This window comes from Streptomyces sp. NPDC026417, assembly GCF_055567695.1.
Map to the genome: position 1 here is coordinate 39,772 of NZ_JBVHPY010000001.1, position 56,353 is coordinate 96,124.

General features: G+C 72.7%; 51 protein-coding genes and 1 tRNA gene (1 of these 52 cut by a window edge). 32 read left to right on the forward strand and 20 right to left on the reverse strand.

Translation table 11 applies throughout. The annotated features are described in order from the left end of the window. Positions 1–93: 93 nt before the first annotated feature. Positions 94–294 carry a MerR family transcriptional regulator gene (locus ACZ4NT_RS00155; protein WP_121402966.1) on the reverse strand — a complete coding sequence of 67 codons (201 nt, stop codon included), beginning with the start codon at positions 292–294 and terminating at the stop codon, positions 94–96. A gap of 384 nt (positions 295–678) precedes the next feature. Continuing rightward, positions 679–1,656 (reverse strand): sugar phosphate isomerase/epimerase family protein, encoded by a 978-nt coding sequence (locus ACZ4NT_RS00160; protein ID WP_467722389.1) that lies wholly within the window; start codon positions 1,654–1,656, stop codon positions 679–681. A 122-nt stretch (positions 1,657–1,778) separates the two neighbouring features. On the opposite strand from ACZ4NT_RS00160, the gene iolC reads away from it, so the two are divergent. From iolC to ACZ4NT_RS00190, 6 genes are all read left to right on the forward strand, one after another. After that, a complete protein-coding gene (gene iolC, locus ACZ4NT_RS00165; protein WP_121402967.1) occupies positions 1,779–2,729 on the forward strand; it encodes a 5-dehydro-2-deoxygluconokinase in 951 nt (316 codons plus the stop codon). A 128-nt stretch (positions 2,730–2,857) separates the two neighbouring features. Continuing rightward, entirely contained in the window at positions 2,858–3,688 is an 831-nt protein-coding gene (locus tag ACZ4NT_RS00170) for a Cgl0159 family (beta/alpha)8-fold protein (protein WP_467722862.1), read from the forward strand. A gap of 7 nt (positions 3,689–3,695) precedes the next feature. Next, positions 3,696–4,520, forward strand: a complete 825-nt coding sequence (iolB, locus tag ACZ4NT_RS00175) for a 5-deoxy-glucuronate isomerase (RefSeq protein WP_467722391.1) — start codon at positions 3,696–3,698, stop codon at positions 4,518–4,520. Continuing rightward, a complete protein-coding gene (gene iolD, locus ACZ4NT_RS00180) occupies positions 4,517–6,391 on the forward strand; it encodes a 3D-(3,5/4)-trihydroxycyclohexane-1,2-dione acylhydrolase (decyclizing) (protein ID WP_467722393.1) in 1,875 nt (624 codons plus the stop codon). The genes iolB and iolD overlap by 4 nt, the downstream gene beginning before the upstream one ends. A 13-nt stretch (positions 6,392–6,404) precedes the next feature. Continuing rightward, entirely contained in the window at positions 6,405–7,907 is a 1,503-nt protein-coding gene (gene mmsA / locus ACZ4NT_RS00185) for a CoA-acylating methylmalonate-semialdehyde dehydrogenase (protein ID WP_121402970.1), read from the forward strand. Positions 7,908–8,285: 378 nt separating this feature from the next. Next, on the forward strand, positions 8,286–9,695 hold the full coding sequence (locus ACZ4NT_RS00190; RefSeq protein WP_467722395.1) for an APC family permease: 1,410 nt from the start codon (positions 8,286–8,288) through the stop codon (positions 9,693–9,695). Between the two features lie 19 nt (positions 9,696–9,714). Here the strand turns inward: ACZ4NT_RS00190 and ACZ4NT_RS00195 are convergent, their stop codons facing one another. Continuing rightward, complete coding sequence (locus ACZ4NT_RS00195) at positions 9,715–10,125, reverse strand: GNAT family N-acetyltransferase (RefSeq protein ID WP_121402972.1); 411 nt, start codon at positions 10,123–10,125, stop codon at positions 9,715–9,717. A 116-nt stretch (positions 10,126–10,241) separates the two neighbouring features. On the opposite strand from ACZ4NT_RS00195, the gene ACZ4NT_RS00200 reads away from it, so the two are divergent. The 3 genes from ACZ4NT_RS00200 (at position 10,242) to ACZ4NT_RS00210 (ending at position 15,457) form a co-directional block, all read left to right on the forward strand. Further along, on the forward strand, positions 10,242–12,893 hold the full coding sequence (locus tag ACZ4NT_RS00200; RefSeq protein WP_467722398.1) for an alpha/beta fold hydrolase: 2,652 nt from the start codon (positions 10,242–10,244) through the stop codon (positions 12,891–12,893). Next, complete coding sequence (locus ACZ4NT_RS00205; RefSeq protein ID WP_121402974.1) at positions 12,890–13,753, forward strand: ABC transporter permease; 864 nt, start codon at positions 12,890–12,892, stop codon at positions 13,751–13,753. Before ACZ4NT_RS00200 ends, ACZ4NT_RS00205 begins: the two co-directional genes overlap by 4 nt. Positions 13,754–13,903: 150 nt before the next feature. Continuing rightward, positions 13,904–15,457 (forward strand): VWA domain-containing protein, encoded by a 1,554-nt coding sequence (locus ACZ4NT_RS00210; RefSeq protein ID WP_121402975.1) that lies wholly within the window; start codon positions 13,904–13,906, stop codon positions 15,455–15,457. Here ACZ4NT_RS00210 and lacZ read toward each other — a convergent pair. After that, complete coding sequence (gene lacZ / locus ACZ4NT_RS00215) at positions 15,454–18,669, reverse strand: beta-galactosidase, LacZ type (protein WP_121402976.1); 3,216 nt, start codon at positions 18,667–18,669, stop codon at positions 15,454–15,456. The two genes, ACZ4NT_RS00210 and lacZ, sit on opposite strands and share 4 nt — an antisense overlap. Positions 18,670–18,940: 271 nt before the next feature. On the opposite strand from lacZ, the gene ACZ4NT_RS00220 reads away from it, so the two are divergent. Continuing rightward, complete coding sequence (locus ACZ4NT_RS00220) at positions 18,941–20,896, forward strand: AMP-dependent synthetase/ligase (RefSeq protein WP_121402977.1); 1,956 nt, start codon at positions 18,941–18,943, stop codon at positions 20,894–20,896. A gap of 33 nt (positions 20,897–20,929) precedes the next feature. Here the strand turns inward: ACZ4NT_RS00220 and ACZ4NT_RS00225 are convergent, their stop codons facing one another. Next, positions 20,930–21,322 carry a rodlin gene (locus tag ACZ4NT_RS00225; protein ID WP_183116841.1) on the reverse strand — a complete coding sequence of 131 codons (393 nt, stop codon included), beginning with the start codon at positions 21,320–21,322 and terminating at the stop codon, positions 20,930–20,932. Positions 21,323–21,573: 251 nt separating this feature from the next. On the opposite strand from ACZ4NT_RS00225, the gene rdlA reads away from it, so the two are divergent. From rdlA to ACZ4NT_RS00240, 3 genes are all read left to right on the forward strand, one after another. Further along, positions 21,574–21,966, forward strand: a complete 393-nt coding sequence (rdlA, locus tag ACZ4NT_RS00230; RefSeq protein WP_121402979.1) for a rodlin RdlA — start codon at positions 21,574–21,576, stop codon at positions 21,964–21,966. Positions 21,967–22,262: 296 nt separating this feature from the next. After that, complete coding sequence (locus ACZ4NT_RS00235) at positions 22,263–22,454, forward strand: chaplin (RefSeq protein WP_467722864.1); 192 nt, start codon at positions 22,263–22,265, stop codon at positions 22,452–22,454. 104 nt (positions 22,455–22,558) lie between these two features. Continuing rightward, positions 22,559–23,419, forward strand: coding sequence for a chaplin (locus tag ACZ4NT_RS00240; RefSeq protein WP_121402981.1), 861 nt, complete (start codon positions 22,559–22,561; stop codon positions 23,417–23,419). A gap of 45 nt (positions 23,420–23,464) precedes the next feature. Here ACZ4NT_RS00240 and ACZ4NT_RS00245 read toward each other — a convergent pair whose 3' ends face one another. Together ACZ4NT_RS00245 and ACZ4NT_RS00250 are read right to left on the reverse strand one after the other, a co-directional pair. After that, positions 23,465–24,748, reverse strand: coding sequence for an NAD(P)-binding domain-containing protein (locus tag ACZ4NT_RS00245; RefSeq protein ID WP_467722402.1), 1,284 nt, complete (start codon positions 24,746–24,748; stop codon positions 23,465–23,467). Next, a complete protein-coding gene (locus tag ACZ4NT_RS00250; RefSeq protein WP_467722404.1) occupies positions 24,748–26,043 on the reverse strand; it encodes a carboxylate--amine ligase in 1,296 nt (431 codons plus the stop codon). Before ACZ4NT_RS00250 ends, ACZ4NT_RS00245 begins: the two co-directional genes overlap by 1 nt. A gap of 168 nt (positions 26,044–26,211) precedes the next feature. On the opposite strand from ACZ4NT_RS00250, the gene ACZ4NT_RS00255 reads away from it, so the two are divergent. Next, positions 26,212–27,588 carry a glycosyl hydrolase gene (locus tag ACZ4NT_RS00255; protein WP_121402983.1) on the forward strand — a complete coding sequence of 459 codons (1,377 nt, stop codon included), beginning with the start codon at positions 26,212–26,214 and terminating at the stop codon, positions 27,586–27,588. Positions 27,589–27,640: 52 nt separating this feature from the next. On the opposite strand, the gene ACZ4NT_RS00260 is transcribed toward ACZ4NT_RS00255, so the two are convergent. The 9 genes from ACZ4NT_RS00260 to ACZ4NT_RS00300 form a co-directional block, all read right to left on the reverse strand. Next, the gene (locus ACZ4NT_RS00260; protein WP_467722865.1) at positions 27,641–28,732 is read right to left on the reverse strand and encodes a GNAT family N-acetyltransferase; all 1,092 of its coding nucleotides are present in this window, start codon (positions 28,730–28,732) and stop codon (positions 27,641–27,643) included. Between the two features lie 119 nt (positions 28,733–28,851). Next, the gene (locus tag ACZ4NT_RS00265) at positions 28,852–29,517 is read right to left on the reverse strand and encodes a lipopolysaccharide biosynthesis protein (protein WP_121402984.1); all 666 of its coding nucleotides are present in this window, start codon (positions 29,515–29,517) and stop codon (positions 28,852–28,854) included. Beyond that, positions 29,517–30,647, reverse strand: coding sequence for a glycosyltransferase (locus tag ACZ4NT_RS00270; RefSeq protein ID WP_121402985.1), 1,131 nt, complete (start codon positions 30,645–30,647; stop codon positions 29,517–29,519). Before ACZ4NT_RS00270 ends, ACZ4NT_RS00265 begins: the two co-directional genes overlap by 1 nt. Continuing rightward, on the reverse strand, positions 30,647–31,411 hold the full coding sequence (locus tag ACZ4NT_RS00275; RefSeq protein ID WP_183116842.1) for a polysaccharide deacetylase family protein: 765 nt from the start codon (positions 31,409–31,411) through the stop codon (positions 30,647–30,649). The genes ACZ4NT_RS00270 and ACZ4NT_RS00275 overlap by 1 nt, the downstream gene beginning before the upstream one ends. Next, positions 31,395–33,347, reverse strand: a complete 1,953-nt coding sequence (gene murJ / locus ACZ4NT_RS00280; protein ID WP_467722407.1) for a murein biosynthesis integral membrane protein MurJ — start codon at positions 33,345–33,347, stop codon at positions 31,395–31,397. Before murJ ends, ACZ4NT_RS00275 begins: the two co-directional genes overlap by 17 nt. After that, positions 33,344–34,681 (reverse strand): O-antigen ligase family protein, encoded by a 1,338-nt coding sequence (locus ACZ4NT_RS00285; RefSeq protein ID WP_467722866.1) that lies wholly within the window; start codon positions 34,679–34,681, stop codon positions 33,344–33,346. The genes murJ and ACZ4NT_RS00285 overlap by 4 nt, the downstream gene beginning before the upstream one ends. A 52-nt stretch (positions 34,682–34,733) precedes the next feature. Continuing rightward, positions 34,734–36,167: a sugar transferase gene (locus ACZ4NT_RS00290; RefSeq protein ID WP_121402987.1), complete on the reverse strand. Its 1,434-nt coding sequence runs from the start codon at positions 36,165–36,167 to the stop codon at positions 34,734–34,736. After that, a complete protein-coding gene (locus ACZ4NT_RS00295; RefSeq protein WP_121402988.1) occupies positions 36,164–37,408 on the reverse strand; it encodes a glycosyltransferase in 1,245 nt (414 codons plus the stop codon). Before ACZ4NT_RS00295 ends, ACZ4NT_RS00290 begins: the two co-directional genes overlap by 4 nt. A 40-nt stretch (positions 37,409–37,448) precedes the next feature. Beyond that, on the reverse strand, positions 37,449–38,555 hold the full coding sequence (locus ACZ4NT_RS00300) for a DUF3344 domain-containing protein (RefSeq protein WP_467722410.1): 1,107 nt from the start codon (positions 38,553–38,555) through the stop codon (positions 37,449–37,451). A gap of 302 nt (positions 38,556–38,857) precedes the next feature. Here ACZ4NT_RS00300 and chpG point away from each other — a divergent pair, with 302 nt between their 5' ends. The 9 genes from chpG (at position 38,858) to ACZ4NT_RS00345 (ending at position 44,238) form a co-directional block, all read left to right on the forward strand. Next, positions 38,858–39,097, forward strand: coding sequence for a chaplin ChpG (chpG, locus tag ACZ4NT_RS00305; RefSeq protein WP_121402990.1), 240 nt, complete (start codon positions 38,858–38,860; stop codon positions 39,095–39,097). 222 nt (positions 39,098–39,319) lie between these two features. Then, positions 39,320–39,991: a hypothetical protein gene (locus tag ACZ4NT_RS00310; RefSeq protein WP_467722412.1), complete on the forward strand. Its 672-nt coding sequence runs from the start codon at positions 39,320–39,322 to the stop codon at positions 39,989–39,991. 230 nt (positions 39,992–40,221) lie between these two features. After that, entirely contained in the window at positions 40,222–40,530 is a 309-nt protein-coding gene (locus tag ACZ4NT_RS00315; protein WP_121402992.1) for a hypothetical protein, read from the forward strand. Between the two features lie 87 nt (positions 40,531–40,617). After that, a complete protein-coding gene (locus ACZ4NT_RS00320; protein WP_121404727.1) occupies positions 40,618–40,857 on the forward strand; it encodes a chaplin in 240 nt (79 codons plus the stop codon). A 196-nt stretch (positions 40,858–41,053) separates the two neighbouring features. Further along, positions 41,054–41,551, forward strand: coding sequence for a DUF5949 family protein (locus ACZ4NT_RS00325; protein ID WP_467722414.1), 498 nt, complete (start codon positions 41,054–41,056; stop codon positions 41,549–41,551). Further along, positions 41,551–42,180 (forward strand): vitamin K epoxide reductase family protein, encoded by a 630-nt coding sequence (locus ACZ4NT_RS00330; RefSeq protein WP_121402994.1) that lies wholly within the window; start codon positions 41,551–41,553, stop codon positions 42,178–42,180. The genes ACZ4NT_RS00325 and ACZ4NT_RS00330 overlap by 1 nt, the downstream gene beginning before the upstream one ends. Before the next feature lie 140 nt (positions 42,181–42,320). Continuing rightward, positions 42,321–42,830, forward strand: coding sequence for a hypothetical protein (locus ACZ4NT_RS00335; RefSeq protein ID WP_121402995.1), 510 nt, complete (start codon positions 42,321–42,323; stop codon positions 42,828–42,830). A gap of 99 nt (positions 42,831–42,929) precedes the next feature. After that, entirely contained in the window at positions 42,930–43,388 is a 459-nt protein-coding gene (locus tag ACZ4NT_RS00340) for a tyrosinase family oxidase copper chaperone (protein WP_121402996.1), read from the forward strand. After that, positions 43,372–44,238: a tyrosinase family protein gene (locus ACZ4NT_RS00345; RefSeq protein ID WP_121402997.1), complete on the forward strand. Its 867-nt coding sequence runs from the start codon at positions 43,372–43,374 to the stop codon at positions 44,236–44,238. Before ACZ4NT_RS00340 ends, ACZ4NT_RS00345 begins: the two co-directional genes overlap by 17 nt. 79 nt (positions 44,239–44,317) lie before the next feature. Here the strand turns inward: ACZ4NT_RS00345 and ACZ4NT_RS00350 are convergent, their stop codons facing one another. Further along, positions 44,318–44,590 carry a chaplin gene (locus tag ACZ4NT_RS00350; protein ID WP_121402998.1) on the reverse strand — a complete coding sequence of 91 codons (273 nt, stop codon included), beginning with the start codon at positions 44,588–44,590 and terminating at the stop codon, positions 44,318–44,320. 191 nt (positions 44,591–44,781) lie between these two features. Here ACZ4NT_RS00350 and ACZ4NT_RS00355 point away from each other — a divergent pair, with 191 nt between their 5' ends. Further along, the gene (locus ACZ4NT_RS00355) at positions 44,782–44,937 is read left to right on the forward strand and encodes a hypothetical protein (protein ID WP_467722418.1); all 156 of its coding nucleotides are present in this window, start codon (positions 44,782–44,784) and stop codon (positions 44,935–44,937) included. A gap of 292 nt (positions 44,938–45,229) precedes the next feature. On the opposite strand, the gene ACZ4NT_RS00360 is transcribed toward ACZ4NT_RS00355, so the two are convergent. Continuing rightward, positions 45,230–45,760, reverse strand: a complete 531-nt coding sequence (locus ACZ4NT_RS00360) for a GNAT family N-acetyltransferase (RefSeq protein ID WP_467722420.1) — start codon at positions 45,758–45,760, stop codon at positions 45,230–45,232. Between the two features lie 67 nt (positions 45,761–45,827). On the opposite strand from ACZ4NT_RS00360, the gene ACZ4NT_RS00365 reads away from it, so the two are divergent. Continuing rightward, positions 45,828–46,421 carry a TetR family transcriptional regulator gene (locus ACZ4NT_RS00365; protein WP_467722422.1) on the forward strand — a complete coding sequence of 198 codons (594 nt, stop codon included), beginning with the start codon at positions 45,828–45,830 and terminating at the stop codon, positions 46,419–46,421. 382 nt (positions 46,422–46,803) lie between these two features. Here ACZ4NT_RS00365 and ACZ4NT_RS00370 read toward each other — a convergent pair. Beyond that, positions 46,804–46,879: transfer RNA gene (locus ACZ4NT_RS00370), tRNA-Arg, on the reverse strand. Between the two features lie 314 nt (positions 46,880–47,193). On the opposite strand from ACZ4NT_RS00370, the gene ACZ4NT_RS00375 reads away from it, so the two are divergent. The 4 genes from ACZ4NT_RS00375 to ACZ4NT_RS00390 all read left to right on the forward strand — a co-directional run bounded on the left by ACZ4NT_RS00375 (position 47,194) and on the right by ACZ4NT_RS00390 (position 53,330). Next, on the forward strand, positions 47,194–48,801 hold the full coding sequence (locus ACZ4NT_RS00375; RefSeq protein ID WP_121403001.1) for a dynamin family protein: 1,608 nt from the start codon (positions 47,194–47,196) through the stop codon (positions 48,799–48,801). Then, positions 48,798–50,909 (forward strand): YfjP family GTPase, encoded by a 2,112-nt coding sequence (locus ACZ4NT_RS00380; RefSeq protein WP_467722424.1) that lies wholly within the window; start codon positions 48,798–48,800, stop codon positions 50,907–50,909. The genes ACZ4NT_RS00375 and ACZ4NT_RS00380 overlap by 4 nt, the downstream gene beginning before the upstream one ends. 279 nt (positions 50,910–51,188) lie before the next feature. Continuing rightward, positions 51,189–51,662, forward strand: coding sequence for a single-stranded DNA-binding protein (locus tag ACZ4NT_RS00385; protein ID WP_467722426.1), 474 nt, complete (start codon positions 51,189–51,191; stop codon positions 51,660–51,662). A gap of 261 nt (positions 51,663–51,923) precedes the next feature. Further along, the gene (locus ACZ4NT_RS00390) at positions 51,924–53,330 is read left to right on the forward strand and encodes a Cys-Gln thioester bond-forming surface protein (RefSeq protein WP_467722427.1); all 1,407 of its coding nucleotides are present in this window, start codon (positions 51,924–51,926) and stop codon (positions 53,328–53,330) included. Between the two features lie 189 nt (positions 53,331–53,519). Here the strand turns inward: ACZ4NT_RS00390 and ACZ4NT_RS00395 are convergent, their stop codons facing one another. Continuing rightward, the gene (locus ACZ4NT_RS00395; protein ID WP_121403005.1) at positions 53,520–53,765 is read right to left on the reverse strand and encodes a hypothetical protein; all 246 of its coding nucleotides are present in this window, start codon (positions 53,763–53,765) and stop codon (positions 53,520–53,522) included. A gap of 502 nt (positions 53,766–54,267) precedes the next feature. Here ACZ4NT_RS00395 and ettA point away from each other — a divergent pair. The 3 genes in view from ettA to ACZ4NT_RS00410 are tightly spaced (at most 5 nt apart) and all read left to right on the forward strand, a layout consistent with a single transcriptional unit that may run on beyond the window. Continuing rightward, positions 54,268–55,932 (forward strand): energy-dependent translational throttle protein EttA, encoded by a 1,665-nt coding sequence (gene ettA, locus ACZ4NT_RS00400; protein WP_121403006.1) that lies wholly within the window; start codon positions 54,268–54,270, stop codon positions 55,930–55,932. Between the two features lie 5 nt (positions 55,933–55,937). Further along, positions 55,938–56,348: an acyl-CoA thioesterase gene (locus ACZ4NT_RS00405; RefSeq protein ID WP_121403007.1), complete on the forward strand. Its 411-nt coding sequence runs from the start codon at positions 55,938–55,940 to the stop codon at positions 56,346–56,348. Next, positions 56,345–56,353, forward strand: the 5' portion of a protein-coding gene (locus tag ACZ4NT_RS00410; RefSeq protein WP_467722430.1) for a DUF8010 domain-containing protein. The gene runs 681 nt beyond the window's last position; only the first 9 of its 690 coding nucleotides appear in the window; its start codon is at positions 56,345–56,347; its stop codon lies off the right edge, out of view. Before ACZ4NT_RS00405 ends, ACZ4NT_RS00410 begins: the two co-directional genes overlap by 4 nt.

The window sequence follows — 56,353 nt, forward strand, 5'->3', positions numbered from 1 at the left end:
TCCCTGTTCCCCCAACACCTCTCCGGCGCCCCCCCCCCCCCCCCCCCCTCCCCCCCCCCCCCCCCCCCCCCCCCCCGGACCGGGGGACGAGGGTCAGTCCTCTCTGCGGCCTCGGTTTCCCGGACGGGAGGCGACCCAGGCGCGCACGGTGTCCGCGTACCAGTACGGTTTTCCGCCCTCCACATGATCGGGTGGCGGCAGCAGGCCGTGCTTGCGGTAGGACCTCACCGTGTCCGGCTGCACCCGGATGTGCGCGGCGATGTCCTTGTACGACCAGAGCCTACGGTCCGTCATCAGTGGCACCTCCCTGCGCGTGCCGCGGCGGCGGCCTGGGAGCGGCCGTCGGGGGAGCCGGGCGTAGCGCTGGCGATCACAAAGCCTGTGCCCGCTGAACGACACGGCGTGACCGGGCGGCTGTGCCTGTCGCCCGGGTGTGACCCAAGACCCGCGTATACGCGACATGTGTGACAGGAAGAGGTCCTTTGTGACAGGAGTGACGCATTGGACCCCACGGCTGCGCCCCGGGGTGCTCGGCTACCGCGGCGTCCGACCGCGAGACGATCCCCGTCACCATCCGCTCTCCCCCTCCCCCCACGTGTATCGGGGGCCCATGGTGCAGCGCGGGACCTCACGCGGGGAGGCCCGCAGGCCTCCCGGCGGACGACGGGCCGGTGCGCGTCACGCCCCGCAGGACCGCAGGAACTCCCGCGTCCGGCGTGCGATCGGCAGCGGCTTGTCCGGCGGGCACGGGTACATGTCCTGCTCGACGATCGCGAACAGGTCGACGTCGAGCTTCTGCGCGGCGGCGAGGACGGGCTCCAGCGCCGGTACGCCGGACGGTGGTTCGCACATCACGCCGCGCGCCACGGCGGGCCCGAACGGGACCTCGTCCGCCCGGACCTCGGCCAGGACCAGCGGGTCCACCTGCTTGAGGTGCAGATAGCCGATGCGTTCGCCGTACGTCTCGATCAGCTTGACGCTGTCGCCGCCGCAGTACGCGTAGTGCCCGGTGTCCAGGCACAGGGAGACCAGCGAGGAGTCCGTCGCGTCGAGGAAGCGGGTGACGTTCTCCTCGCTGTCGATGTGCGTGTCGGCGTGCGGGTGGACGACGATCCGCAGCCCGTAGCGCTCGCGCACCTCGTGGGCGAGGCGCTCGGTCTGGGCGGCGAGATGGCGCCACTGCGTCGGGGTCAGCGTGCTGTCCTCCAGCACGGTGCCCGTCTTGTCGTCCCGCCAGAAGGAGGGGATGACGACGAGGTGCTCGGCACCCGTCGCCCGGGTGAGCGCCGCGATGTCCGAGACGTGCGCCCAGGTCGACTCCCACACCTCCGGCCCCCGGTGCAGGCCGGTGAACACCGTGCCGGCCGAGACCGTGAGCCCGCGCCGGGCGGTCTCCTCGGCGAGGACGGCCGGATCGGTCGGCAGATAGCCGTACGGGCCCAGCTCGATCCACTCGTACCCGGACGCGGAGACCTCGTCGAGGAAGCGCTGCCAGGGGACCTGCTGCGGATCGTCGGGGAACCAGACACCCCAGGAGTCGGGAGCCGAACCGATCCGGATGCGGGACAGTGAGGACGGAGGCGAGGACCGCGGCGACGGCTGAGGCGACGACGGACGTGACGGCTCGGACGGTGACTGCGGTGACAACGACGTCATGGGCGTCAGCTTCGGACCGCCCCGGAGAGGTGTCAAGGGCTGGTCCGAATGTCTGGACAAAACGTTGACAGGCTCCCCCGGGCGGGGCTAGACCTGGGGGCAGCCGAAGCGAAGGGATCTCGATGGCGTACGACCTGATCACCATGGGGCGGATCGGCGTGGACCTCTACCCGTTGCAGACGGGTGTGCCGCTGGCCCGGGTGACGTCCTTCGGGAAGTTCCTCGGCGGGTCGGCGACGAACGTCGCGGTGGCCGCGGCCCGGCTGGGCCGGCGCACGGCGGTGATCACGCGTACGGGCGACGACCCCTTCGGCGCCTATCTCCACGAGGCGCTGCGTGACTTCGGGGTCGACGACCGCTGGGTCACGCCGGTGGCCGGACTGCCGACCCCGGTCACCTTCTGCGAGGTCTTCCCGCCGGACGACTTCCCGCTCTACTTCTACCGGCAGCCCAAGGCGCCCGACCTGGAGATCGACGCGCACGAACTCGACCTCGACGCCGTGCGCGCCGCCCGCGTCTTCTGGGTGACGGGCACGGGGCTGAGCGAGGAGCCCAGCCGTACCGCCACCCTCGCCGCGCTCGCCCACCGGGACGGGGCGGGCACCACGGTCTTCGACCTCGACTGGCGCCCCATGTTCTGGAAGGACCCGGAGTCGGCGCGCCCCTTCTACGCCGAGGCCCTGCGCCACGCCACCGTCGCCGTCGGCAACGTCGACGAGGTCGAGATCGCCACCGGCGAACGCGAGCCGCACGCCGCGGCCCGCGCGCTGCTGGCGGCCGGTGTCGAGCTCGCCGTCGTGAAACAGGGCCCCAAGGGAGTCCTCGCCGTGCACCGCGACGGCGCGTCCGCCGAGGTCCCGCCGCTCCCGGTGACGGTCCTCAACGGCCTCGGCGCGGGCGACGCCTTCGGCGGCTCCCTGTGCCACGGTCTCCTCGCCGGCTGGGACCTGGAGCGCGTCATGCGCCACGCGAACGCCGCGGGAGCCATCGTCGCCTCCCGCCTGGAGTGCTCCTCGGCGATGCCGACCCCGGACGAGGTCGAGGCCGCGCTCACCGCGGGAGCGGTGCGGTGAGGGCGGGACACGTCGGCGGGGCACGGCACGAGGAGGGCGCGGGTGACGGCCGCCGCGCCGCCTCGGGAGCCCTCGGACCGGTCGACGTCTCCGAGCTCGTCCGCACCCGCACCCACCACCCCGAGGCGATCGCCGAGGCCGCCGCCCGCCGCCCCCGGCGCCCGCTGGTCGACGACAGCGGCCGTCTGATGATCATCGCCGCCGACCACCCGGCCCGCGGCGCACTGGCCGTCGGCGACCGGAAGTTCGCGATGGCGAGCCGCGCCGACCTGCTGGAGCGGCTCTGTCTCGCGCTGTCCCGGCCCGGCGTCGACGGCGTCCTCGCCACCGCCGACATCCTCGACGACCTGCTCCTGCTGGGGGCCCTCGACCACAAGGTCGTGCTCGGGTCGATGAACCGCGGCGGACTGGCGGGCGCCGCCTTCGAACTGGACGACCGCTTCACCGGCCACCGCCCGCAGGACATCGAGCGGCTCGGTTTCGACGCGGGCAAACTGCTGCTGCGCATCGACTACGACGACCCCGGCTCGCTGCGCACCCTGGAGTCCACCGCCCGGACCGTCGACGCGATGGCGGAGCGCCGGCTCCCGTTGTTCGTCGAGCCGTTCCTGTGCCGCCGCGACCCGTCGACCGGAGCGCTGCGCAACGAGCTCGGCGCCGAGGCCGTCACCAAGTCCATCGCCATCGCGAGCGGCTTGGGCGGCAGTTCGGCGTACACCTGGCTCAAGGTGCCCGTCACGGAGAACCCGGACGACATGGCCCGTGTCATGGAGACCTCCACCCTGCCCGCCGTCCTGCTCGGCGGGGACGTCGGCGAGGACCAGGAGGGCGCGTACGAGAAATGGCGTGGCGCGCTCCAACTCCCCACCGTGCAGGGGCTGGTGGTGGGCCGCTCGCTGCTCTACCCGGCGGACGGGGACGTGACCGCAGCGGTGGACACCGCCGTAGGACTTCTGTGAGGACCGGATGACGAGCAACGAGCTGTACGTCCCCAAGGGCGCCTCCGCGGGCCCGCTGTACGCCGTCGACATCGACCCGGAGCGGGCCGGCTGGAGTCACAGCAGCCTGCGCGTCGTCGAACTCGGGCCCGCCGGCACGCACACCTTCACCAGCGGCGACAGCGAGTGGATCGTGCTGCCCCTGGAGGGTGCCTGCACGGTGCGGACGGACGGCGAGGAATTCCATCTCCTGGGCAGGGAAAGCGTGTTCGGCGGAGTCAGCGACTTCGCGTACGTTCCCCGTGACGCCCGGGCCCTGATCGCCTCCGGCGCGGGAGGCCGCTTCGCCCTGGCAGGAGCGAAGTGCGAGCGCCGACTCCCCGCCCGCTACGGCCCCGCGCCGGAGGTTCCCGTGGAAGACCGCGGCAGCGGCGCCTGCGCCCGCCGGGTGCGCAACTTCGCCTCGGCCGACGCCTTCGAGTGCGACCGGCTGATCGCCGTGGAGGTCGTAACCCCCGGTGGCAACTGGTCCTCGTATCCGCCGCACAAGCACGACGAGCACCGGCCGGGCGTCGAATCGGAGCTGGAGGAGATCTACTACTTCGAGATCGACGGTCCGAACGGATTCGGCTATCAGCGCGTATTCCCCTCACGCGAGGGCGGCGCCGACGTGCTGGCCGAGGTCAGGACGGGCGACGCCGTCCTCGTCCCCGACGGCTGGCACGGCCCGTCCGTCGCGGCTCCCGGGCACACCATGTACTACCTGAACGTGATGGCGGGCCCGGGGGCGGAGCGGGAGTGGCGGATCTGCTTCCACCCCGAACACGTAGAGAGCGCGGAGGGATACCGATGACCCGTCTCACGGTCGCGCAGGCGCTGGTGCGATTCCTCGCCGTCCAGTTCACCGAACGGGACGGCGAGCGACAGCGGCTGATCGGCGCCACCTGGGGCATCTTCGGCCACGGGAACGTCGCCGGGATCGGCCAGGCGCTCGTCGAGTACGCGGACGAGATGCCGTTCCACCAGGGCCGCAACGAACAGTCCATGGTGCACGCGGCCGTGGGGTACGCGCGGCAGAGCAACCGGCTCTCCGCGCACGCCGTGACGACGTCCATCGGCCCCGGTGCCACGAACCTGGTCACCGGCGCCGCCCTCGCGACGGTCAACCACCTGCCGGTGCTGCTGCTGCCCGGCGACGTCTTCGCCGCCCGCCCCGCCGACCCGGTCCTGCAGCAGCTCGAAGTCCCGTACGCGGGAGACGTGTCGGTCAACGACTGCCTGCGCCCGGTGTCGAAGTACTTCGACCGGATCACCCGCCCCGAGGCGCTCGTCCCGGCCGCGCTGCAGGCGATGCGCGTGCTCACCGACCCCGTGGAGACCGGCGCGGTCACCCTCGCCCTGCCCCAGGACGTGCAGGCGGAGGCCTTCGACTGGCCCGAGGAGTTCTTCGCGGAGCGGGTGTGGACGGTCCGGCGCCCGGCCCCCGACTCCGGTGAGCTGGCCGCCGCCGTGACGACCGTCCGGGAGGCCAGGCGCCCGCTGATCGTCGCGGGCGGCGGGGTCCACCACAGCCGGGCCGAGGACGCGCTGGCCGAACTCGCCGCGGCCACCGGCATCCCGGTCGCCTCCACCCAGGCGGGCAAGGGTTCCCTGAGGTGGGACCACCCCCAGGACGTCGGCGGCATCGGCCACACCGGCACCGCGACCGCGGACGAGCTGGCCCGCACCGCGGACCTGGTGATCGGCATCGGCACCCGCTGGACCGACTTCACCACGGCCTCCGGCACCCTCTTCTCGGCATCGGGTGTGCGCTTCCTCAACCTGAACATCGCGCCGTACGACGGTCACAAGCTCTCGGGGCAGACGCTGATCGCGGACGCCCGCGCCGGCCTCGAAGAGCTCACGGAGGCCCTCACCCTGCACGGCCACCGCACCGAGCCCGCGTACGTCACCGAGTACACCGACGACAAGGAGCGCTGGGAGTACCGGGTCGACGCGGCCTTCGAGGCGGACGACCCCGACATCCGGCCCACCCAGCCCCAGGTGCTGGGCATACTCGACGCGCTGACGGACGAGGAGGACATCCTCGTCAACGCGGCGGGTTCGCTCCCCGGCGACCTGCACAAGTTGTGGCGGGCCCGGTCCCGTGACCAGTACCACGTGGAGTACGGCTACTCCTGCATGGGCTACGAGATCCCGGCCGCGATCGGGGTGCGGATGGCGGCGCCCGGGCGCCCGGTGTGGGCGCTGGTCGGCGACGGCACGTATCTGATGATGCCGACGGAGATCGTGACGGCGGTCCAGGAGAACGTCCCGGTGAAGGTGCTGATCCTGCAGAACCACGGGTACGCCTCCATCGGGGGACTCTCGGAGTCCGTGGGCGGTGAGCGGTTCGGCACCGCGTACCGCTACCGCTCCGGCGACGGCGGGTACACGGGGGCGCCGCTGCCCGTCGATCTCGCCGCCAACGCGGCCAGCCTCGGCATGCGCGTCCTGCGCGCGAAGACCGTCCGTGACCTGCGGACGGCGCTGGCCGAGGCGCGGGCCGCGGACACTCCCACATGTGTCTACGTGGAGACCGAAACGGCAGACACAGTGTCGGGCGCGCCTCCGGCCCAAGCCTGGTGGGATGTACCTGTGGCCGAGACCGCGACCCGCCCGTCGGCGGTCAAGGCGCGCGACGAGTACGACCGGCACGTCACCACCCGACGCCGCCATCTGTGAGGGAGTTTCTGGCATGACGAAGATCGTCAACCACTGGATCGGTGGCAAGCCCGCCGAAGGCGCGTCGGGTACGTACGGCCCGGTCACCGACCCGGCGACCGGCGCCGTCACCACCAAGGTCGCCTTCGCGACCGTCGACGAGGTCGACGCGGCGGTCGCCGCCGCCAAGGAGGCGTACGCGACCTGGGGCCAGTCCTCGCTCGCGCAGCGCACCAACATCCTGTTCCGGTTCCGGGCGCTGCTCGACGCCAACCGGGACGCGATCGCCGAGCTGATCACCGCCGAGCACGGCAAGGTCCACTCGGACGCGCTCGGCGAGGTCGCGCGCGGCCTGGAGATCGTCGACCTGGCCTGCGGCATCAACGTGCAGCTGAAGGGCGAGCTGTCCACGCAGGTCGCCAGCCGTGTCGACGTGTCCTCCATCCGGCAGCCGCTGGGCGTCGTGGCCGGCATCACGCCGTTCAACTTCCCGGCCATGGTGCCGATGTGGATGTTCCCGATGGCCATCGCCTGCGGCAACACCTTCGTGCTGAAGCCGTCCGAGAAGGACCCCTCGGCCTCGATGAAGATCGCCGAGCTGCTGGCCGAGGCCGGTCTGCCCGACGGCGTCTTCAACGTCGTGCACGGGGACAAGGTGGCCGTCGACCGGCTGCTGGAGCACCCGGACGTCGCGGCCGTCTCCTTCGTCGGCTCCACGCCCATCGCCCGCCACATCCACACCACGGCCGCCGCGAACCACAAGCGGGTACAGGCCCTCGGCGGTGCCAAGAACCACATGCTGGTCCTCCCGGACGCCGACCTGGACGCCGCCGCCGACGCCGCCGTGTCGGCCGCCTACGGTTCGGCCGGCGAGCGCTGCATGGCGATCTCGGCGGTCGTGGCCGTCGGCGCGATCGGCGACGAGCTGGTGCAGAAGATCCGGGAGCGCGCCGAGAAGATCAAGATCGGCCCCGGCAACGACCCGGCCTCCGAGATGGGCCCGCTGATCACGGCGGCGCACCGCGACAAGGTGGCGTCGTACGTCTCGGGCGCCGCGGCCCAGGGCGCCGAGGTCGTCCTGGACGGCACCGGACACACCGTCGAGGGGTTCGAGGACGGCCACTGGATCGGGCTCTCGCTGCTCGACCGCGTTCCGGTGTCCGCCGACGCCTACCGGGACGAGATCTTCGGCCCCGTCCTGTGCGTGCTGCGCGTGGACACCTACGAGGAGGGCGTCGACCTCATCAACGCCTCCCCGTTCGGCAACGGCACCGCGATCTTCACCCGGGACGGCGGCGCCGCCCGCCGCTTCCAGCTGGAGGTGGAGGCGGGCATGGTCGGCGTGAACGTGCCGATCCCGGTGCCCGTCGGCTACCACTCCTTCGGTGGCTGGAAGGACTCCCTCTTCGGGGACCACCACATCTACGGCAACGACGGCACGCACTTCTACACGCGCGGCAAGGTCGTGACCACCCGCTGGCCCGACCCGTCCGAGACGCCGGCCGGTGTCGACCTGGGGTTCCCGCGCAACCACTGAGAGTGATCGAAGCACCTCGTGGGGCCGTCCGCATTGCGGACGGCCCCATGTTTTTTTGGCGCCCGAGCTGCGGTTCCCGTTCTGAAGGGATGAAACGGGTGACGCAGGCCACTGAGGCTGTGAACCTTTGAAAGCAAGGTCACATTCGCATACGTCTTGATGATTGCCATATCCGAGCCTGGACGCCTGCGAAAGTGATGTGACCTGGGTCGCTCCGCATCTGCGGATTCCGTAGGTAAACAGCCATTGACGTGCTGGTTTTCGTCGGGGTTCGATGCTGCGGCCGGGAGCGGACGAAGAGATGAACGACGCGAGCCGCCGGAGGCGATAACGCTCCCGCCCGAAACACCTGACGCACGAGTCGATCGGAACCGCTTCATGACCGACACGCTCCGCCCTGTCGAGACCGCCGCCCTGGACGCCGCCCCCACGGCGTCCGGCAGCCCTCACAAACTCAAGCGCTCCATCGGAATCGTCGGCGGCACCCTGCTGACGCTCTCCTGCGTGACCCCGGCCTCCACGCTCTTCGTGGTCGTGCCCGACCTCTTCTCGTCCCTCGGTACGGCGACCGCCCTCACCATCGCCATCGGCTCGCTCCTCTGTATCGCCGTGGCGTTCTGCTACTCGGAGCTGGGCACCCTGATCCCCAGCGCGGGCGGCGAGTACGCCATGGTCTCGACGATGGCCGGACGCCTCGCCGGCTGGCTCGTCTTCGTGCTCTCCCTGCTGGTCGTCATGATCGTGCCGCCCGTGATCGCCATGGGCACCGCGGACTACCTCGCGCCGATCGTGCACCTCGACCCGTCCTACGCGGGCGCCGCCGTCATGCTGCTCGCCACCCTCGCCGGCCTGCTCGACCTGCGCGCCAACGCCTGGATCACCGGCGTCTTCCTGGTCCTCGAGGTGATCGCGGCGGCCGTCGTGGCGGTCCTCGGCTTCGCACACGGCGAGCGCGGTCCGGGCAGCCTGGTCTCCCTGCAGGTCGCGGACGCCGGCGGCCACACGGACACCGTCACGGCGATGCTGATCGTCTCCGGGCTCGCCATCGCCCTCTTCGTCACCCAGGGCTTCTCGACCGCGGTCTACCTCTCCGAGGAGCTGGAGAACCCGCGCCGCAACGTCGCCCGCACCGTCCTCGCCACCCTCGCCATCTCCTCGGTGATCATCCTGGTGCCGGTCGTCGCGATCACCATGGGTGCCCCGGACCTCGCGGCCCTCACCGGCGGCGACATCAGCACCATGGTCACCGCCTGGTCGAACTCCGCCGTCGGCACCTTCGTCAGCCTCTGCGTGGCCCTCGCGATCATCAACGCGGGCATCGTCATGGTCATCCAGAACTCCCGCGTCCTGTTCGCCTCCGCCCGCGACAAGGCCTGGCCCGAGCCCGTCAACCGGGGCCTGTCCCGCCTCGGCCGCTTCGGCTCCCCGTGGGTCGCCACCCTGCTCGTCGGCGTCCCCGGCGCCCTCCTGTGCTTCGTGAACCTCGACACGCTCTACGGCGTCACCGGCGTCTCCGTCACCGGCATGTACCTGCTGGTCGCGGTGGCCGCCCTGCTCGCCCGGCGCGGGGCGCACGCCCACACCTCCGCCTGGCGCATGCCGCTGTGGCCCGCCGTCCCGGTCCTGCTGATCGGCGTCCTCGCCTACATCCTCAGCCGGCAGGAGACCGGCTACCTGCTGTGGACCGGCGGCATCACCGCCGTCGCCACCCTGTACTGGGCCTTCTACCTCCGCCCGCGCCGGGACACCCGCTGGCTGGTGTCGATCCCGGAGGACGGGCAGGCGTGAGCCCGAGGGGCGTCGGCGTCTAGGCGAAGTCCCACACCACCACCGTGCACGAACCGTCGTCCTTGCCACCCGCGCTGCGGTAGGTGGCGAGGGCGACGTCGTTACCGGTGTCCACGCCGACCCACATCCCGTAGCAGCCGCGTTCACGGGCGAGCGCGGCGAGCGTCCGGGTCAGCGCCCGCCCGGCCCCGCGCCGCCGGTAGGGCTCGGCGACCGCCAGCTCGTACAGGAACATCTCGGTGCCCTTGTCGGGGTGCACCGTCTCCACGCCGCTGACGAAGCCGACGGGCTCCCCCGCTTCGTACGCCAGGAACAGGTGGTGGCCCTCGGCCTCCAGGAACCTTCGCGCCCACTCGGTGCGCACGGGACGGTCGAACAGGTACTCGGCGGCGGTCAGTTCCCCGACGGTGGCGGCGCGGCGAATCTCCATGGGGTGTTCGTACCACGGGTGCGGTACGCGGGGGCGGGACTGTACTCCCCGGGGAGGGGCAGCGCTTCCACCCGGTGGCTGCATCGGTTGTCCGCGGCGGCCCTTACGGTTGACGCATGGATCTTCGACTGCCCCGACTGCGCGGGCCCGCACTGCGGGGGCCGCGACGGTGGGCCGCTGCGGCGGCCGCCGTCGTCGTGCTCGCCGGTGCCGGCACGTGGACGGCCGCCGCCTCGGACGAGGCCCCGCCCGTGCACCGCGCCGACAGAGCCATGTCCATGGGCGACGGGGTGAAGATCAACACGTCCTACTTCACCGCCGGGCCGGGCCGCCGCCCCGCCGTGCTGCTGGCCCACGGCTTCGGCGGCAGCAAGGCCGACGTGCGGGAGCAGGCGGAGCAGCTCGCCCGCGACGGGTACGCGGTACTGACCTGGTCGGCGCGCGGCTTCGGCGGCTCCACCGGCAGGATCGGCCTGAACGACCCCAAGGGCGAGGTCGCCGACGCCTCCCGGCTCATCGACTGGCTGGCCGAGCGCCCCGAGGTCGAGCTGGACGCGAAGGGCGACCCGCGGGTGGGCCTGAGCGGCGCCTCCTACGGCGGAGCGGTCTCGCTGCTGACCGCCGGGTACGACCGGCGGGTCGACGCGATCGCCCCGGAGATCACCTACTGGAACCTGGCGGACGCCCTCTTCCCGAACGGGGTCCTCAAGAAGCTGTGGGCCGGCCTCTTCATCAACTCGGGCGGCGGCTGCGAGCGCTTCGAGGCGCAGCTGTGCGCCATGTACAACCGGGTCGCCGAGGCCGGGAAGCCGGACGCCAGGGCCCGCGCCCTGCTCGACGCCCGGTCCCCGTCCGCCGTCGGCGACCGCATCAAGGTGCCCACGCTCCTGGTGCAGGGCCAGACCGACTCGCTGTTCCCGCTCGGCCAGGCCGACGCCACGGCCCGGGCGATCCGGGCCAACGGCGCGCCGGTCGACGTCGACTGGATCTCCGGCGGCCATGACGGCGGCGACATGGAGACCGACCGGGTCCGGGCCCGCGTCGGCGCGTGGTTCGACCGCTATCTCAAGGACGACGGGACGGCCGACACCGGCCCCGCCTTCCGGGTCACCCGCACCGGCGGCGTCGACTCCACCGACGGCGCCGCGCAGTTGCGGGGCGCGAGCGCGGACACCTATCCCGGTCTGGAGGGCGGGCGGCGCGCCGTCGCGCTGAGCGGCCGCGAACAGAGCGTGCGCAATCCCGCCGGGGCCAGCCCGCCCGCCATCTCGGCCCTCCCCGGCCTCGGCGACTCCGGCGGGCTCTCCCAGCTGTCCTCCCTCGGCGTCGGGCCGGCGATCGACTTCCCGGGCCAGTTCGCCCAGTTCACCTCCGCCCCCCTCACCAGGGACCTCCAGATCACCGGATCGCCGACGGCGACCGTGCACGTGACGTCGACCTCCGACGACGCGGTCCTCTTCGGGAAGGTGTACGACGTCGGCCCGGGCGGCTCCCGGCCGGCGCTGCCCGCCCAGCTGGTGGCACCCGTCCGGGTCGAGGGCGCCAAGGCCGGCAAGGACGTCCGGCTGACCCTGCCCGCCGTCGACCACGAGATGCGCAAGGGGCACCGGCTGCGTCTGGTCCTCGCCTCGACGGACCTCGGCTACGCGTCGCCGACCACCCCCGCCACCTACCGGGTGGCGCTGAAGGGCGACCTCCAGGTCCCGACCGCGCCCGGCGTGCGGACCGCGGCCGCGCCGCTTCCCGCCTGGGTGTGGTGGCTGCCCGCGGCCGGCGCCCTGGTGGCGCTCGCCCTGCTGGTGACCGGCCGCCGCCGCACCGCCGCCGGTCCGCCCGACCCGGAGCTGGCCGAGGTGCCGCTGCAGATCACGGACCTGAGCAAGCGGTACGCGAAGTCGGCGGACCGGTACGCGGTACGGGACCTGTCCTTCCGCGTCGACAAGGGCCAGATCCTCGGCCTGCTCGGACCGAACGGCGCGGGCAAGACGACCACCCTGCGCATGCTGATGGGCCTGATCGGTCCCGACGACGGCGAGATCCGGGTCTTCGGGCACGCGATCCGCCCCGGCGCTCCCGTCCTCTCCCGGGTAGGTGCCTTCGTCGAGGGCGCCGGCTTCCTCCCGCACCTCTCGGGCCGCGAGAACCTGGAGCTGTACTGGCAGGCCACCGGACGCCCGCCCGAGGACTCCCACCTGGACGAGGCCCTGGAGATCGCCGGCCTCGGCGACGCACTGGCCCGCGCGGTGCGCACGTACTCCCAGGGCATGCGCCAGCGCCTGGCCATCGCCCAGGCCATGCTGGGCCTTCCGGACCTGCTGATCCTGGACGAGCCGACGAACGGCCTCGACCCGCCCCAGATCCGCGAGATGCGCGACGTCATGATCCGCTACGCGGCCGCCGGCCGTACCGTCATCGTCTCCAGCCATCTCCTGGCCGAGGTCGAACAGACCTGCACCCACCTGGTGGTCATGGACCGCGGCCGGCTGGTGCAGGCCGGCCCGGTGAGCGAGATCATCGGCTCCGGCGACACCCTCCTCGTCGGCACCGGCTCACCCGTGGCCGAGCCGCTCGCCGAGAAGGTCGGCGCGCTGCCCGGCGTGACCTCGGCCGTGGTCACCGACGAGGGCCTCCTGGTCCGTCTCGGCCCGCAGGGCAGCGCCGAGCGCCTGGTCGTGGAGCTCGTCCGGCTCGACGTACCGGTGCGGTCGGTCGGCCCCAACCGCCGTCTCGAAGACGCCTTCCTCACCCTGATCGGAGGCTCCGCGTGAGCACCCTCGTCGAGCGGACCGAGACGGCCGACGGCTACCGCGCGCGGCGGACCCTGCCGCTGCGGGTGGAGCTCGTGCGGCAGCTGAAGCGGCGCCGCACGCTGGTCATGGGAGCCGTGCTCGCGCTGCTGCCCTTCGTCCTCGTCGTCGCCTTCGCGATCGGCGGTGAACCGGGCGCGCGCAACGGCCGGGTGACGCTGATGGACACGGCCACCGCGTCCGGCGCGAACTTCGCCGCGGTGAACCTGTTCGTCTCCGCCGGTTTCCTGCTGGTGATCCCGGTGGCGCTGTTCTGCGGGGACACGATCGCCTCCGAGGCGAGCTGGTCCTCGCTGCGGTATCTGCTGGCGGCACCCGTCCCCAGGACCCGGCTGCTGTGGTCCAAGCTCACCGTCGCGCTCGGTCTCAGCCTGGCCGCCATGGTGCTGCTGCCGGTCGTGGCCCTGGTGGTGGGCACCGCGGCCTACGGCTGGGGCCCCCTGGAGATCCCGACGGGGGGCGAGCTGCCCACCGGCACCGCGGCCCAGCGCCTGCTCATCGCGGTGGCGTACGTCTTCGTGTCCCAACTGGTCACCGCCGGACTCGCGTTCTGGCTGTCGACCAGGACGGACGCCCCGCTCGGCGCGGTCGGCGGCGCGGTCGGACTGACGATCGTCGGCAATGTGCTCGACGCGGTGACCGCCCTCGGCGACTGGCGCCACTTCCTGCCCGCGCACTGGCAGTTCGCCTGGGCCGACGCCGTTCAGCCGAACCTGGAATGGGGCGGCATGATCCAGGGCGCGGCGGTCTCCGTGACGTACGCGCTCGTGCTGTTCGCCCTGGCCTTCCGCGGGTTCCGGCGCAAGGACATCGTGTCGTAGGTCTCGGGAGGATCACCTACCGGTCTCGGCGCCCCGCGTCGTGGCCGGTTCGCAATCCATCCGCAACGCCCCGTGGCGCACATCTCGGCCCTCTCGGACGTCACAGTCACAGACGTCGGCCAGGACAGGCCGCTCACCGAGGGGGCACGGATGGGGATGGACCATGCACGGCGACTGCGCGGAGGACTGCTGGCGCTGACGCTCGCGGGCGGGCTGCTGCTCACCGGCTGCGCCGGAGGCGACGGGCACACCTCGTCGGACGGCTCCGGAAGCTCCCGGGGAGGCGCCACCGACCGGTGGCCGGCCCCCGCACCGAGCGGGGGCGGCGCGCCGGGCGAACAGCGCGGGGAGGAGACGGGCGACGCCGACCGGGAGTTCGCCCCCTCTCCCGACCACCTCTCCACGTTCGCCCTGGACGTGGACACCGCCTCGTACGGTTATGCCCGCCGCACCCTCGCCGACGGTCGGCTGCCCGACCCGTCGACCGTCCGCCCCGAGGAGTTCGTCAACAGCTTCCGCCAGGGCTACGAACGCCCCGGCGGCAACGGCTTCTCGGTCACCGTCGACGGCGCCCGCACGGAGGCGGAGGACTGGTCGCTCGTCCGCGTCGGCCTGGCCACCCGGGCGGCGCGGGACGAGGGCGAACGCCCGCCCGCCGCCCTCACCTTCGTCGTCGACGTCTCCGGCTCCATGGCCGAACCGGGCCGGCTGGACCTGGCCCGGGACTCCCTCGGGGTGATGACGGACCGGCTGCGCGACGACGACGCGGTCGCCCTGGTCGCCTTCAGCGACGAGGCCGAGACGGTCCTGCCCATGACCCGGCTGGGCGGTCACCGCGGTCGCGTCCACGCCGCGATCCGCCGCCTGGAGCCGCAGTCCTCGACGAATCTGGGCGAGGGAGTCCGCGCCGGGTACGACACCGCCGTGCACGGTCTGCGCGAGGGCGCCACCAACCGGGTCGTCCTGCTCTCCGACGCACTCGCCAACACCGGCGACACCGACGCGGACAGCATCCTGGAGCGCATCGCGGACGCCCGCCGCGAGCACGGCATCACCCTCTTCGGCGTCGGGGTCGGCAGCGACTACGGGGACGCCCTCATGGAGCGCCTCGCCGACAAGGGCGACGGCCACACCACGTACGTCTCGAACGACGAGGAGGCCCGGACCGTCTTCTGCGAGGAACTCCCGAGGAACATCGACCTCACGGCCCGCGACGCCAAGGCACAGGTCGCCTTCGACCCCTCGACGGTCGAGTCGTTCCGGCTCATCGGCTACGACAACCGCCAGGTCGCCGACGAGGACTTCCGCGACGACCGCGTGGACGGCGGCGAGGTCGGCCCCGGCCACACCGTCACCGCCCTGTACGCCGTCCGGACCCGGCCCGGCGCCTCGGGCCACCTCGCCACCGCGAGCGTCCGCTGGCTCGACCCCCGCGACCGCACCCCGCACGAGGAGTCGGGCCGGCTGGAGGCCGCCGCTCTCGGCGACGACCTGTGGCGGGCGTCGCAGGGACTCCAGGTGTCGGCGGTGGCCGCGTATTTCGCCGACGACCTCCGCCGGGGCGACGGCCGGGGCACGCTGCCGGCCCGGCCCTCGCTCGGCGGCCTCGCCGACCGCGCCGACCGGCTCGCGACCGCCTCCGAGGACCGCGCGGTACGCCTGCTGGCCGACGCGATCCACCGGGCCGACCGGCTCCGCGCCTAGAGGGTGGCCGCCGGACCCGGTCGGTGTCCGGCCCGGACGGGCCGCAACCGGTAGGCGTACGTGTACGACCGCCCGGAGCGCAGCAGGTACTCCGCGAGCGGCGCCGCACCCCAGGAGTTGATGCCGCCGACACCCATCTGCCGGTGGTTGACCAGGAGTACGGTCTCGTCCCGCCGCTTCAGCTCGTGGGGATGCCGGGGCCCGTCGAGGTCGAAGGGGGAGTGGTGCAGGGCGCTGGTCTCCAGCAGCGGTTCGCCGTCCGCCGGGTCCGCGACGACGCCGAGGCCGTCCCCGGCACGGTCGGTCAGCGTCAGCCGGCGTACGTCCGTCATGTTGCCCGTCTGCTGGGGGCGGACGTACGGCGCCGGCTGCGCGTCGACCGTGGAGCGGTGACGGCCCACGAACGCGGCGGCCTTGCGGTCCTGGTAGTTCTCGTGCGGACCCCGGCCGAACCATTCGAGCCGCTCGAAGCCTGCCGGGACGGTCAGCAGGGCGCCCACCATCGGCAGGTCCGGCAGCCCGGCCGCGGCGTCGAGGGTGTGCCTGACCCGCACCTCGCCGTCGCCGCGCACGGTGAACACGGTGTGCCAGGCGGACGCCCCGGGCGAGGTGGGCAGCGTGCAGCCGACCTCGACGACGACCTCGCCGGACGAGGGCCGGCCGGCCTTCACCGAAGTGACCGTCCGCCGGGATCCCGCCTCCCGCCAGGTCCGCGCCGTGGTCGGGAACCTGCGGCCGATGTCGTTGTCGGTGGGCCCGCGCCAGAAGTTCGGCACGGGTCCCTCGACCAGCAGCGGCCGGCCCCGCCAGGTGTACGCGGAGAGCGTCCCGGACGCCTTCGAGAGCACCACTTCCACGTCCCGTCCGGTCACGGTGATCTCGGTGCCGGTCTCCGCCAGGGTGAGGACGCCGCGCGGGGCCGCCGCCGGCCGCGCGGGCGCGTGCCAGTCCAGCGCCAGCTGTTCCCGGGCCACCTCGTGCCCGGCGTCGGCCCAGCGCGTTCCCGCCCGCAGGACGAAGGAGAGGTCGAGGAAGTACTCGGCCCCCGGCTTCGGCTGCGTCGGCTTCCGGAACGGGATGCGGACGGTGCCCTCGGACCCAGGCGCGATCCCGGGCGCGGCGAGTGTGCCGTGCTGCACCGGGGTGCCGTCGCAGCTGACGGACCACCGCAGCTCGTACGCGTCGAGACCGCTGAACAGATGCTTGTTGCGCACCTTCACGGTCCCGGCGGACAGGTCGCCCGCCGTGATCCCCACCGGCTGGTAGCACTTCTTCGCCTCGATCAGTCCCGGGTGGACCGAACGGTCCGCCGCCACCAGCCCGTTGCAGCAGAAGTTCTTGTCGGTCGGGTGGCCCGGATGCCAGTCGCCGCCGTACGACAGGTAGGTGCGCCGGGCGTCGCCGGGCACCGGCAGCCGGATGGCCTGGTCCGCCCAGTCCCACACGAACGCGCCGTGCAGGTTCGGGTGCCGCTCGAAGACGTCCCAGTACTCCCGGAGGTTGCCGCCGCTGTTGCCCATGGAGTGCGTGTACTCGCACAGCATGAACGGCTTGGGGTTCCCCGACCTGCCGTACGCCTCCACGCCCGCCGGGCTGGTGTACATCTCGCTGTGCAGGTCGGCGACGGAGTTCATGCCCTCGTAGTGGACGGGGCGCGAGGCGTCCCTGCCGTGCACCCAGTCGGCCATGACCTGGAAGTTGGACCCCTGCCCTGCCTCGTTGCCGAGCGACCAGACGACCACGCAGGCGTGGTTCTTGTCGCGCTCCACGAGCGAGCGCAGCCGGTCCACGCAGGCGTCGGTCCACTCGGGCAGCGAGCCCGGCACGGTGTCCCGCACCCCGTGCGTCTCCAGGTTGGTCTCGTCGATCACGTACAGGCCGTACTCGTCGCACAGCTCCATCCACCGGGGGTGGTTCGGGTAGTGCGAGGTGCGGACCGCGTTGATGTTGTGCTGCTTCATCAGGCGGATGTCCTGGAGCATCCGCGCCTCGCCGACGGCCTGCCCGCGGTCGGGGTCCGTCTCGTGGCGGTTGGTGCCGCGGAACATCAGCGGTCTGCCGTTGAGCGTGAACCGTCCCGGCCCGTAACCGACTTCCCGGAAGCCCACCCGGGTGCCGTGCACGTCGACCACCCGGCCGGACGCGTCGGCGAGGGAGACGACCAGCGTGTACAGGTGCGGTGCCTCGGCCGACCACAGCGCGGGCGCCCGGACCTCCGCCCGCAGCCCGACGTCCGCGTCGCCGCCGTCGCCGAACGACACCTCCCCGTCGAGCCCCCGGACCGGCACCCGCCGCCCGCCCGCGTCGAACAGCTCCGCCGTGACCCGGTACCCGTCCGGCCGCCCGCCGCTCCGGTCGCGGACGGCGACCTCGACCGTGAGGACGGCGTCCCGGTACGCCGGGTCCAGCGCCGTCCGCACGAACAGGTCCTGCACGTGCACCGGCGGGATCGAGTACAGGTACACGTCCCGGAAGATCCCGGACAGGTCGATCATGTCCTGGTCCTCCAGCCAGCTGCCGTCGGACCAGCGGTAGACCTCGACGGCCAGCGTGTTGCGGCCCGGCCGCAGATGACGCGTGATGTCGAACTCGGCGGGGGTGTAGCTGTCCTCGCTGTAGCCCACGCGCTCGCCGTTGACCCACACGAAGAACGCCGACTTCACGCCCTGGAAGGAGATCAGCGTGCGCCGCCCGGACCAGTCCCCGGGCACGGTGAACGTACGGCGGTAGGAGCCGACCGGGTTGAAGTCGTGCGGCACCTGCGGCGGTGCGGGGGTCTCGTAGCCGACCCACGGGTATCTGACGTTGAGGTAGATCGGCTCCGGATACCCCTCGATCTCCCAGTTCGACGGGACGGGGATGCGGTCCCAGCCCCCGTCGTCGAAGCCGGGCGCCTCGAAGCCGACGGGCCGCCGGTCGGGGTTCCTCGACCAGCGGAAGCGCCAAGTGCCGTTCAGCGAACGGTGGTACGGCGACTCGGTGAACCTCCCGCGCAGCGCGTCACCGGCGTTCGCGTACGGCACGAGACGGGCACGCGCCGCCTCGCGGCCGATCTGGAAGACGCCCGGTCTCGCGTCCCACTCCGCCCCGGTCGCGGAGGCCGCGAACGCCTGCTTCTGCGCGATGAGGGCGTTCCAGCCCACGAGGGCGCCGCCCGCGAACAGCACGGTGCGGCGGCTCGGGCGGTCGGTGGTCGGTCGGTCTGCACTCACGCTGCGGCTCCGCCCTAGGACAACAGGAACCGCCAGCCTCGGACCCAATCGACCGCCGGACAAGCATCCCGGGGCCGCACAACTCCCATTGGCGCAAAGGGGGTGAGCCCATCGGAGGGGCGGACGCCGGCCGGCCCCGCACCGGCGACGGCCCGTGCGCAACCCATTGAATTTCTGTTACGCATGAGTAAGTTGACTCTGGAGTAAGAAGACGTCGAGCACTCCGCACTTCGCACCCGCACCTCCGCACGAGCAGCGACCGGGAGCCACCATGGGCGTACGCAAGGACTTGAAGAGGGCGAAACGGCGCACCGATCTCGGGGGCCGCAGCAGGATCGAGCTGGTCCGGGACGCGACCGGCACGGTCCGCGAGGCGCGCGCCGCCCTCCTGGCACCGGCGGCCGTCACCGGCAGCACCGCCGACCTGCCGTACACCAACGCCGCCGAGGCACCCGACGCCGTGGTGCTCCGCCGCAAGGAGGGCGGAACCTGGCATCCGGTCACCGCGGCGGCCTTCGCCCGCGAAGTCACCCGCACCGCGAAGGGGTTGATCGCGGCGGGACTCGAACCGGGCGGCCGGGTCGCGGTGATGTCCCGCACCCGCTACGAGTGGACCGTGCTGGACTTCGCCGTCTGGGCGGCCGGCGGCCAGAGCGTCCCCGTCTACGCGACCTCGTCCCCGGAGCAGATCGACTGGATCGTACGGGACTCGGGCGCCCGCTTCGTCGTCACCGAGACCGCCGAGAACGCGCGGGCCGTGGCCGCCGCCACCGCCGGGCACCCGGCACCGCCGCGCGTGTGGCGGCTCGACGCGGACGCCCTCACCGAACTCGCCGCGGCGGGCCGGGGCGTCCCCGACGAAGAGGTCACCAAGCGCCGTGCCGCCCTCACCCCCGGCACCGTCGCCACCCTCTGCTACACCTCAGGCACCACCGGACGGCCCAAGGGCTGCGTCCTCACGCACGCCAACCTGCACGCGGAGGCCGCGAACACGGTCGAGCTGCTGCATCCCCTCTTCAAGGAGGTCACCGGACAGGCCGCCTCGACGCTGCTCTTCCTGCCCCTCGCCCACATCCTGGGCCGCTCCCTGCAGATCGCCTGCCTGATGGCCCGCATCGAGCTCGGCCACTGCCCCAGCATCAAGCCCGACGAACTCCGGCCCGCCCTGAGGGAGTTCCGGCCCACCTTCCTCGTCGGCGTGCCCTACCTCTTCGAGAAGATCCACGACACCGCCCGCGCGACCGCCGAGAAGATCGGCCGCGGCGCCTCCTTCGACCGGGCCGACCGCATCGCGGTCCGCTTCGGCGAGGCCCACCTGAACGCCTTCCTCGGCCGCGGCAGCGGGCCGGGCCCCGGCCTCCGGGCCGCGTGGGCCCTGTACGACCTGCTGGTGTACCGCCGGGTGCGCAAGGAGCTCGGCGGCCGGCTGCGCTACGCCATCAGCGGCGGCTCCCCCCTCGACCGCAACCTGAACCTCTTCTTCTACGCCGCGGGAATCGTCGTCTACGAGGGCTACGGCCTCACCGAGACGACCGCCGCGGCGACCATCGTCCCGCCGCTGGACCCCCGCCCCGGCACGGTCGGCCTCCCGGTCCCCGGCACCGCCGTCCGTATCGCCGACGACGGCGAGGTCCTCATCCAGGGGGGAGTCGTCTTCGGCGGCTACTGGAACAACCCGGCCGCCACCGAGGACGTCCTGGACGACGGCTGGTTCGCCACCGGCGACCTCGGCGCCCTGGACGAGGACGGCTACCTCGCCATCACCGGCCGCAAGAAGGACATCCTCGTCACCTCCGGCGGCAAGAACGTCTCCCCGGCCGTCCTGGAGGACCGCCTGCGCAGCCGCCCGCCCGTCGGCCAGTGCCTCGTCGTCGGCGACAACCGCCCGTACGTCGCCGCCCTGATCACCCTGGACGAGGAATCCCTCGCCCACTGGCTCGCCGTCCGGCACCTGCCCGCCGACACCCCGCTGTCCGGCCTGGTCGCCGACCCCCGGTTGCGCGCCGACGTCCAGAAGGCCGTGGACCACGCCAACGAGGCCGTGTCCCGGGCCGAGTCCATCCGCGCCTTCCGCCTGGTGGCAGGCGAGTTCACGGAGGAGAACGGCCTGCTGACCCCGTCCCTGAAGGTCCGGCGCCACGCGGCGGTGGCGGCGTACGCCGACGAGATCGAGGCGCTGTACCGGCAGGAGCGCCGACACGACGAAAGGGGCGGGGCCACCGAGTGATCGGTGGCCCCGCCCTTCGCACTCCCGCGGGTGTCAGTCCTCGCCGTTGGCGGAAAGGATCGACACGTCCTCCAGCAGGTGCGCCAGCGCCCCGTCGCGCTTGGTCTGCGTGGAGTTCTCCGTGCACTGCTGGTTCAGGTCGTCCGAGAGGATCGGGACGTCCTGGATCGGGATGAGGTTGACGACCGGAACGTTGATGTCGTTCAGGCCGATGCAGGGCTTGTTGAAGGAGCCCTGGATGAGCGCCATCTGCGGGCTCATGTTGCCGTACGTGGCCGAGTTGCCGAAGCTCTGCATCGCCGCGTTGCCGTTCGCGATGGCCGGCCCGTTGTCGTCGCCGATCGCCATGGCCGCCGGAGCCGCGGCAGCGGAGGCACCCACGACGGAGGCGGCGATCGCCGCAGCGGCAATAACCTTCTTGATCACTGGCCAGTCCCTTCTGAAGAAACCCCGTCCACCGGAGCGCCATGACCAACTCCGTTTGGCAAGGATGGTTTCTCCCGTTCACCCACCCGGCGGATACCCGGCGATGACCTCCGCCCCGCGGAAACCCTTGATTTCAGGTCACTGTCGCGAACTCGTGGCGGCCAACCGGGTGAACCCCCGCAACTAATCCTCAACGGCCGGGTTGATGAGGCAGTACGACAGTGCGTCGCTACGAAGGAAAGGAACACGAAGTGCTCAAGAAGGCTATGGTCGCCGCGGCGGCCGCCGCTTCTGTGATCGGTATGACGGTGGCGGCTGCTCCCCAGGCCCTTGCCATCGGTGACGACGCCGGACCGTCTGTTGCCAACGGCAACGGCGCGACGTCGGCTTTCGGCAACTCGGCGACCAAGGGTGACATGAGCCCGCAGCTGTCGCTGGTCGAGGGCACGCTGAACAAGCCGTGTGTCGGCCTGGAGGACATCAACGTCGCGGTCATCAACCTCGTCCCGATCCAGGACGTCCCGATCCTCTCGGACGATCTGGCTCAGCAGTGCGACGACAACTCGACGCAGGCCAAGCGGGACGGCGCCCTGTCGCACGTCCTCGAGGACCTCTCCGTCCTGTCCGCCAACGGCGAAGGCTGAGACGCTCCCGGTGCAGCCCGGGTTGCCCGCGGATTTCCGTGCGGGCCGCCCGGGCTTTTGCCCACGTGTATTCCACCGGCCCAGCCGGTTTTCGTGCGGGGCGTTCGAGTGAATTATCAAGCGGCTTTCGTTCCGTAGTTTCTTCGGACCTCCGCCCCTCGTTTACCGCATGCAGGTCGTGCTGCGAGCCGTACCGAATGTGCTCGCTCGGTTTCGGCCGTCACAGGGGCATGACCGCAGAGAAGGGAAAGCACGTGAACTACAAGAAGAGTGCCGCCGTCCTCGCTGGTGCCCTCATGGCTCTGGGCATGGGTGCCCCGGCCTTCGCCGACTCCGGTGCCCAGGGCGCCGCTGTGGGTTCCCCGGGTGTCCTCTCGGGCAACGTGGTCCAGGTTCCCGTTCACGTTCCGGTCAACGTGTGCGGCAACACGGTCAACGTGATCGGCCTGCTGAACCCCGCGTTCGGCAACGCCTGCGTCAACGACTGACGTCGAAGCGCACTAGCCGCTCGGCACGGTCACGCCGGCCTTGGACGACCTACACGGTTCCAAGGCCGGCTTTCCCACTTTCTACCAGCAGAAGGACAACGAGTATGCGACAGACCCTGAGCAGGGGAATGGTCGTGGCCGCGGCTGCGACGGGCATCCTGTCCATGTACGGCAACCCCGCGTTCGCCGACTCCCAGGCGGGCGGGGCCGCGGCCGGCTCGCCCGGTGTGGGGTCGGGCAACAACGTGGCGGTACCGGTGGACGTGCCGGTCAACGCCTGCGGCAACTCCGTCGACGTGGTGGGCGCGCTGAACCCGTCCTTCGGCAACTCCTGTGCCGCTGGCTCCGCTTCGCACGAGTCGCACGAGTCGCGCGGATCGCACGGAACCCGCGGACCGCACGGGGTGCCCCACCAGTCCTCCCACCACGGCGGGCAGAGCGCGCACCACGGCTCCGGCCACCACGGCGGCGGACACGGGTACGGCGACGAGACCGGCTCGCACGGTCCTTCGGGCGGCCACGGTCACTCCGGATCCTCGGCGCACGGCGGCACCCAGGGCTCGCCCGGCGTCGGCAGCGGCAACCACGCCGAGGCACCGGTGGACGTGCCCGTGAACGTGTGCGGCAACACGGCCGACGTGATCGGTCTGCTGAACCCGGTGTTCGGAAACTCCTGCGGTGAGACCCCGCACGGCCACGGCACCCCGCCGCACCAGCAGCCGCCCACCGTGCGCACGCCCCCCGGTGTGCGGCCGGACACACCGTCCCGGATCCCGCCGATCACCTCGCCCGTGGAGACCAGGGCACTGCCGCCGGCCGGACCGGTCGACTCGACCACCGGGGCGTCGTCCATGCTGGCCCGCACCGGCGGCGAGGACGTGCGCTCCGCGGCGGCCGCCAGTGCCGCGCTGCTGATCGCCGGGGCCGTGCTGTACCGCCGCAGCCGGGCCGCGTCCCGTCGGTAGCGTTCCCGGGTGCCGGACGACGCCCGCCCGGCACCCGAGTCCCGCTCAGTGCCCCGCCGCGTCCAACGCCCCGTCCGGGGACGAGGCCGAGGACGCGGACCGGAGCGCGGGCGCCGGGACCCGCCCCTCCGGCAGTCCCGTGTGCAGCCGCCGCCGCACCCCGCGCACCAGCGTGTCCGCCGTGAACGTGGCGCCGTGCACGAAGCGCATCGCCGGGCCGAAGCCGGCCGCCGTCACCAGGCCGGCCATGAAGAGGCCGGGGACGGAGGACTCGAAGTCCCGCCCCAGGTGAGGGGAGCCGTCCGCCACCGTCCGCAGCCCCGCGCGGACGTCGTCCGCCAGCAGCCCGAGCCGCTCGCTGCTCGCCCGGAAGCCGGTCGCCGCGATGACGTGCTCGGTGTCCAGGAAGGTCAGCTCACCCGCCCGGTTCACCGTCTCCAGACGGACGCCGTCCCGGATGCCGTGAGCCGCGGCCACCTCGTGTCCCAGCAGCACCTCCACGACCGGCTCCACCCGGTCGCGCACCCACCAGGCGCCCGCCGGGCCGAGGGCCGTCGCCGCGACGCGGGCCCGGGCGGCCGCCGGGAGGCGGCGGAAGAGCCCCGGGCGTTCGGCGTAGAACCAGTTGCGCCAGCCGCAGCCGAGACCGCTGTGCGGTGCCCGCAGCGACTGCCGCCACGGGCGGTCCCAGGGCGGCGGCACGTCGTTCCAGCGCAGCCGGCCCGCGCGGGCCAGCACCCGTACCCGGGTCCCCTGTTCCGCGAGGAGCGCCGCCGTCTCCAGGGCCGCCTGGCCGCCGCCGACCACCGTGACGTCGCCGTCGCGGAAGCGGGCGAGGTCGCCGTGGTGGCTGCTGTGCGAGACGTGCGCCGGGTCCAGCCCGCGCAGCGCCGCGGGAATCTCCACGAACGGCAGGACGCCCACCGCGAGGGCCACCGTCCGCGCCCGCAGCACCTCGCCGTCCTCGGTGACCGCCTCGAAGCCCCCGGGGACAACGGCGATCCGGGTGACCGTGCGCTCGTCGACGTCGGGCACGGCACGGCGGGCGAACCACAGACCGTACGAGGCGAACATCTCGACCGGGATCGGCTCCCCGTGCCGGGCGCCGACCCCTCGCCCGGCGCAGTACGCGTCGAGGCGCAGCCTGCCCCCGGGATCGGACAGGTTCGACGCCCAGGGCTCCGACTTGAGGAACATGCCGCGGGGCATGTGGTCCCGCCAGGACGCCATGGGCCTGCCGAGGACGCGCAGGCTCAGCCCGGCGGCCGCGGCGTGGGAGGCGATGGACAGGCCGTAGGGACCGGCCCCCACCACCAGCAGGTCGTACATCAGCGACTGCCCGCCCTCTCGTCGTCGGCCGGTCCGTGCGCGCCGTCGTGCACCGGCCGCACGGCATCGGTCGGCCGGTCCCGCTGCCGGCCGACCCGCGGGACCGGCGGAACGGGAGCCGGGGGCCGGGCGCGGTCCAGCAGGCGCGCCGACACATGGCGGCCCCACAGGGCCCACAGCGCGAAGCCGGGGGCGAGGTCGTCGCGCGCGTGCCAGGCCAGCTCCCGTCCGGTGGACGGCGCACCCAGAGCGGTCAGCGGGGCGTAGTTCTCCGCCACGAACGTCCTCCCCGGCCGCGGTGCCCTGTCCGGCAGTTCACGGTGTGTCAGGTCCAGGTGCAGGGCGCGTACGACATCGAGGCCCGAGGCGTCCGTGAAGAGGCGGAACTGGGCGCCGGGCCGGGGATTGAAGTCGAGCAGGTGGCAGCGCCCGGTCGCCCCGTCCCGGCGGAAGTCGAGGTCGAAGATGCCCCGGTAGCCCAGCTCCCCGGCGACGCGTTCGGCGAGCGCCTGCACCTGCGGGTTCGGCGTCCACCGTCCGACCGCGGTCAGGCCGGCGCCCCGCGGCTGGGCGCGCAGCTTGCGGCCGGTACCCCCGGCCCGCACCGTGCCGGACCGGTCGGCGTATCCATGGAAGAACCAGTCGCGGTCGGGACCGGGTGGCAGATACGCCTGGAGCAGCAGCGGACTGCCCGCCTCCGCCGACCGCAGATACAGGGTCTGCGCCTGCTGGGCCGAGTGCACCACCACCGTGCTGCGCAGCCCCGTCCCGGCGGGCACCAGCCAGGGCCTGCTCCACTTCGCCACGACCGGCATCCCCAGCCGCCAGGCCGCGGCGGCCGCCTGCGCCGGACTGTCCGGGACCAGCGTCCGCGGATGCGCGATGCCCATGCCGGCGCAGACGGCGGCCAGTTCCGCCTTGTCGGCGACGCGCTCGGCGAGCGAGGCGGACTGCCGCGGCAGCAGATAGTCCGGGGTCAGCTCCTCGCGCAGACGGCCCACCGCGACGGCGCTCGCGTCGTCCATGGGAATCAGGACGGCGGGGCGCGCGATCCGGCCGGCCGCCCGGTGCAGTGCGGCGGCGATGTCGGCCAGGGACGCGCCGGGCGGTGGCGGCGGGTGCAGCCGGCTCACAAATCGCGATCTGCGTACGGGACTTCCGGTGGCATCGGCGACCAGATGCACATCCACGCCCGCCCGGCCGAGAGAGCGCACGGCCCCCAGTGTGCCGTGGTGAAAGGGATTCCTGTCGATCCGCAGAAGTACGGCGGGGACGCGGCTGTCGAGAAGGGACACGGACATTTCCTTCTGATGAGTTCACCCGTGCGGGTGATCGGGGCACTCGAAGGCCCGAACCTCGGTTGGCGGAATTGGCATTTATATGACTGAGTGTCAGTGAACGGAAATGCATGACGGCACAGCTCGACGGAGAAACAGCGGAGAAGAGTGGAGAGAGGAGCAGGTATGGCCGCACAGCAGCAACGGCCCCGGGCCGGCCGGTCGGCGTTCGTCGCGGCCGCGGTCGTCGCGTCGCTCGCCCTGGCATCGGGAGCCGGACACGCCGTGGGCGCGAGGGCCCTGGGGGCCGCCGAACCCCCGGGACCCGGAACCGCCTCGGCGACACCCGCCCCGACGACGCCCGCCTCGGTGCCCGCGCCCCCCGCCACGGGCCCGGTGACCCTGCCCGCGCCCGCCGACCCGCCGGTCGCGCCGCCGGTCACCCCGCCGGTCGCCCCTCCGGCGGCCCCGCCGACCGGGACGACCGCACCCCCGCAGCCGCGACCCGGGGCTCCCCGCCCGGCCTTCGGCGCCTACCTCGACTACGGCCCCCGGGGCGTGGCCAGGATCGCCCGGCTCAGCGAGTGGCTGGGCGGCACCGAACTCCGCGTCGGCCACACGTACCTGCCGGGCGACCGCTGGAGCAACATCGAGGGCGCGCCCGGCTTCCTCGACGCCTGGGCGGACTGGCGCCGGGAGAAGGCCGACCGGCTCCTGGTCCTCAACGTCCCCATGCTGGAACGCAACGAGGGGCACGTCTCCGACGCCGAGGTCCGCCGACTGCTGGGCGAGGGGGCGTCCGGCGCCTACGACCGGCACTTCCGCGCCCTGGCCGAGCGCCTGGTCGCGCTGAAGGTGCCGGACACCGTCGTCGTGCTCGGCTGGGAGATGAACGGCATCACGTACACCCATCGCTGCGGTCCCGATCCGGAGGCGTGGAAGAAGTACTGGAACAGAATCGTCACGACCATGCGTTCGGTGCCGGGCCAGAAATTCCGGTTCGACTTCACTCCGAACCGCGGCCGGGACGCCATTCCCTGGACGCAGTGCTATCCGGGGGACGACACGGTCGACATCATCGGCATGGACGCCTACGACCAGCCGCAGGGTCTGTCATTCGACGAACAGGTGAAAGAACCGTACGGCCTGCAGGCGCACGTCGATTTCGCGAAGGCCCACGGCAAGGCCATTTCGTATCCCGAATGGGGGCTCTTCCGCAACGGTGACAACGCGACCTACATGAAGCGCATGCTCACCTGGATGGACGAGCACAAGCCGCTCTACAACACCGTCACCGACTACTGCCCGCACGGCGTGTGGCAGTGCGACGACAACCCCAGGGCGTCCGAGATCTACCGCACCGTGCTCTCCGGCCGCACCGATCCGACTCCCGAGCCCACCGCACCGCCGACGAAGACACCCCCGGCGACGCCCAAGCCGCCGGCAACCCCTACCCCCGAACGCCCGGCCAACTGCTCGCCGGTGGAACTGGGCGACTGGGTCGAGTACTGGATCGGCGGCAAGCTCTGCCTCCGCTTCGACTGGTGGTCGCGCAACCGGTGACCCGCGCGGGGGGAGCGCCCGCCGGGCGCTCCCCCCGGTGGCGACGGGTCGTTCAGGACCCCTCGCCACCGCGCTCCCTCCAGCGGTGCACCAGATCCCTGCACCGGCTCCGGACGGCCACGCGGGCGAGAACCACCAGCAGCAGCGGAGCCGTACGCCGCCGGGCCATCAGCAGCCGCCGGTTGACGACCGTCTCCGGCCGCCAGCGGTACTTGTACGACTCGGCGCCCCGCAGCAGGCTCAGCACGCGCCGCTCGCCGTCGACCGCCTCCTGCGCGGAGGCCTGCAGCAGCATCGTCGCCACGTCCGCCTTACGCTCCCGCAGCAGGGGATCCGAGCCGTACAGATAGCCGCCCGACAGCCGCCGCGACAGCAGCGTGAGATCGACCGCCACGACCGCGCCGTCGAGCACGAACTCCGTCACGAGGGCCTCCCCGCAGCGCGCCATCCGGCTCACCGACCGCACCAGGTGGGCGACGAAACGGGGCCGCAGATGCTCCGACGTCACCTTGCGGCCCTGCCACTGCAGCCGGTGCAGCTCCAGCAGCCTGTGCAGCGCCGCCTCCACCCCGTCCGGCGCCACGACGCGGTGCTCGATGCCGAGGGCGGCGAGCTTGCGCAGCTTGGCGCGCGCCCGCTGGGCACGCGAGGCCGGCAGCCGGCCCAGCAACTCCTCCATCGGCAGGGCGGGCAGCTCCATGCAGACCGAGTCCCGCACGCTGCGCCGTGGACCGGCCCACTGCTGGTGGATCCGCTCCACCGCGCCGCCCGGCCGCACCTCCCGGAAGTCGATCAGGGCGGTACGGGCCGCCGCCGCCAGCGCCTCGCCGAGCGCCCGCGCCGCCCGTTCGGCGTGCTCGTCGTCCAGCAGCACGTCCGCGTAGTCGGAGATCGCGCCACCCAGCGGCACCAGGACCGGCAGCGGACGCCGTACGCGCATCAGCGGGGCGACGGCGCGCAGTTCGCCGCCCTCCCGGACCACGAAGAGCCGCAGTCCGTTTGGCGTGCCGTACGAGAGCCACCAGGAGTGCAGCCAGGCGTGACTCTGGAACGGGGTGGCCGCGGAGCAGCGCCGGTGCAGCCGCTCCCAGGCTGCCCCCAGGGCGGCGAACGCGCGCTCGTCGGTGACGAGTTCGGCGACCAGCGGGACGCCGGCGCCCGCACCGCCGCCTGCGGCCTCCGGGGTGGGCGCCGGGGCCGGGACGGTGGGCGGGGCCGGCCCGTCGGTCGCCTCGGCCGTGACCTGGCCCGCCCGTTCGGTGCTCACAGCTGTCCGTGGGCGTCGGCGGCGACGGCCGGCGACGGCACGGACGCGGCCCGCGCGGCGTCGTCGGTGGTCCGCCGGGGCCGCACGAGCAGCGCGAGCCCGGCCAGCAGCCCGCCCGCGGCGGCACCCACCAGGCCCGTCAGGGCGGGGGACGCGGACGAGGCCTCGGCCGGCTTCACCGCACGCGAGAACTGCAGCAGTTCCACGTTCGTGCTGCTCTTGGTGTCGTTGGCGTGCCGGGTCAGGGAGCGCGAGACGGCGTTCGCCATGTCGGCGGCCAGGTCCGGACGCGAGGAGGTGGCCGTCACGGAGACCATCGGGGCGTCCGGCGAGGTCGCGGTCCGCACGCTCTCCTGGAGCGTCCCGACCGGCACCCCCGCCCACACCTGGGCGTCGCCGAGCACCGCGAGCTGCGTGGCCACCCGGCCGTACGCCTGCGCGAAGCCGAGCGCCGCCGCCGGATCCCCCTTCTCGGTCGGGACGACGACGACGTAACTGGTCGCCGTGTACGTCGCCGGCGTCAGTACGCCGTACGTGCCGCCGGCCAGCCCGCCGAGCAGGGCGCCGGCCGCGAGGAGCGCCGAGGGCGGCAGGGCGCGTGCCCGGGTCAGGGCCGAGGGCCGGGCGGCCCGGCGGTGGGGTCCGGTGTGGTGGTCGGTCATCAGGAACTCACTCCCAGAGAGGTGCAGGAGACCGCGGCCGCGTACACGTCCATGAGCTGGGCGGCGCTGCGGGTGATGCAGTAGTGGTGGGCGGCTTCGGGCGCCGTACGAGGCCGGGGGCCCTCGGCGCGGACCTTCTCCAGCGCCCGGGCGAACGACTCGGCGCCGCCCTGCACCCGTCGCGCGCCGAGCGCGGCGCCGGGCGGCAGGTCCTCGATCGCCGGGCAGGACACGTAGAGCACCGGCAGTCCGGCGGCCAGGGCCTCGACCACGGCGAGCCCGAAGGCCTCCTCCGCGCAGGGCGAGGCCAGTGCGTCCATCGCCGCCATCAGCGACGGCAGGTCGGCACCGGGGAGGCCGCCCGTCGGCCGCTCGCCGGTGAGCAGGACCCGGTCCGACACGCCCGCCCGCTGGGCGGCGCGCCGCAGGACGCTCTCCTCGGCGCCGCCGCCGACCAGCAGCAGCCAGTAGTCGTCGGGGAGTTCGGCGAGGGCGCGGACCAGCACGTCGAAACGCTTGGCGGCCGCGAGCCGGCCGACGCCGCCGACGACGTACGCGCCCTCCGGCAGGCCGAGCCGGCGGCGGGTGTGCTCGCGCAGCACCGGGTCGAAGCGGAAGCGGCTCACGTCGACGCCGTTCGGCACGATCTCGATGCGCGGTGCGGGCACACCCCAGCGCCGCAGCCGGTCGGCGACCGTGGGGGAGACGGCGACGGTGGAGCTGCCGAGGCGTTCGCTGGCCAGGTAGAGCGCGCGGACACCCGCGGTGAGCGCGCGGCCCTCCATCTGCGAGTCGCCGAGGGAGTGTTCGGTCGCCACGACGGCCTTCACCCCCGCGAGGCGGGCGGCGACCCGGCCGTACACGCAGGCCCGGTAGAGGTGGGTGTGGACCAGGTCGTAGCCGCCCGTCCGGATGATCTTCACCAGGCGGGGCAGCGCCGACAGGTCGCGGTTGCCGGTCATCCCGAGGTGGAGGACGCGCACCCCGTCGTCGGCGAGGCCGTCGGCCACGCTGCCCGGATTGGTGAGCGTCACCACGTCGCAGTCGACCGGCAGATGCCGCAGCAGCAGGCGCAGTTGCTGCTCGGCGCCGCCGACGCCGAGGCCGGTGATGACGTGCAGGGCCTTCATCAGACCCCCTCGGCGGAGCGGCGGCGCAGGCGGTGGAGCTTGTGCTTGAGCAGCAGGCGCACGGCCGTGTCGTTCTCCCCGACATGGACGCGGGGCAGCGCGAAGAGGCCGGTCAGCGGCCCGGGATCGATCGCGCAGGCGTAGCGGTAGCCGGCCGCTCGTACGGCGTCGACGACCCGCTGGTCCACGGTGCCGTACGGATAGCAGAAGCCGTCGACGGGAGCACCGATCAGATCCGAGAGCAGCGCTCTGCTCCCGGCGACCTCGGCGCGCAGCAGGGCGTCGTCGGCCCGGGTCAGGTCGACGTGGGTGAGTCCGTGCGAACCGATCTCGATGCCCTCCGAGGCGGCGGCGACCCGGATGCCCTGCTTGCCGAGCAGCGGCTTGCGGGGGCCGAGCGGGTCCCACGCGTTCTCGCCGTCCAGTCGCCCGGGCAGTACGAAGAGGGTGGCCCCGCAGCCGTGGCGGCGCAGCAGCGGAAGGGCGTGGTCGACGAAGTCGGCGTAGCCGTCGTCGAAGGTGAGGCCCACCAGGCCCCGGTCCTCGCCCCGGGCACGTGCCGCGATCAGCTCGGCCGTGCTCACGCCCCGCAGACCCCGGCGGCGCAGCAGACCGAGCTGGCGGTCCAGGCGGTCGGGCGAGACGGTGATGCGGTACGGATCGTCGGAGCAGTCGCCCACGGAGTGGTACATCGCCACCCACGGGGGAGTGCCGGCACCTCTGGTGGCACGTCGTGCTCGTGCCGTGTCAACGGAAACGGACATGCGGGAACCTTCGGGTCACGGAACGGAGGGCGGGGGCGACGGCCTGGGCGTTCAGCGCCCAGGCCACCAGGACGAAGACGAGGACGACGGCCGTGCCGCCGACGGCGAGGGCGGGCAGCGGGGAGTCCACACGGCTCGCGCAGAACGCCCCCGCGGCGGCCGCGGCCACCGCCGCCCGCGCCGGCCGGCCGATCTCGGCCACGACCCGGCGGGTGCGGATCGGCACCCCGCGCCGGCCCATGCCGGCGAGCAGGAGCAGGGCGGAGAGGGTGATGCCGAGGGCGTTCGCGGCGGCGATCCCGCACACGCCCCAGGGGCCCACGGCCCAGGCGCCGACACCGCTGGTGGTGACGATCCCCGCCGCCATCGCGCACAGCGGGTACCAGGTGGGCCGGCCCGCCGAGAAGTACGAGCGGACGAGCGCGCCCACGAGGGTGTGGCCGAGCAGGCCCAGGGCGTACACGCGCATCACGGCGGCGGTGGCCGCGGTGTCCCCGGCGCCGAACGCGCCCCGCTGGAACAGCAGCTGGATCATCTGCGGCGCACAGGCGACGACCGCCGCGGCGCCGAGGAGCACGGTGCAGGACACGACGGCCAGATCGCGCTCCACCCGGTCGCGGGCCCGCTCGGTGTCACCGTCCGCGAGGGCCTGCGCCACCACGGGGAAGGTGACGGTGCACAGCATCAGCGAGAGCACCATCGGCATCTGGGCGACCTTCTGGGCGTAGTTCAGATGCGAGATGGCGCCCGCGGGGAGCGACGAGGCGAGGAAACGCTCGACGAGGACCTGCGACTGCCGGAACAGCGCGAAGAGGAGCACCGTGGCGACCAGCGTCAGGTCCATGGCACGCGCCCCGGAACCGTCGTCTCCGGCCGCCCGGGAACCCGCATCGGCCGGCCGCTCCGGGACGCCGTCCACGGACGGGCGCGGGTCCCCGGCCGGGGCGACGTCCGTCGACGGCTGCGGGCCCTCGGCCCGGGCGCCGACCGCCGACGGGTGACGGTCCCCGGCCGGATGAAGGACGTCGGCGGGCCGCCCCGGGGCGCCGTCCACGGGCGGGTGTCCGTGGCGAGCCGTCCGTCCGCGCTCGCCGCGCGCCCGCCCCCGGACCTGCCGCCACAGCGACGGCACCTGCGCGGCCACCATGAGCGCGCCGCCCACCGCGACCCCGGCCGCCGCCGACCGCACGCCCCAGCGCCCGCCCAGGACGAACATCGCGGTGATGATGCCGGCGTTGTACGTGACGTAGATGGCGGCGGGAGCCACGAACCGGCGGTGCGCGCGCAGTGCGGCGCTGCAGTAGCCGGCCAGCCCGAAGCTCAGGACGCAGGTGGCCGTCAGCCGGGTGCAGTCCACCGCGAGGCCCGGGTCGGGCAGCCCCGGCGCCAGCAGCTGGACGACGTAGGGTGCCCCGGCGATCAGCAGGGCCGACGCCGCCACGAAGGCCAGCGTCAGACGCGGCAGCGTGGTGGCGACCAGCGAGCGCACCGGATCGCCGGTGCCTCCCCGCGCCCGGCGCGCCACGGCCCGGCTGAACAGCGGTACGAGGACGAAGGCCAGCCCGTCCTCGATCAGCAGCGTCGCCGCGAACTCCGGCACCGTCCAGGCGACCAGGAAGGCGTCCGTGTCGCTCCCGGCCCCGAAGAGGTGGGCGAGCGCCTGGTCGCGGCCGAGGCCCAGCAGGGCCCCGACGATGGACAGGCCGACGGTGACGAGGGCGGCCCGGGCGAGGAAGCGGCGCGAGGCCGGACCGGACCCCGCGTCCGAGACCTCGGCGTCTCCCGCCGGGGCCGCCGTCGCCGTGCCCGCGCCGGGACCGGCCGCCCGGCCCGACCCGGTGCCGGCGTGCGGGCCCGGGGCCGCGGCCGGGGACGAGCCCGTACGCGCCGGGGGAACGGTCGCCGCGTCGTCGGTCCTGCGAGGCGTCACGGTCATCGCGCCGCGGCCTCCCCGGAACAGCCCACGGTCGCGCCCGGCCGGCCGGGCGGATAGGCGCGCCCGGCAGCGAACCCGCCCGGGCGCGCGGAGGCGGGATCCATGAGGGCCCACCAGGCCACGAGTCCGAAGCAGACGGCGGTCAGCACCGTCGAGGGGCCGCCGATGTCGCCGTACGCGAAGTCCACCAGCTGCCACAGGAGCAGCCCGCACGCGACGAGCGCGCAGTCGAGCCCTGGACCGTTCCCCGCGCCGCCGCGCACCGCGGGGTCCTCCCGCCGGACCCGGACGAGCCCGCGCAGCCCGCAGACCAGCAGCGCCAGCCAGCTTCCCGCCAGCGCCAGCAGCCCCAGGAGCCCCTGCTCGCTCAGCACCAGCAGGTACATGTTGTGCGGGGAGAGCAGCGGCTGCTTGCGGAACGCGGCGCCCGCGCCCTCCGTGTCGCTGCCCGACGACAGCGCCAACGAGGCGTGTCCGTCCCGGTGTTCGGGAAAGCCCTTCAGGCCGACGCCGGTCACCGGGTGCTCCCGCCACATGCCGACCGCCGCGGCCCACATCGTGTACCGGTCGGTCACCGACCGGTCCGGCGCGTCCGTGACCTGCGTGATGCTGTTGATCCGCTCCTGGAGCATGGCCGTACCGACCCCCACGCCGCCCACCAGGACGACGGCCACGGCGGTCACGACCAGGCCCACCTTCACCGCACGCCGCATCCCGGCCAGCGCCAGCTGCGCCCCGACCGCGACGGTCGTCGCGATCCACGCGCCCCGGCTGAAGGACAGCGCGAGCGGCGCGAGCAGGACCAGCGCGCAGGCCGCCGCGACGGCCCGCTGCCGTGCGGGCCCGGTGCCGAGGGCCGTCCCGACCGCGCACACCAGCCCGAACGCCACCACGGTCGCCATTCCCATGACGTCCGCCGCGCCGAACGTGCCCACGGCGCGGATCTCCTCGCCCATGTACGAGGCCCCGGTCCCGGTCGCGTACTGGTGCACCCCGATCGCCCCCTGCCACAGCGCCAGGCCGACGAACGCCCAGGCGAGCAGCCGGAAGTCGCGCCGGTCCCGGAGCAGCAGCACCACCGCTGCGGGGACCAGCACGAAGACCTGCAGACAGCGGCCGAAGCCGGTGAGTCCGGCCCCCGGGGACGCCGCCCCGACCGCCGCGGCCGCGAAGCCGACCACGGGCAGCGCGAGGATCACGGCCGCCGCACGCGTCAGGGGGCGCCGCCGCTGCCGTACGAGACGGATGACGCAGTACGCCACCAGCAGCCCGGAGGCGGCGTCGGCGACGGTCGCGCCGCCCTCCCCGCCGGGAGCGACCGGCAGCGCGAGCATCGCGACCACCGCCACCACCGGCACGACGGGCGTCCACCTGACGGTCACCGGCTCAGCTCCCCGTCGGACGGACGAGCGCGACGGCGGTGCGCAGCAGGATGCACACGTCCTGCCACAGCGACCAGTCGTCGATGTACGCGTTGTCGAAGCGGCAGCGGTCCTCGATGGAGGTGTCACCGCGCAGTCCGTGCACCTGGGCGAGGCCGGTGATCCCGGTCCGCATCCGGTGACGGGTCGCGTAGCCGGGGTACGTCCGGCTGAACTCGGCCACGAAGTAGGGACGTTCGGGGCGCGGCCCGACCAGGCTCATGTCGCCCCAGAACACGTTCCACAGCTGGAGCAGCTCGTCCAGCGAGGTCCGGCGCAGGAAGCGGCAGAACGGGTTCATCTCGTGCTCGTTCGCCACGCTCCACCGGGTCGCCGCCTCGTGCGCGTCGACGGGCCGGTGGGTGCGGAACTTCAGCAGCGTGAAGGGCCGCCCGTCCTTGCCGATGCGCTCCTGCCGGAAGACCACTCCGGGCCCGTCCGCCAGCCGCACCACGACCGCGCACACCAGCAGCACCGGGCTGACCGCGAGCAGCAGCGCCCCCGACACCAGCACGTCGAGCAGCCGCTTGCCGACACCGCCCCGGGGACCGGTCACGCGGATGCGCCGGCAGGCGAACCCGGCCAGCCGCTCCCCGTGCACGTCGTACGACGGGGATTCGGCGTCGACCTCCCAGAGTGCGCAGCCGGACTCGCCCAACGCGCGCAGCAGCGGGCCGTGTTCGGCGCGGCGTCCGACGACCAGGACGGCCTGGACGCCGTTCTGGATGAGCGCCCGCTGCACCTCCTCGCCCGTGGTCAGCACCGGAAGTCCCTCGCCGCCGGACGGCTGCCGGTCCACGATGCCCACCGGACGCACCCCGCAGCGCGGGTGGCGCAGGAAGGCCGCGGCCACCCGCTGGGCGGTCGCCGCGGGACCGATCACCAGAGCCGCCCCGGGACGCCGGACCAGCGTCCTGCGCCGCCGCCAGTGGACCGCGCCGCGGCCCGCGCAGCTCGCCGCCGACTGCAGCAGGCACCCGAGCGCCAGCGTCCGGGCGGACAGCGCGTCGGCGGGTGCGAGCGCCGCCACCAGGGCGCCGAGCACGCACCAGCCCACGGCGATCCGCGCGCAGACGGCGGGCAGTTCGTCCAGGACCGCCGGCACGGCCGCGGGCCGGTAGAGCGAGGCGTGCGCGTTCAGCGCGACCACGGCGGCCAGCAGCAGGCCGACGAGGAGCGGATGACGCTGCGTCCCGGTCAGCACCAGGGACGCGAGGAGCGCCGCACCGGCGTCCACCGCGGGCAGCGGCCACCGTGCGGTGCGCCGTACGGAGGTCCGCCGGCCGGCGGGAAATCTGAAGCCGTCGGCGGCCTCGCGCGGAGGGATGACCGAGACGGGCGAGAATCCGTGCTCCCGTGGCTGTCCGCCGGGGGAGGGAACGGTGCTTTCCGCAGTCACGTGTGGATGGACTCCCTGCACTCGTTGTATGCCCCGCGCGCGGCGAACTCCGCGCGCGAGGCGTGCCCGCCGGAGCCGGCGGCGAACGCCCTGCGGCTCCCGGCGGGGGCCGCGACGAGCAGCTCGCCGTACACGGCCGTGACCGCGCAGGCCGTACGCCGTACGTCGTGCGTGGCCAGTACGTGGCGACGCCCCCGACGGCCGAGCGACTCGCGCAGCGGTGGATCGGACAGCAGACCGCAGAGGGCCTCGGCCAGCGGGCCCGGCGCCTCGGCGGGCACCAGGCACCGGTCGTGCAGCCCCGGCGGAAGACTTTCGCGGGCGCCGTCCACGTCGGTGATCACGACGGGGCGCTCGCAGGCCATGGCCTCCAGCGGGGCCAGCGCCATGCCCTCCCAGCGGGACGGCAGCACCACCAGATCGGCGGCCTGATACCAGGGCACGGCGTCGGCGGCGGCCCCGGCGAACAGCACGGACTCGGGCGCGCGAGCGCGCAGTTCATCGAGGTCCGGTCCGTCCCCGACCAGCACGAGCCGGGCCCCCGGCACCCGCCGGACCACCGAACTCCACGCCGCCAGCAGGACGTCCTGCCCCTTCTGCCGGCACAGCCGTCCCACGCACACCACCAGCGGGCCCGCGCCGCCCGCCTCCGCGAGCAGCGGAATCCGGGCCCGCACGGCGCGCGCGTCCGCCGGCCGGAAGCGCGCCGGGTCGACGCCGTTGGGGATCACGCGCCACGGAGCGGCCACCCCGGACCGGGAGCCGGTCCTCCGTTCCGCCTCGCTGACGCACACGACACGGGAGGCCCAGCGCGCCCCCCACTGCTCCCACCGCAGCGCGAGGGAGGCGGTGGCGCCCCCGACCGCCTCGAACGACCAGGCGTGCGGCTGGAACACCGTCGGCACCCGGCCCCGCAGGGCGAGCCGCACCGCGAGTCCGGCCTTGGCGCTGTGCGCGTGCACCACGTCCGGCCGCGTCTCGTCGACGATCCTGCCGAGCTGCCACAGCTCCGACGCCAGCCGCCGCCCCGGCGAACGCGTCGCCCGCCACCGCCGTACGTCGCTGCCGAGTATGCGAAGCGTGTCCGAGAGGCCGCCGCCCTCCGGGCAGGCGACCGTGACGTGCAGACCGGCGGCGAGCTGCGCCCGCGCCAGGTCCACGACCACGCGGGCGACACCGCCGTCGACGGGCTGGGTGACATGCAGGACCCGCGTCGCTGGGTCGGTCGGTGACAGTGGCATACGCGGTTCCTCGCTCACGGACGGCGCCGGCGGGAGCGCGTCACTGCTTGGCGTCGACAGCGACGAAGAGCGCCCCGGCCCAGGCCGCGTCCCGCTGCGCAACGAGCCGGAAGGCCAACTGGTCACCGCCGCGCCGCAAGGCGGGGCCCAGATCGAAGACGTCGGAGTCGTATCCGAGGGTGTTCGAGAACGCGGGCGCACGCCGCGCCGCAGCAGGTCCGGGCTCGTTGATCGTCGAATTCAGCACGTCGTCGGCGGGGTTGGCGGCGTCGCTCAGCGCCGTCACCCTGCCGTGTCCGGTCGACAGCATGAGCGAGTCGCCGCCGCTGCCGGCATCGCCGTCGTAGGCCACCAGGCCCGCCCGGCCGCCGGCGCCCCGGCCGAGCGGCAGCCCGCGGACCCCGGCCACCTGGTCCGCGCCCGGCCCGAGCGGGGCGAAGCCGTCCCAGATCGCCAGGTGCCGCAGCGGCTCGGCCGCCCGCTCGTACGCCACCATCAGCGTCCAGCCGCCCCAGGCGCCGGCCGCCGAGCGGCCCATCGCCACGTTGACCTGCGCCACCGTGTACAGCCCCGAACCGCTCGCCCGCACCAGCCCGGTGACGTCCGCGGAGGCCTGGAACGCGTCCGCTCCGCGGGCCACCCGGTGCCCGACGACGGTGTCCGCGAGGACCGCCTTGTAGCGGCCGCCGGGCTCGGCGACCAGCACGCGCGCGTTGTCCTTCGGGGGCTTCTGCTCGCCCACCCGGAGGTTGCCGCCCCAGTACAGACGCGCGTACGTGACGCGCGCGCCCCGCGGCAGACGGACCTCGCCCCGGCTGGAGTTGTAGGTGTTCGGGTCGTTGTCGACGTCGATGTAGAACATGTCGAAGTCGTGGTTCGCGGCCGTCCCGCCCGCTCGTGCGGCGGCGCACGAGGGTGCGGAGGGGGCGCGTGCGGGCCCGGGCGTCGTGCGGCAGGTGATGGACGAGTTGGCCGCCCGGACGATCCCGCCGTGCTGCAGCGCGTGATAGCGCTGCGTGAACGGGAGATGCTCCGCCTCCGCGGCGGACGGCGCGGCGGTCGCGGGGCCGCCCGGAGCCCAGAGCGTGCTCAGGGCGAGGCAGCCGACCAAGGCACGGCGCAGCAGACGACTCGGGGAATGGCGCATGATCGGCGTTGCCCTTCCGAGCTGTGAAGGTTCTGAACCGGCGGACGGACGACGGGCGGAGCGCACCGGTGTCGCGTCGGCTCCCCCGTTCCGTCCCGTGGTTCCCGGCGGCCCCAGGAGGAGCGCCACTCTAGCCGTTGTCCGTATTTATCTGGCAAACCGCCGAAGTGTGTCGGAATGGTGAAGCCCGTCACTTGTGACATCACCCCTTTGGAGGCACAACCCGGACGTGCGCCGCGCGTTGACACAACGCCGGGCATCTCCGCCCGCATGTTGTGTCGACCCCCAAGGAGCACCTCTCCATGTCGCGTATCGCGAAGGGCCTGGCCCTGACCTCCGTTGCCGCCGCCGCTGTGGCGGGCACCGCCGGCATCGCCGCCGCCGACAGCGACGCACACGGCGCCGCCGCCAACTCCCCGGGCGTGCTGTCGGGCAACGTCCTGCAGGTTCCGATCCACATCCCGGTCAACGTCTGCGGCAACACCGTCGACGTGATCGGCCTGCTGAACCCCGCGTTCGGCAACGTCTGCGTCAACGACTGACGCGGGTCACGGACCCTTCGGCCGGCCGTTCTCCCCGACGGGAGGACGGCCGGTTCGCGTTGCCCCGAATGGACGGAGGGGGTATGCGCGCGGTGACACCGTGTCTCACCAGGGACGACGTCCGCCTTGGCCGCCCGGGTGGCGGCGCGATCGGTTGCAGGACAAGATCACCGCTCCCACGGTGATCACACAGCTCCTCGCGACCATCGAAAGGGAACCTCCATGCCTGCTCTGCCCGCCCGGCGCCTCGCGTCCTCCGCGCTCTGCGCGATGCTCCTGCTCGGGATCGCCGCCCCCGCCGCCCTCGCGGACGAGGGCGCCCCGCAGCGTGGCCGCGCCCACGGCGCGGCTCCCGACCCCGGCGCGGACGGGCTGCTGTCCGAGGTCACGGCCCTCGCCGGTCTCGGCGGTGTGCTCACCCCGGTCACCGACCTGCTCGGCACCGTGCTCACGGCCGACGGCGGCCGGCTCTCCGACGACGAGATGACCGAGCTCACCGACGCGGCGAAGACCGCGGTCGCCGAGATCGCCGAGGAGACCGCCATGTCACCGACGGCCGACGGGGCCGCCGCCGGGACGGCGACACCGGACGCCGACGACCTGCGGGCCGAGGACGCCGCGGACGTCGAGCCCCTGCTCGCGAAGCTGCAGACCGGCCTGGACGCCCTCTCCCAGGCGATCGACGCGGGTGAGTACGACAAGGTGCAGCCCGCGGCCGCGGACCTGGTGACCGGGCTCGTCGACGTCGTCGTCTCCACGGGCGTCGGCAAGGACACGGCCGCCTCCGGTCAGTCCGGGCTGCCGGGCACCTCGACGTCGACGGACCTGCCGAACGGATCGGCGCCGCCCAGGACCGGCCTGCTGTCCCTGCTGGGCCTGGGTGCCGGTGCCTGACCCGGGCCTGCGGCCCCCGCCGTCGTGCCGACCGAGAGGCCGGCACGACGGCTGTTTTATATGAGAATGAGACACGCCGTTCATTCGGGTGGCTTCCAGGAATGTGCCGGACGCGGGGTTTCCGGTCCCTGAAGGGCTCGTTAACCAGGGTGAAGTGAGAGACCAGGCACAAGCACTGCCTGTGTATTGAATTCCTCCTGGCGACGCGAGTTGCCGAAGAAAGGAACACGATGAAGTCCCTGAAGGCCGCCGCTGTCGTTGCCGGTTCCCTCGTCGCCGCGGGTGCCGCCGCTCCCGCCTTCGCGTACGACGCCGCGCCCACCAGCCTCAACGGAGGCCTGAACGGCGCGGTGGAGACCATCGCCAGCCAGCGCTCGGTGGACCTGAAGGACCTGCAGCCCCTGCAGCACCAGTCGGACGCGCTCGACACCGAGAACAAGGACTCCGCGCTCAGCACGGTGAACGGCGCGACGAAGACCCTGAACACGGTCAGCAGCCCGTCGGATCTCCTGCTCGGCGGACTTCCCCTCAACGGTTAATCGGTTCATTTTATTGCGTGTCCTTACGGAAAGCTCCGCGGGGCCGTTTATAGGCTGCCCGAGCAAACCTCCAAGAAAGGACCGATGATGAACACCGTCAAGAAGGCCGCTCTGCTCGTCGCCGCCGTGGGAATGTCCATGGGGGCCGCCGCGGGCACCGCGTTCGCGGACGCCGAAGCCGAAGGTGCCGCCATCAAGTCCCCGGGCGTCCTCTCCGGCAACGTCATCCAGGTTCCCGTGCACATCCCGGTCAACGTGTGCGGCAACACCATCGACGTCATCGGCGTTCTCAACCCGGCTGCCGGGAACGTCTGCGTCAACAAGTGACGTCGTACGCCGGTGGGTGAGCCGACACACCGACCCGGCGGCGTACCGACGGCGAAGGGCCGGTTCCCCGTGGTGCGGAACCGGCCCTTCGCCCTGTTCGACGACGGTCCCTCGTTCGGGTGGTCGCCACGGCCGCGTCACTCGGGCGAGTGATGAGGCGGCCGGGTCGATTCTCCTGCCTGGATAGGGTCCTGCGGTGACCTCAGCCTCAAGCCACACCCGTCCTTTCCGCGCCGCCGAGCTCGGCACGCTCGTCGTCATGGCCTTCAGCGGCGCGGCCCCCGACGGCGACATGCCCTACCTCCTCGCCTACACCCTGGGCGACGGCGAAGGCGGCCCGGAGGCCTCCACGGCCGCCGTCGAGGAACTCCTGCGCGGCAACGGACTGTGGGAGGACGACCGAATCCTCGACGGCACCCAGCAGCCGGACCTGCCGCTCACCCTCCTCCTCGACGAGGGCGAGGCCGTGGTGGACATGCCGTACCTCAACGCCCGCTGCGCGGTGCCGGCGGAGTGGCTGGCGGCCGTGGGGCAACGCGGATACGCCTACTTCCTGTTCGCCACCCGCCCGTGGCCCGAGGCGGAGCCCGGCAAGCCCGTCGCACCGGAGAGCCTGACCGCGTTCGCGGGGGACGAGGACATCCTGAACAGCGCGGCGCACGTGCTCCTGCCCGTCCGCCGCGCCCACGCCTGATGGCGGCCACTGCCGGGCCGGCGGCGGGCGCCGGGCCGTACACCGGGGCGCGGGCGGTGGGCGGCAGCCGAGCGTTCGCGCTGCTGCTGGTGATCACCGGGGCGGCCGGTCTGCTCGCCGCGTGGGTCATCACGATCGACAAGTTCAAGCTGCTGGAGGACCCGGGCTTCGTGCCGGGCTGCAGCCTCAACCCGGTCGTGTCCTGCGGCAACATCATGAAGAGCGACCAGGCCTCCGCCTTCGGCTTCCCGAACCCCATGATGGGGCTGGTCGCCTACGGCATCGTGATCTGCGTCGGCGTGAGCCTGCTCGCCGGGGCCGTCTTCCCGCGCTGGTACTGGCTCGTGTTCGACGCGGGCACGCTCTTCGGGGTCGGCTTCGTCTCCTGGCTGCAGTTCGAGTCGCTGTACCGGATCAACTCGCTGTGCCTGTGGTGCTGTCTGGCGTGGGTCGCCACGATCCTCATGTTCTGGTACGTGACCTCGTCCAACGTGCGCCACGGTTTCCTGCCCGCACCCCAGTGGCTCAGGGACTTCCTCACCGAGTTCACCTGGGTCCTGCCGGCCGTGCACATCGGCGTCGTCGGGATGCTGATCCTGACCCGATGGTGGGACTTCTGGACGAGCTGATCATCGTATTCGTGTGATGGCCGGATGGCCGTCGGTCCGATTACTGCGTCCGTCGGGGGAATCTTCCGCTGATGCCGTCGTCGGGATCGTTACGCGGTACGGACGCTTTGCCCCGAATCCTGAAAGGGACCGTACCTGAGATGAAGTCCAGCACTCGAGTAACCCTCGCCGCCGTCCTGACCGGTGTGGCGGCCTCGGTCGGCGCCGCGGCGACGCCCGCCGCCGCGGCCCCCGTCGTTCCCGTCCCGGTACCGCTGGGCGGCGCGGAGCGTGCCCTCGGCATGGAGCTGCCCCGGGTCGCCGGAGAGCTGCCGGTGCCCGTGCCGGGCAGCCCGGAGGGGCCGCGGTACGTGACGGGCCGCCTGATGCCCGAACGGACCCTTCCGCAGCTCCCGATCAGTGCCGGACTGCTCGGTGCGGACCTGCAGGCGCCGCTCCCGCAGGCGCTCGGGGACGAGTTCGAGTACCTGACCGTCGACGCCCCCGCGTCCGACCTCAGGACCCTCACCCCGGGGCTGTCGGCGGACACCCCGCTCACCGCCCCCAACCCCGACCACCTCGGCCTGCCCGACCCGAAGGTTCCCCAGGCCGCCGTGCTCACCCCGCTGCTGCAGACGGCGCCGGGGATGAATCTCGGGTTCGGGGAGTAGCCCCACGCGAGGGCAGGGGCCGGGCGCTCGGCCGTCCGGACCCCGGCACCCGCGTCCCACCGGGCGGCCGCCGCCACGGGATCCGACAAGGAGAGAACGATGTCCGTCAGCAGAGTGCCGGTGAAGCCGGCCGGTCCGGTGGAGGTCGGGAACAGAACCCGCCGGAACGCCATGCGCGCCGTGTTCGCCTCGTTCGTCGCGGTGTCCGCGGTCCCGGTGGTCGCGGCGACGCTGCCGGCAGGGGGCGACGAGGTGGTGTCCGACCCGTCCGAGGTGGCGGACACCTTCGGTGAGACCTACCGCGGCCGCCGCATCCACGGTGTCCGGCCCGGGGCGGGCGCCGCCGCCCCCGACAGCGGGCAGTGGCAGGTCACCGTGGACGGGCGGCCGCTGCACCTGATGCGGCGCGCCGACGGCTCGTACCTGAGCATGGTGGACCACTACGAGTCCTACCCCACCCCGCTCGCGGCGGCCCGCGCGGCCGTCGACGCCCTGGGGTCCTCCCAGCGGCTGCGCGACCCGGCCGCCGGGGGGAGGCGCGATGGCGTACACACGTAGGGACGTCAGTTCCCTGACCCGTGCCGAGCGGCGCAGGTTCGTCGCCGCGCTGCTGGAGGTCAAACGCCGCGGCGAGTACGACGAGTTCGTGCGGACGCACATCGAGTACTACGTCTCCGACGGCGACGACGGCCTGCGCGCGGCCCACATGGCGCCGTCCTTCCTGCCCTGGCACCGGAAGTTCCTGCTCGACCTGGAGCGGGCGCTGCGCCGGGTGGACCCCTCGGTGAGCGTGCCCTACTGGGACTGGACCCGCAGCCGCACGCCGTCCGCCTCGCCCTGGACGTCGGACCTGCTCGGCGGCAACGGGCGGCGTTCCGACCACCGGGTCATGACCGGGCCCTTCGCGTACGGACACGGCAAGTGGAAGATCAGGGAGGGGGTGACCGACGTCGAGTACCTCACCCGGGACTTCGGTCGGCCCCACGACCCGATCGCCCTGCCGACCGCGGCCGACCTGGCCCGGGCGCTGGACGACCCGGTCTACGACACCGAGCCCTGGAACTCGACGTCGGCGCGGGGGTTCCGCAACCGGCTGGAAGGGTGGGGACCGGGCCGCGGCAGCGCCGCCTGGCGCAACCACAACCGCGTGCACCGCTGGGTCGGCGGCCACATGCTCGGCGGCGCCTCCGTCAACGATCCCGTCTTCTGGCTGCACCACGCCTTCGTGGACCTGCTCTGGACCCGCTGGCAGCGCCGGCACCCCGGAGCGCGCTATCTGCCCGCCCGCCCACCGGGGCTGGGCAGTTCACAGCACGGGCGGATCGTGGCACGGCACGAGGCGATGCCTCCGTGGAACGTGACGCCCGATCAGATGGAGGACGTGGGCGCGATCTACCGGTACGGCTAGCGCGGGTCCACTCCGGGCCGACGTGCAAGACCCCCGGCGGTACCGCTGCCGGGGGTCGTTTTCACGCATCAGGGCCGGTTCAGCGGCCGTAACCGCCGTCGTGCTTGTCGTGGCTCTTGTTGACGCAGCTGTTGCCGAAGGCCGGGTTCAGCAGGCCGATGACGTCGACGGTGTTGCCGCACAGGTTGATCGGCACGTGGACCGGAACCTGCAGGACGTTGCCGGACAGGACGCCGGGCGAGCCCGCGGCCGCGGCGCCGGCACCGGCGTCCGCGGTGGCCAGGCCGGCCCCGCTGAGCACCACGGCGCCGGTGCCCAGAGCGACGGTGGCTGCCTTCGCGATGCGAGACATCACGTTCTCCTTCTCCTCGGTGAGTACGGCTGCACGATCGCGGCCGCACGCCCCTTCAACGCGCCCGATCACCGGTGGTAACGGCGAGCGGGGGTGCGTCACCCTTGGCGACGGCGGCCGAGTCGGCCCTCGGTCGGGAGCCTTGGACGCTGTCGGGCCGGCTCCACTGCTTCGCCCCGACCGATGAGGGCATGGGTGGCGATCGCAGCTGGTGGTGGGGCGCGGCGGCCGATGAGCCGGGCAAGGGCTGGGTCGAAGTCGCCACCAGCGGCCGGCCGTTCGGCAGCGGTTCGCTGTTCTGGCTGATCGAGGCCGGCGGCGGCAGGGATCTCATGTACGGGGACTGAGCTGCAGGTGGCACACGCGGAGACCTCCGCTTCGACAGGCATCCCACACGGCCACCCGCGAACCCGGGCGACAGCGCGCAGGCCCCGACGCCCTCCCTGATCGTCGAGGAGGCACCCGGGGCTCTGCCGTGCCCAACAGGTGGTGCGTACCGATCTGCAACCACCGTCTTCGCGGCGTCGCTGATGGAGGCAGGGCGATCGGTGGAGTCTCAACGGCCCGGTCGAGCCGACGGGTTGCCATCCATCGGCCAACGGCGGCCACGATGGGGCCCGGTCGGACTTCGCAGCGTGGTCAGCTGTCGCTGTCCGTCGCGCCGATGCGCAGGTCGAGGGTCCAGTTCTGGCCGACAAGATCCTTGCCGTAGCTGTGGTGGTGCTCCTCGTCGGCGAGGGTGAAGCCGAAGCTCCGGTAGATCTTGCGCGCGGCCGTGAGCACGTCGTTGGTCCACAGCGTTACCTGCTCATAGCCCGCTTCACGGGCGAAGGCGAGGCACGTCTCCACCAGGCGCGTCCCGAGGCGAAGGCCCCTGCCCTCGGCGGTGACGAGCAGAATGCGCAGCCTTGCCACTTCCGGCCGGTCGCCCGCGACGAGGAAGATGCAGCCCACGCGTCGGCCGTCGACCTCGGCGATCCAGCCCGCCTCTCGGGCCGGGTCGTGCTTGGTTCCGTAGTCGGCGACGATCCGGGCGACCAGGGCCTCGAAGTCGGTGTTCCAGCCGAACTGCTGGTCGTATGCCTCGCCGTGGGCCATCACCACCCATCCCAGGTCGCCGGGACGGTCGGCGCGGCGTAGGACGACGTGCTTCTGATCTCGCTGATGCATGCGCTGCTCTCCTGGCCCTGCGATCGAACCGCGTCACTGAAACAGTTGTTTCAGTTAGGCTAACTGCATGTCTCAGGAAGCGCCAACCCCCTCCGCCCGGCAGTCCGAACTGCTGGAAGCGGCCTACCGGTACGCCCTCGCCCACGGCCTGGCCGACCTGTCACTGCGCCCGCTCGCCGAGGCCATCGGCTCCAGCCCACGGGTCCTGCTCTTCCTCTTTGAGAGCAAGGACGGCCTGCTGCGGGCGCTCTTGGCGCGCGCCCGCGCCGACGAGCTGGCACTCCTGGACCGGGCCCAGCAGCCCGAAAGCCCCGCCGGACTCGTGCCCGCCGTCGAACGGCTCTGGACATGGCTCGCCGCGACGGAGCATCGGCCGCTGCTGCGACTGTGGGCCGAGGCGTACACCCGCTCCGTCGTCCAGCCCGACGGGGCCTGGGCGGGATTCGCCCGGGCGACCGTGGAGGACTGGCTCGGCGTCCTGGCCGGCTTCCAGCCGCCGGCCGAGCGCGAGAGCGAGGACGGTGCCACCCGTCGGACCCTGGCCCTGGCCGTCCTGCGGGGCGCCCTGCTCGACCTCCTGGCCACCGACGACGACGCGCGGCTCACCGGGGCCGTCAAGCACCAGCTCGCCCTGCTGCACGCCGGCGACACGGGCGGCTGACGCCCGACTCGCCCGATGCCGGGCTCTGTTCCAGGGAGGGACGGGCGGCGTCCTCGCGGGTTCGGTCATCCGCCGGGCATGGTGCAGTGAGCGCACGTGCCGGTGCTGCCGGTCACCTGCGCGCGGTGCGTCGAGGGGCAGCTGCCCGACCTGTAACGGCGTCTGGAGACCGCGGGGGATCCACGCGAGCCGTCCGGTGCGGGTTGAGGCTCCTCGCCGGAGACTTCGACGCGTATGCGACAGGGCCACCCGCGAAACCCGGTGACAGTCGGACAGCGACGGAACCTCCCCATGATCGCCGGGAGGGGGGCCGGAGCTTCGTCATGACGTGTGGAACATGCGCTGAACAGCAAAAAGGCCCTCCCGGAGGGAGGGCTCCCAGTGGCGCCCCCGGCAGGACTCGAACCTGCGGCCAAGCGCTTAGAAGGCGCCTGCTCTATCCACTGAGCTACGGGGGCCGGGTGTGGTGGCCTGTGTCCTGGTGCTGCCCTTGTGGGGGCTGATCCGTGACCTTGCCGGGGACAAGGATAGGGCTCCCGCGTCCTTGTCCTTGGTGCTTCCCCTCCGTGGCTCGATGTGGAGGTTCGGTGAAGCGGTCCTGATAATCGCAGGCAGGTACGAATCGTGCACCGCTTTTGGCCTCCGGCGCACCGGGTGTTGTGCACTCGTTATGCCTGCGCCCCAGTCGTCCCTTCCGCCCCCTGTTGTCCGGTCGGCGCGCAGACATACCCATATGCTTCAGAAAGCCTCCAAAATTGGGCATTCTTCGCATGTGGTGACCTTGGACGTACGGCCTCAGCTGCTCGACGCACTCTCCGCCCTGCGCGACCGTGTCGCCGCCGCACGCTTCCCGCTGCCCCTGGCGGGGGCTCCCCGCGCGCGTGCCAACCGCGACGAACTGCTCGCACAGCTCGACGACTATCTGGTGCCCCGGTTGAGAGAACCCGAAGCGCCCTTGCTGGCCGTGGTGGGCGGATCCACCGGAGCCGGCAAGTCGACCCTCGTGAACTCCCTCGTGGGACGCCGGGTGAGCGAAGCGGGAGTGCTGCGGCCGACCACGCGCACCCCGGTGCTGGTCTGTCATCCGGAGGACCATCACTGGTTCAGCGGCATGCGGGTGCTGCCCGACCTCACGCGCGTGTGGGTGCCCCACCAGGAGCCGGGCGACGACATGCACACACCCGTCGAGCGCGGCGAGCGGGTCCTGCGCATCGAGACCGCCGACACCCTGCCCCCGGGCCTCGCCCTCCTCGACGCACCCGACGTCGACTCCCTGGTCGCGGACAACCGCGTCCTCGCCGCCGAACTGATCTGCGCCGCCGACATCTGGGTCATGGTGACCACGGCCGCCCGGTACGCCGACGCCGTGCCGTGGCATCTGCTGCGGACGGCCAAGGAGAACCAGGCCACCCTGGTCACCGTGCTCGACCGGGTGCCCCACCAGGTGGTGTCCGAGGTGTCGCGGCAGTACGGCGCCCTGCTGGCCAAGGCCGGCCTCGGGGACGTACCCCGCTTCACCGTGCCCGAGCTGCCCGAGTCGGCCTGGGGCGGAGGACTCCTCCCGGCCACCGCCGTGGCGCCGCTGCGGACCTGGCTCACCCATCACGTGCAGGACCCCGCGGCCCGCCACCAGGCGATGGCCCGCACCGCCTACGGAGTCCTCGACTCGCTGAAGTCCCGGATGCCGGAGCTGGCCGGTGCGGCGGCCGCGCAGTACGCCGCGGCCCTGCGGCTCACCGCCGCCGTGGACGGGGCCTACGACAGCGAGTACACGCGGGTACGGGGCCGTCTGCAGGCCGGCGCCGTGCTCGCCGGGGACGCACTGAAGCGGTGGCGCGCGTACCCCCTGGACTGCACGGCCGGTGAACTGCTCGACGCGCTCGTCGAGAGCCTCGGCGCGCTGCTGCTCTGTGCCGTCACCGCCGCCGACGAACGCATCGACGAGGCCTGGCGCCGGGAACCGGCCGCCCGGGCACCCGGGCTGACGGACCGTGACCCGGGCCTGGAGAGCGCCGAGCACCGCATCGGGATCGCCGTACGGCGCTGGCGGCGGGTCCTGGAGGAGTACGCGGAGGAGGAGGTCCGCGACCTCGACAAGAGCGTCGCGCCGGACGCCGAGGTGGTGGCCGCGCTGGTCGCCACCACGCTCCTGGGCGGCCGCCGCGGCAGAGCGGCCGGCGAGGGGCTCGCCGAACGGATCGGCGCGCACGGCGCCCTGCGGCTGCGGGACCGGGGCGGGCGCCTGCTCACCGACTACCTCGACCAGGCCCTGCACACCGAGCGCGAGCGCCGTCTCGCGCCCCTCGACGCACTCGACGTACACCCCGAACCCCAGGCCGAACTCATCGCCGCGCTGTCCGTACTGCAGAAGGAGAGGTGACCGCGGTGACTGCTGTCACTGACCGCACGGATCACGCCGACCGCCCCGGAGACGACCCCTCCGAGGACGGCGCTTCCGACAACGGCCGCCCCGGGGGCGCGCGTTCCGAAACCGGCTCCCCGGCGGAGGCCGAGGGCGGCCGCGCCGCCGGACACGAAACCCCCGGGGACGGATCCGCCGGGCACGCCTCTCCGGGAGGCGACCACGCGCGCGTGGAGCGCGACAAGGAGAACCCGCGCCCCACGCGGGCGGAGGCCGGCAAGGACGACGGCACCGGCAAGGACGACGGATCCACCGGGTCGGGCCGGGCGATCAAACCGATCAGGTTCATCACCCGCAGGGGCAGGGGCGACAAGGACGAGAAGGGCGGCGGCGCCCCGGACCCCGCCGAGACCGCCCCGGCCCCCGAGTCCGGGCCCGCCTGGGACGACGGCCTGATCGCACGACGGGTGTCCGAGACGGACACCCCGCAGGAGACGCCCGTCGTGGAGGCCAGGCCCACCGTGCAGGCGCCGCCCGCCCCGCTCGCCTACGACGGCCCGCTGCGCTCGCGCCTGGACGCCCTGCGCGAACTCGTGGGCCTCTCCCGCGCCCGGCTCGACAGCAGGACGCTCTCCGAGGCGGGACGGGTCCTCGACGAGGCCGCCGCCCGCCGCAGGCTCTCCGGGCAGCACACGGTGGTCGCCATCGCCGGGGCCACCGGCAGCGGAAAGTCCCAGCTCTTCAACGCGCTCGCCGGAGTGGCCATTTCGGAGACCGGCGTCCGCCGCCCGACCACGGCCGCCCCCATCGCGTGCAGCTGGAGCGACGGCGCGGCCACGCTCATCGACCGCCTCGGCATCCCCGGCCGGCTGCGCCGGCGGCCCCTGCAGAGCCCGGAGGCGGAGTCGCAGCTGCGCGGCCTCGTCCTGATCGATCTGCCCGACCACGACTCGGCGGCCGTCCAGCACCGCGAACACGTGGACCGCATCCTGGCGCTGGTCGACGCGGTCATCTGGGTCGTCGACCCCGAGAAGTACGCGGACGCGGTCCTGCACGAGCGCTATCTGCGGCCCATGGCGGCGCACGCCGAGGTCACGTTCGTGGTCCTCAACCAGGTGGACCGGCTTCCCGGCGAGGCGGCCGACCAGGTCCTCGACGACCTGCGACGGCTCCTCGACGAGGACGGGATCGCCCTCGGGGAGTACGGCGAGCCGGGCGCCACCGTGCTGGCGGTGTCCGGTCTCACCGGCGACGGCGTCGGTGAACTGAGGGAGGCGCTCGGTCAGTTCGTGGCCGAGCGCGGCGCCGCAGCACGCCGGATCTCCGCCGACCTCGACGTGGCCGCGGCCCGGCTGTGGCCCGTCTACGCGACGGGCCGGCGCGCCGGGCTCAGCGAGGAGGCGCGCGACGAGTTCGCCGACCGGCTCGCGGACGCGGTCGGCGCCACCGCCGCCGGTGACGCGGCCGAGCGCGCGTGGCTGCGCAACGCCAACCGCGCGTGCGGCACTCCCTGGCTGCGGCTCTGGCGCTGGTACCAGGACCGGCGCGAACCCCCGACCGGCCGGCTGCCCGTCCGGGCGCCCGCGGACGAGGAGGCGACCGCGCGTCAGCGGGTCGAGCAGGCGGTGCGTACGGTCGCGGAGCGCGCCGCCTACGGGCTGCCCGCGCCCTGGGCCCAGGCCGTGCGCGAGGCGGCGGCGCGGGGCGCCCAGGGACTTCCGGAGGCGCTGGACGAGCTCGCGGTGCGGGCGGGAGGTCCGCCGGGACGTCCGCCGCGGCCCGGCTGGTGGCCCGTGGCCGTGTTCGCGCAGGCCTGCATGACGATCCTTCAGGTCGTGGGCGGCTCGTGGCTGCTGGGGCAGATCATCGGGTTCATGTCGCCCAACCTGGGTGTGCCGGTGCTGCTGATGGCGGCGGGCATCGTCGGCGGTCCCGTCGTGGAGTGGAGCAGCAAGCTGGCGGCGCGCGGCCCGGCCCGCAGATACGGGCTCGAGGCGGAGCGGCGGCTGCGCGAGTCGGCTGCCGGGTGCGGACGGGCCCGGGTGCTCGACCCGGTGGCGGCGGAGCTGCTGCGGTACCGGGAGGTGCGTGAGCAGTTCGGGCGGGTCGTGGGGACGCGCGTCTAGGGGGTGGTCCGAACGGACCCCTGGGCGGGTGCCGGGGCGGTGAGTGTCCCGTCGGCTCCCGGGGTGGCGGTTGCGGGGCCCCGGAATTGCTCGTTCGGGTGGGCCGGTTGTCCACAATCGGCTCGTGGCCCACAGCCCTCAGCGGGCCCGGCCGGGCGGAGGCAGTCTGATTCCGCGGCGATCGCACCGACGCGATCGCCGCGGCAGACGCAGCCGTACGGGCCGGGCCCGTTGGCGTGGCCGCCCGGCGAGCCGGCCGGGGTGAGGGAGGGGTTCGGGATGAACGAGACCATGGTGTGCGCGGTGGGGAACGTGGCGACGCAGCCGGTGTACCGGGAGCTGGCGTCGGGCGCGTCGGCGCGCTTCCGGCTGGCCGTGACCGCGCGGTACTGGGACCGCGAGAAGAGCACGTGGACGGACGGGCACACCAACTTCTTCACCGTGTGGGCCAATCGGGCCCTCGCGACGAATGTGGGGGCGTCCCTCTCGGTGGGGGATCCGGTGATCGTCCAGGGCAGGCTGAAGGTGCGCACCGAGGTGCGCGACGGGCAGAGCCGGACCTCCGCGGACATCGACGCGGTGGCGGTCGGCCACGACCTGTCGCGGGGGACGTCGGCCTTCCGGCGCCCCTCCAGGGAAGGGGAGTCCGGCGCGGCCGCCGCCCCCCGTCCCGAGCCCGCCTGGGAGACGGAGGCGGTAAACCGGCCCGAAGCGGCGGTCCAAGGGCTGCCGGAACCGGCCACGGTGACGTGATGTCAGGTATCGCCCGGGGGCGACAGGTCTGCGGCTTATCGGCGAATGCATCCGGGCAACCCTGTGGATTTGTCGATAGGCCCAGCTCACAGGCCGTTCTCAGCCGATAACGATTCCGAGTCGGATCGGTTATCGGATGACATGACCGGGGAGAGCGGTGTGCCGTCTCCCTAGGATGCCGGGCATAGCTCATGGGGCTTCTGATTCTGCTGGTGGGACCGTTCCCCCCACGTCAACGGGTCCTGCCTGAAGGGGAATTCTGTGTTTTCTACGTTCTCTGCGTCGTCCGCGCGCAGGCGAGGGGCCGCCCGCCTCGCCGCCGCGACGTTGGTGTCGGGGCTGGTCGCGGCGGGGGCTCTCGCCGCCGCGGGCACGGCCGTCGCCGACGAGACCCCGCAGAGCCAGGGCGGCGCGACCGCGACCATAGGCGGCCTGAAGACGTACGGCGACGCAGTGATCCACGACGCCCAGGGGGACCAGCAGATCGCCGCGGGACTCTTCGAGATGTCGGTCGACGGCGGCGGCATGCTGCAGACCTACTGCATCGACATCCACAACCCGACGCAGAAGGACGCCAAGTACCAGGAGACCCCCTGGAGCGGCACGTCGCTGAACGGCAACGCGGACGCGGGCCGGATCCGCTGGATCCTGCAGAACTCCTATCCGCAGGTCAACGACCTCGCTGAGCTGGCGCGGAAGGCGGGGACGGGCGGTCTCACCGAGCAGGACGCGGCAGCCGGCACCCAGGTGGCCATCTGGCGGTACTCGGACGGCGCCGACGTCGACGCCGTGAGCCCGCGGGCGGAGAAGCTCGCCGACTACCTGCACGAGAGCGCCCGCGACCTCGTGGAGCCGAGGGCGTCCCTGACCCTCGACCCGCCCGCGGTCTCCGGTCACGCCGGCGAGAAGCTGGGACCGGTGACGGTGCACACCAACGCGGACAGCGTGTCGGTGGCCCCGCCGGCGGACGCCGCCGCCGCGGGAGTGAAGATCGTCGACGGGAACGGCAAGACGGTCACCTCCGCCGGGGACGGCAGCCGGCTCTACTTCGATGTTCCACAGGACACCGAGGACGGTTCCGCCGCGCTGACCGTGCAGGCGTCGACCACCGTGCCGGTCGGCCGGGCCTTCGCCTCCGAGACCAGAAGCCAGACGCAGATACTCGCGGGGTCCAGCGAATCCACGGTCTCCGCGACGGCGACCGCGAACTGGGCGGAGAAGGGCGCGATACCCGCCCTGTCCGCGCGGAAGAACTGTGCCAAGGCCGGCGTCGACATCACCGCGGCCAATGAAGGGGACGAGCCGTTCACCTTCGAGCTGATGGGGGTGGAGCACACCATCGAAGCGGGGGCGTCGCAGACGGTGACCATCCCGCTCCAGGAGGACCAGGCGTACGACTTCACGATCAGGGGACCGAACGGATTCGAGAAGCGGTTCATGGGGCTGCTCGACTGCGAGACCGAGGGCGGCGCGGGCGGCGACGCGACCCAGACGCTGAGTGAGCCGAGTCCGGCGACGGCGGGCGGCACCTCCACCGGCGGGACCGACCTCGCCGAGACCGGTGGCTCCGGCGCCACCCCGATGATCGTGGGCACCGCCTTCGGCCTCCTGGTGATCGGCACCGCGGCACTGCTCCTGATCCGGAAGAAGACCCCGACGCAGGACTGAGCGACACGGCACCTTGACACCTCCACAGTGAGCCGGTGAGTCACGGCCGGCGCGGCGCGGCGCGGACAGGGCTGGGATGGCCGGGTGGACCCGCGACACGGTCAAGCCCCCGGCCCGCGGATGATCCGCCGGTGGGGGCTTGGTGTGATGCGAGAGGGGTGGTGTTCCTTCCGTCGTCCGCTCGGTCGTCTACTTGTTCTGGCCGGCCGGCGCGTGGCCCGCCGGGTTCTGGTTCTCGGTCTCCTGGGTGAGCCCACCGCCCGTACAGGACGGCTGCTGCCCGCCGGGCTCGTGGCCGGCGGGGTTGGTGCAGGAGACATCCACCGGTGCGATCTTGGCGTCGGCGACTCCGGCGGTGCCGAGGCCCAGCGTGAACGCCGCTGCCACGGCCGCGATCGCCGCTCCCGTCCTCTTCGTCGTCAGTCTGCTGGTCATGATTCGCTCAGCTTTCAGCGTGTCTCTTGGGCTGTGCGGCAGAGCATCGGGGACTGTCGCGTGTCCGCAGCCCACGCTTCTCGGGGCGTCTGACGACTGTCAAGAAGTATCCAAAATTGTGACAAAACAGGGCACAAGGGTCGGAACAAAGCCTGCCTGGAACCGTCTCGGCGTGGGGGCGTGGCGCGCGATCCCCCACGAGGCTGCGGAATATCCTCCTGTCCCCGTCGATACCGGCGGCGGCCGTCGAGGTGGTGGGGGTCGCCATGGCCGTCACCGCGCCCGTGGTCTTCGGCATGCGCGGGCCACCGCGGGCCGAAGGCGACTAGCGCATGCTCTCAGGGGCCGACGGCGACCGTCCGTGACCTGTCGGCCGCCGGCGCTGCCGGGGAACGACCAGGTCACGGAGCCCCGATGAGACTGGTTTCCATCCAGGGGTGGCCGTCAGGCAAGATGGGGTGTATCTGCCCACTGCCGATTTCAAGCGTCCGGACGGTTTCTCTTGGCTGAGTTCATTTACACCATGCGCAAGGCGCGCAAGGCGCACGGCGACAAGGTGATTCTCGACGACGTCACCCTGAGCTTCCTGCCCGGAGCGAAGATCGGTGTGGTCGGCCCGAACGGCGCCGGTAAGTCCACCGTTCTGAAGATCATGGCCGGCCTCGAGCAGCCGTCGAACGGCGACGCGTTCCTGTCGCCCGGCTACTCGGTCGGCATGCTCCTGCAGGAGCCGCCCCTGGACGAGTCGAAGACGGTCCTGGAGAACGTGCAGGACGGCGCCGCCGAGATCATGGGCAAGCTCAAGCGCTTCAACGAGGTCGCCGAGCTGATGGCGACCGACTACTCGGACGCGCTCATGGAGGAGATGGGCAAGCTCCAGGACGACCTGGACCACGCCAACGCGTGGGACCTGGACGCCCAGCTGGAGCAGGCCATGGATGCCCTGGGCTGCCCGCCCGGCGACTGGCCGGTCACCAACCTCTCCGGTGGTGAGCGCCGCCGCGTCGCGCTCTGCAAGCTGCTGATCGAGGCGCCCGACCTGCTGCTGCTCGACGAGCCCACCAACCACCTGGACGCCGAGTCCGTGCAGTGGCTGGAGCAGCACCTCGCGAAGTACCCCGGCACCGTCGTCGCCGTCACCCACGACCGGTACTTCCTCGACAACGTCGCCCAGTGGATCCTGGAGCTGGACCGCGGCCGCGCCATTCCGTACGAGGGCAACTACTCCACGTACCTCGACAACAAGGCCTCCCGCCTCAAGGTCGAGGGCCAGAAGGACGCCAAGCGCGCCAAGCGGCTCAAGGAAGAGCTCGAGTGGGTGCGGTCCAACGCCAAGGGCCGCCAGGCCAAGTCCAAGGCGCGTCTGTCCCGCTACGAGGAGATGGCCGCCGAGGCGGACAAGATGCGGAAGCTGGACTTCGAGGAGATCCAGATTCCGCCGGGCCCGCGGCTGGGCTCGATCGTCGTCGAGGTCAACAACCTCTCCAAGGCGTTCGGCGAGAAGGTCCTCATCGACGACCTCAGCTTCACTCTGCCGCGCAACGGCATCGTCGGCGTCATCGGCCCGAACGGCGCCGGCAAGACCACGCTCTTCAAGATGATCCAGGGCCTGGAGACGCCGGACTCCGGCAGCATCAAGGTCGGCGACACCGTCAAGATCTCGTACGTCGACCAGAGCCGCGAGAACATCGACCCGAAGAAGTCGCTGTGGGCCGTCGTCTCCGACGAGCTGGACTACATCAACGTCGGCCAGGTCGAGATGCCGTCGCGGGCCTACGTCTCCGCCTTCGGCTTCAAGGGCCCGGACCAGCAGAAGCCGGCCGGGGTCCTCTCCGGTGGTGAGCGCAACCGGCTGAACCTGGCGCTGACCCTCAAGCAGGGCGGCAACCTGCTGCTCCTCGACGAGCCGACCAACGACCTCGACGTGGAGACGCTCTCCTCCCTGGAGAACGCGCTGCTCGAGTTCCCCGGTGCGGCCGTGGTCGTCTCCCACGACCGGTGGTTCCTGGACCGGGTGGCGACGCACATCCTCGCGTACGAGGGCGACTCCAAGTGGTTCTGGTTCGAGGGCAACTTCGAGTCGTACGAGAAGAACAAGGTCGAGCGGCTCGGCCCGGACGCGGCTCGTCCGCACCGCGCCACCTACAAGAAGCTGACCCGGGGCTGATCTTCTTGCGGCACATCTACCGCTGCCCGCTGCGCTGGGCGGACATGGACGCGTACGGCCACGTCAACAACGTGGTGTTCCTCCGCTACCTGGAGGAAGCACGCATCGACTTCCTGTTCCGCCCGGACAAGGATTTCCAGCAGGGGTCCGTGGTGGCGCGCCATGAGATCGACTACAAGCGCCAGCTCGTCCACCGGCACGCGCCGGTGGACATCGAGCTGTGGGTGACGCAGATACGGGCGGCGTCGTTCACGCTCGCGTACGAGGTCAAGGACCCGGACCAGGTGTACGTCCGGGCACAGACGGTCATCGTGCCGTTCGACTTCGAGGCGCAGCGTCCGCGCCGGATCACCGAGGAGGAGCGGGAGTTCCTCCTGGAGTACCAGGACGACCGGGCCGAGGCCGTCGCCGCATGACGGTC

Bases quoted from the DNA above. Each gene is read 5' to 3' on its own strand.
- ACZ4NT_RS00320 (WP_121404727.1), top strand. From the start codon at position 40,618: ATGAACACCGTCAAGAAGGCCGCTCTGCTCGTCGCCGCCGTGGGAATG.
- ACZ4NT_RS00235 (WP_467722864.1), top strand. From the start codon at position 22,263: ATGGCTCTGGGCATGGGTGCCCCGGCCTTCGCCGACTCCGGTGCCCAG.
- ACZ4NT_RS00295 (WP_121402988.1), bottom strand. From the start codon at position 37,408: ATGCCACTGTCACCGACCGACCCAGCGACGCGGGTCCTGCATGTCACC.
- ACZ4NT_RS00330 (WP_121402994.1), top strand. From the start codon at position 41,551: ATGGCGGCCACTGCCGGGCCGGCGGCGGGCGCCGGGCCGTACACCGGG.
- ACZ4NT_RS00265 (WP_121402984.1), bottom strand. From the start codon at position 29,517: ATGACCGACCACCACACCGGACCCCACCGCCGGGCCGCCCGGCCCTCG.
- ACZ4NT_RS00285 (WP_467722866.1), bottom strand. From the start codon at position 34,681: ATGCTCGCGCTGCCGGTCGCTCCCGGCGGGGAGGGCGGCGCGACCGTC.
- murJ (WP_467722407.1), bottom strand. From the start codon at position 33,347: ATGACCGTGACGCCTCGCAGGACCGACGACGCGGCGACCGTTCCCCCG.
- chpG (WP_121402990.1), top strand. From the start codon at position 38,858: ATGTCGCGTATCGCGAAGGGCCTGGCCCTGACCTCCGTTGCCGCCGCC.
- ACZ4NT_RS00200 (WP_467722398.1), top strand. From the start codon at position 10,242: ATGGATCTTCGACTGCCCCGACTGCGCGGGCCCGCACTGCGGGGGCCG.
- iolC (WP_121402967.1), top strand. From the start codon at position 1,779: ATGGCGTACGACCTGATCACCATGGGGCGGATCGGCGTGGACCTCTAC.
- ACZ4NT_RS00240 (WP_121402981.1), top strand. From the start codon at position 22,559: ATGCGACAGACCCTGAGCAGGGGAATGGTCGTGGCCGCGGCTGCGACG.
- ACZ4NT_RS00300 (WP_467722410.1), bottom strand. From the start codon at position 38,555: ATGCGCCATTCCCCGAGTCGTCTGCTGCGCCGTGCCTTGGTCGGCTGC.
- ACZ4NT_RS00355 (WP_467722418.1), top strand. From the start codon at position 44,782: ATGGGTGGCGATCGCAGCTGGTGGTGGGGCGCGGCGGCCGATGAGCCG.
- ACZ4NT_RS00340 (WP_121402996.1), top strand. From the start codon at position 42,930: ATGTCCGTCAGCAGAGTGCCGGTGAAGCCGGCCGGTCCGGTGGAGGTC.
- iolD (WP_467722393.1), top strand. From the start codon at position 4,517: ATGACCCGTCTCACGGTCGCGCAGGCGCTGGTGCGATTCCTCGCCGTC.
- ACZ4NT_RS00395 (WP_121403005.1), bottom strand. From the start codon at position 53,765: ATGACCAGCAGACTGACGACGAAGAGGACGGGAGCGGCGATCGCGGCC.
- iolB (WP_467722391.1), top strand. From the start codon at position 3,696: ATGACGAGCAACGAGCTGTACGTCCCCAAGGGCGCCTCCGCGGGCCCG.
- ACZ4NT_RS00270 (WP_121402985.1), bottom strand. From the start codon at position 30,647: ATGAAGGCCCTGCACGTCATCACCGGCCTCGGCGTCGGCGGCGCCGAG.
- ACZ4NT_RS00220 (WP_121402977.1), top strand. From the start codon at position 18,941: ATGGGCGTACGCAAGGACTTGAAGAGGGCGAAACGGCGCACCGATCTC.
- ACZ4NT_RS00365 (WP_467722422.1), top strand. From the start codon at position 45,828: ATGTCTCAGGAAGCGCCAACCCCCTCCGCCCGGCAGTCCGAACTGCTG.
- ACZ4NT_RS00155 (WP_121402966.1), bottom strand. From the start codon at position 294: ATGACGGACCGTAGGCTCTGGTCGTACAAGGACATCGCCGCGCACATC.
- mmsA (WP_121402970.1), top strand. From the start codon at position 6,405: ATGACGAAGATCGTCAACCACTGGATCGGTGGCAAGCCCGCCGAAGGC.
- ACZ4NT_RS00310 (WP_467722412.1), top strand. From the start codon at position 39,320: ATGCCTGCTCTGCCCGCCCGGCGCCTCGCGTCCTCCGCGCTCTGCGCG.
- ACZ4NT_RS00345 (WP_121402997.1), top strand. From the start codon at position 43,372: ATGGCGTACACACGTAGGGACGTCAGTTCCCTGACCCGTGCCGAGCGG.
- ACZ4NT_RS00255 (WP_121402983.1), top strand. From the start codon at position 26,212: ATGGCCGCACAGCAGCAACGGCCCCGGGCCGGCCGGTCGGCGTTCGTC.
- ACZ4NT_RS00210 (WP_121402975.1), top strand. From the start codon at position 13,904: ATGGGGATGGACCATGCACGGCGACTGCGCGGAGGACTGCTGGCGCTG.
- ACZ4NT_RS00195 (WP_121402972.1), bottom strand. From the start codon at position 10,125: ATGGAGATTCGCCGCGCCGCCACCGTCGGGGAACTGACCGCCGCCGAG.
- ACZ4NT_RS00335 (WP_121402995.1), top strand. From the start codon at position 42,321: ATGAAGTCCAGCACTCGAGTAACCCTCGCCGCCGTCCTGACCGGTGTG.
- ACZ4NT_RS00160 (WP_467722389.1), bottom strand. From the start codon at position 1,656: ATGACGTCGTTGTCACCGCAGTCACCGTCCGAGCCGTCACGTCCGTCG.
- ACZ4NT_RS00385 (WP_467722426.1), top strand. From the start codon at position 51,189: ATGAACGAGACCATGGTGTGCGCGGTGGGGAACGTGGCGACGCAGCCG.
- ACZ4NT_RS00315 (WP_121402992.1), top strand. From the start codon at position 40,222: ATGAAGTCCCTGAAGGCCGCCGCTGTCGTTGCCGGTTCCCTCGTCGCC.
- ACZ4NT_RS00360 (WP_467722420.1), bottom strand. From the start codon at position 45,760: ATGCATCAGCGAGATCAGAAGCACGTCGTCCTACGCCGCGCCGACCGT.
- ACZ4NT_RS00275 (WP_183116842.1), bottom strand. From the start codon at position 31,411: ATGTCCGTTTCCGTTGACACGGCACGAGCACGACGTGCCACCAGAGGT.
- ACZ4NT_RS00245 (WP_467722402.1), bottom strand. From the start codon at position 24,748: ATGTACGACCTGCTGGTGGTGGGGGCCGGTCCCTACGGCCTGTCCATC.
- ACZ4NT_RS00190 (WP_467722395.1), top strand. From the start codon at position 8,286: ATGACCGACACGCTCCGCCCTGTCGAGACCGCCGCCCTGGACGCCGCC.
- ACZ4NT_RS00350 (WP_121402998.1), bottom strand. From the start codon at position 44,590: ATGTCTCGCATCGCGAAGGCAGCCACCGTCGCTCTGGGCACCGGCGCC.